Origin of the sequence: Roseateles agri (genome assembly GCF_034043675.1) — a bacterium.
GTDB lineage: Bacteria > Pseudomonadota > Gammaproteobacteria > Burkholderiales > Burkholderiaceae_C > KK5.
Map to the genome: position 1 here is coordinate 1 of NZ_JAXCLA010000006.1, position 55605 is coordinate 55605.

The window sequence follows — 55605 nt, forward strand, 5'->3', positions numbered from 1 at the left end:
AAACCCTTAACAACAATCAAGGATCTAAACTCTTTCTTGTCGCGCCGATCAGTGATCAGCACAGAAGCGAGATTATGACCTGTTTTTTAAAACACCGTCAAGCATTTCTTCAAAATTCTTTCGAACACCTCAAAAAGCCGTTCGATCAAACTAGAAACGCCGGTTAGCCATACCACTGCCAACCAAATCCCTACTCCCTTCACCGCACCCGCCGAGGCGGTTTGTGTGTAGCGAAGCCCTCTACTGTAGCACAGGAATTTTGAGGCGAGCAAGAGATCGGTAGATTTCTTCGGAAGGTCGCTCAGCCCTCTTCCCGGAAGACCGTCTGTCGCCGGCTGCGGATCTTCGGCAGCAGCACGAGAAGGAGGAGCAGCAGCGCGGCCATCAGCAAGCTCAGCGACAGGGGCCGGCTCACGAACACGCTCCATTCGCCATCGGCCAGTTGCAGCGCGCGTCGCAGGTTCTCTTCCATCATCGGCCCCAGTACAAAGCCCAGCAGCAGGGGTGCCGTCTGAGTGCGGAGTTTGTGGAAGACGTAGCCCATCAGCGCGGCGACGGCCATCAGGTAGACGGCGTGCTCACCGCCACCAAGGTAGACACCGAAGCAGCACAGCAGCAGCACGGGCACGGCAAAGCGCCGGTAGCTGATGGTCAACAGGCGATCCCACACGCCAGCGAGCGACAGGCCCACGGCCAGCAGCACGGCATTGCCGATCCAGATCGACGCGATGAGTCCCCAGAACAGACTCGGCTGGCCCGTCATCAGCAGCGGCCCGGCCTGCAGGCCTTTGATGGTCATGGCGGCGACCAACAGTGCGGTCGTCGCGCTCGCCGGAATCCCCAGTGTCAGCACCGGCAAGAGCGTCGTCTGGACCGCAGCGTGCCGGGCCGCTTCAGGCCCCATCGCGCCGGCCACGGGGCCGGCCGCCGCCCGTCTCTCCAGTCCATAGGCAGAAACAGCGGCCAGCACCGTGCTCGCACCCGGCAGCAATCCCACCATCGAACCGAGCAAGGTGCCACGAAGCACCGCCGTCCAGGCTTCGCGCAGGTCCGAGCGCGTCGGCCACTGACCCGCGACCTGCTCCGGCACGATCCGCTCGCGCCGCGCCTGCGCGGCCCGCCCCAGGTTGATGATCACTTCGCCCGCGGCGAACAGGCCGATCGCCAGCGGAATCACACCGAGGCCCTGCTGCAGCAGATCCGCCTGCGGTACCCGTCCGATCTGCGTCAACAGCAGACCCAGCACGGCCATCCCCAGCGATCCGACCAGCGATCCGCCAGCCAGCGCCGCGGAACCCACGAGACCCAGCACCATCAGGCTGAACACCTCGGCCGCACCGAAGCGGAAGGCCAGTTCGGTCAGCGGCGGCGCCAGCGCCACGATCAGCAGCAAGCCGCCACAAGCCGCGACGAAGCCCGCCACGGCCCCCAGCCGCAACATCGCCGCGCCCCGCCCCTGCCTTGTCAGCGCCTGCCCTTCCGCGGCCAGCGGCGAAACGCCGAATACCCCCGGCTCGGCCGGCTGCGTCATCAGCATCGCGGCCGCAGCACCGTAGCGCGCGCCGCAATGGACGCCCACCAGCAGCATCAGGGCCACACCCGCATCCAGCATCGGCACCAGGGGCAGCAATAGCGCCATCATCGTGACCGGCCGCAGACGATGCAGCACACCGGTCAGCAAGCCCAACAGGCTGCCCGCCACCGCCGCAAGCAATTGCGGCCAGGCGAACGCCACATGCAGGCCCAGCGAGAGCTTGTTCAGCAGATCCATGCGAATCCGCTCAGGAAGCCACGCCCGGCCAGACCGGCAGCGCCAGATGCAGCCCGTGGATCAGCACCGCCCACGCCAGCACCGTGGCCAGCACGGCAGCGAAAAGCACCCAGCGCCAGCGCTGCTCGCCAGTGGCCAGCACCCCGAGCGCGGTCACGACCGGCATCGTGCACACCAGCCCCAGCCGCGACATGCCATAGCCGAAGGCGCAGATCGCCACGGGCACCAGCAGCACCGGCCGCCATGCGATCTGGCTGACGGGCTCACCTCGCTCCGACTCGATGGCCAAGGACTTGAACAACACGAGCCCGCCCAGCAGCGCCAGCAACAGGCCCAAGGCAAACGGCAGCAGGCCCGGTCCGGGCGAGGCCGACGAGCCGAAGTCGTAGGCCGTCGCCGCCCAGGCAAACGCCAGGCCGATCAAGACGAACATCAGGCCGGACCAGAAGTCCCGCTGGCTCTTCAGCTTCATCGCGGAAGAGGACCTAGGCGTCCCAGGCCGGAGTGTTGCGCAAGATTTCTTCCAGCGTCGTCACCCCCTCGGCCACCTTCATCGCGCCCGCCAGCCGCAGCGGGCGCAGCCCCTCCTGGGTCGCCTGGCGACGCAGCGCCTCGAGGTCCGGCGTCGGCTGCAGATGCTTCTTGATCGACTCACCGACCGTCAGCAACTCGTACAGCCCGGCGCGGCCGCGGTAGCCGGTATTGCGGCATTCCAGGCAGCCGACCGGCTTGTAGGGCTTCACGCCGCCATTCATCCGCCAGTGCTTGACGACGTCGTTCAAGGTCTCGCGCGTGACGTTCGGGTCCGGCTGCTTGCACTGGTTGCACAGGGTGCGTACCAGCCGCTGCGCGAGCACGCCGATGACGGTCGCGCTGATCAGGTAGGACGGCACGCCCAGGTCCGTCAGCCGCGTGATCGCTGCGGCCGCGTCGTTCGTGTGCAGCGTGCTGAAGACCAGGTGACCGGTGAGCGAGGCCTGGATCGCCATCTCGGCCGTCTCCAGGTCGCGGATCTCGCCCACCATGATGATGTCCGGATCCTGCCGCATCAACGCACGCAGGCCCTCGGCGAAACCGAAATCCAGCGCGCTCTGCGCCTGCGTCTGGTTGAAGGCCGGCTCGATCATTTCGATCGGGTCCTCGATCGTGCAGACATTGACCTCATCGGTCGCCAGCCGCTTCAAGGTCGAGTAGAGCGTCGTCGTCTTGCCGCTGCCGGTCGGGCCGGTGACCAGGATGATGCCGTGCGCCTGCGTCACCAGCCGTTCCCAGCGCTCGCTGTCGTGGCTGGAGAAGCCCAGCATGCTGAGGTCCTTGACGGCGGTGTCCGGATCGAAGATCCGCATCACCATCTTCTCGCCGAAGGCGGTCGGCAGGGTCGAGAGCCGCATCTCCACCTCGTCCCCCGCCGGATTGCGCGTCTTGATGCGGCCGTCCAGCGGGCGGCGGCGTTCCACCACATCCATACGCCCCAGCAGCTTGATGCGCGAGATCATCGCGCTCATCACCGTATTCGGCAGTTGGTAGACCGTGTGCAGCACGCCGTCGATGCGGAAGCGGATCACGCTCATCTCGCGGCGCGGTTCCAGGTGGATGTCCGAGGCGCGCTGGTCGAACGCGTACTGCCACAGCCAGTCGACGACCTGCACGACGCCCTGGTCGTTCGCGTCGAGCTGCTTGTTGCTCTTGCCCAGCTCGACGAGTTGCTCGAAGCTCGCCACCTGCGTCGCCTCGCCAGCCTTGGCGGCGGCGCGCACGGACTTGGCCAGCGTGAAGAACTCGGTCGTGTAGCGCGCGATGTCCAGCGGGTTGGACACGACCAGCTTGATCGGTTTTCTGGTGTGCGCCTCGATCTGCGCGACCCAGGCCGTGTCGAAGGGCTCGGAGGTGGCGATCGTCACATCCGTCAGCCCGACCAGCACCGGCAGGCAGCGCTTGGCCTCGGCATAGCCCACCGACATCACGTCGGACACGCGACCCACATCCACCTTCAGCGGATCGATGCGCAGGAAGGCCAGGCCCGCACGCTTGGCCAGCCACTCGGACAGCGCGTCGACGTCCAGCGCCTTGCTCGTACCGAGGCGCACCAGGCCCGCGTGGCCCAGCCGCACCAGCGGATGCAGCGAGCTGTCACCGGCGGCGAAGCGCTGCTCGGTGCGCTGCGCCTGCGCCTCGTCGACGAGCCCGTCCTCGCGCAGCCAACGCAGCAGCAACCGCCATTCGAGCCGGCCTTCCGGCTTCGGAGCTGAAGGGGGAACGGCGGGCCGGGGGCTGACACTCATGTTCATGACTCGGCAGCGGGTTGCTGGTGGTGAAGCTGTTCGACGATGCTCAATGGCAGAGGCCGCACCAGCCGCAGCCATTTGCGAGCCGGCAAGCCGTACCCTCCGTACAGCGCTTCGATATTAGCCGCTCGGCGCTCCAGTTCGTCCCGCTCGGGAACCCGTACGCCGCGCGCCGCGACGACCACCGTGTTGCCCTCCTTCGTTGGTGCCAGGCTCCAGACCTGGTCGCTGCCGAAGACCCGCGCGATCCGCACGGCACTCCGTGCAAAGCTGGCGTTACGTCCGAACAGGTTCACCGTCATCAGGCCGCCGTCGGCCAGCAGCGCGCGGCAGCCGGCGTAGAAGGCTTCGTCGTCCAGCACCGGCGAGGCGGCCTCGTGGTCGTACAGGTCCACGTTCAGCACCTGCGCCTGCTGCGGCTCCGCGTTCGCCACCCATTCGGCCGCGTCGGCGTTGACCACCGTCAGCAGCCGGTCGTTCTCCGGCAGCTGGAACCAGGCGCGGCAGGCCGAGATCACGGTCGGGTTCAGCTCGATCGCCGTCGTCCGCATCCGCAACACCTTGTGACAGAAACGCGTGATCGCCGCAGCTCCCAACCCCAGCTGCACCGCGTGGCCTTCGTTCAGCTCGGCCGAGTCGCGCCACAGCATCCAGGCCATCATCCGCTGGATGTATTCGAGCTCCAGCTGCTGCGGCTTCCTGATCCGCATGGCGCCCTGCACCCAGATCGAATCGAGATGCAGGAAACGGATGCCGTCGTACTCGGACAGGGTGGCCGGTGCCCACTTCGGCTTGGCGGTCTTGGTCATGCTTGTTCTTCTTCAATCAGGGAAATCTGCCGCCAGGCTTCGAGCTTGGCGGCGTACGCCAGGGTGTAAGCCGGGCTCGATGAGGGCAAGGCGAGGATACGGTATCGGGCGGCGGCCTCGCCCAGTTGGCGCAGGCCGATCCGATGCGCGGTGCCGCCGTTGAAGGCGATCGTGCGCAGGCCGGGCAGGCCCGCGATCAAGGCGAGCAGATCGCTCGCGCGCGGGTCGCGGATATTGCTGTCCAGGCTGCCTTCGCGCTCGGTCTCGGTGATCACGTCCCACAGGCCCACGCGGTGCCGGTCCAGCAGCGCCAGGCGCGCCTCGTAGTCCGCCTCGGCCAGCGGCAGGCCCAGTGCCTCGCCGACCAGCCGCCAGAACTGGTTGCGCGGGTGGCCGTAGTAGCGCTGCGCCTGCAGCGAGGCCACGCCAGGGAAGCTGCCCAGCAAAAGCAGTCGTGTGCGTTCCGACACCTGGGGCGCCAGCCCTTGCAGCCGCACGATCGGCTTTGCGATGATGCGTCGCCCTGCGGGGCTGTTGTCGTCGTCTTCAATCACGGGGAATGGATTCAATCATGAACACAGAAGTCATCTGGACCTTTTTGAGCACGCAGGGCGTGGATTTCGGTCTGAAGGTGCTGGGGGCGGTGGTTGCCTGGGTCGTCGGGCGCTGGCTGATCGGCCTGGTGGTGCGCATGTTCACCGGCGCGCTGGAGCGCGGCAAGCGCATCGACGCCACGCTGGCCCAATACCTGCGCTCGATCCTGAGCGTCACCTTGACGATTGTGCTGGCGCTGGCGGTGCTGGGCATCTTCGGCGTGCAGACCACCTCTTTCGCCGCACTGCTGGCCGGCGCGGGCCTGGCGATCGGCACCGCCTGGGGCGGGCTGCTGGCGCACTTTGCCGCGGGCATCTTCATGCAGGTGCTGCGGCCGTTCAAGGTGGGCGACCTGGTCAGCGCCGGCGGTGTCACCGGCACCGTTCATGAGATCGGCCTGTTCGGCACGGTCATCATCAGCGGCGACAACGTGCAGAACACCATCGGCAACAACAAGATCTTCTCGGACACGATCCAGAACTTCTCGGCCCTGCCCCTGCGCCGCGTCGATTGCACGGCCAAGGTCGCCAACAGCGTCGATCCGCTGGACGCAATCGCGCGGCTGAAGGAAGCCGTCGCCAAGATCCCGAACGTCGCCACCGCGCCGGCACCCGACATCGAGATCATCGGCTTCACGCCCGAAGGGCCGCTGCTGTGCGTGCGGCCGTACACGCATACCGACAACTACTGGCAGGTCTACTTCGACACGCACAAGGCCGTGGTGGCCACCTTCGGCGCCGCCGGCTACCCGGTGCCAGAGACGCCGGTCGCGCCGCGCAACCGCTGAAGGACCGCCTCGGTATTGGCTCGCGTGATGCGGGCCGTCTCCTCGATCGACCAGCCGCGCAGCGCCGCCAGTTCCGCGCCGATGCGCGGCAGCTCGCCCGGCTCGTTGCGCGTCGTCGCGCCAGCCTCGCGCTCGGCGGCGGTCTTGTAGAGCCATTGCGGCGGTATCTCCGGCGCATCGGTCTCCAGCACGATCGCCTCGGCCGGCAGCTCGGCCGCCAGCCGGCGGATCTGCAGCGAGCGATCGAAGGTCAAGGTGCCGCCGAAGCCGAGCTTGAAGCCAAGTTCGATGAAGGCCTCGGCCTGCTGCCGGCTGCCGTTGAATGCATGGCCGATGCCGCCGGCCTTGAAGCCCGTGCGTCGCAGCCCGGCCAGCAGCTGGTCGGCGCTGCGGCGCACGTGGAGGATCACCGGCAGGCCGGCGCGCTTCGCCAGCTTCAACTGCTCGATGTAGAAATGCTGCTGCCGCGCCACGTCGAGGCCCTGCACGAAGAAGTCCAACCCGATCTCGCCGACCGCGACCAGGCGCGGATCGTCCGCATGCGCCGCAAGCTGCTTCTCGAGCACGGCCAGATCCTCGTCTCGCGCCTGCATCACATACAGCGGATGGATGCCCAGCGCGTACGTGAAGCCATGCCGATGCGCCAGCTCGCGCACCGCATCGAAATTGCCGGCGACCACCGCCGGAATCACGATCTGCGTGACGCCCGCCGCCCGCGCGCGGGCCACCACCGCATCCCGGTCCGCGTCGAACTCCGCGGCGTCGAGGTGGCAGTGGCTATCGGAAAACGACGGTGCGGTTGCCATTCATCAGCACCCGGTGCTCGGCATGCCACTGGATCGCGCGGGCCAGGGTCACGCACTCCACATCACGGCCGATCGCCGTGAGCTGCTCCGCCGTCAGGCTGTGGTCGATGCGGGCGATCTCCTGCTCGATGATCGGACCCTCGTCCAGGTCCGAGGTCACGTAGTGTGCGGTCGCGCCGATCAGCTTGACGCCGCGGTCATAGGCCTGGTGATAGGGCCGCGCGCCCTTGAAGCTGGGCAGGAAGCTGTGGTGAATGTTGATCGCCCGGCCGCTCAGGTAGCGGCACAGCTCCGGCGACAGGATCTGCATGTAGCGCGCCAGGACGACCAGCTCGATCCGGTTCTCCTCGATCACCTCGATCAGCTTGCGCTCCTGCGCCGCCTTCTGCTCCGGCGTCGACTGCAGCAGCGGGAAGTGATGGAAGGGAATGTCGTGCGAGGCGGCCAGTTGGTAGAAGTCGCGGTGGTTGCTGACGATGGCCGGGATCTCGATCGGCAGGTGGCCGGTCTGCACGCGGAACAGCAGGTCGTTCAGGCAGTGGCCCAGCTTGGAGACCAGCAGCAGCACACGCGTCTTGTGCGCGCCGGCCACCAGTTCCCAGTCCATCTGCATCTGCGCCGCCAGCGGCTCGAAGGCGCCGCGCATCTCGGCGAGCTCGGCGCTGGCCTCGAACTCGATGCGCATGAAAAAGCGCCGGTGATCCGGATCGCCGTGCTGGGCCGAGGTCAGGATGTTGCCGCCCTGCTCCAGCAGGAAGCCGGTGACGGCGTGGACGATGCCGGCCCGGTCGGGGCAGCTGAGCTTGAGGATGAAACGGGAAGTCATCGAAGAATTCTTCAGATCAAGTTTGTACGTGTCCGCCGACCAGGCTGAAACGCGTGCCGCACTGGGCCGCCAGCGCCTGGTCGTGGGTGACCATCACGAAGGCCGTGCCCAGCTCCTGCGCCGTCTGCAGCATCAGCTCGAACACCGCCTGGGCGGTGCTGCGGTCCAGGTTGCCGGTGGGTTCGTCGGCCAGCACGCAGGCCGGGCGGCACACCAGCGCGCGGGCGATCGCGACGCGCTGGCGCTCGCCGCCAGACAGTTCTGCCGGCCGGTGCTTCACGCGCGCGCCCAGGCCCACGCGGGCCAGCATCGCCGCCGCCTGCTCGCGCGCCTGCTCCTGCGGCATGCGCCGCACGCGCAGCGGCATCGCCACGTTGTCCAGCGCGCTGAACTCGGGCAGCAGGTGGTGGAACTGATAGACGAAGCCGAGGTGCTCGTTGCGCCAGGCGCCCAATGCGCTCTCGCTCATGCCATCGAGTCGCCGGCCCATCAGCGTGACGCTGCCGCTGGTCGGCTTGTCCAGCCCGCCCAGCAGGTGCAGCAAGGTGGACTTGCCCGAACCGGATGCGCCGACGATCGCCAGCGTCTGGCCGCGGCCCACCGCGACGTCCACGCCGCTGAGCACCTGCACGTCCAGCTCGCCTTCCTTGAAGCGCCGCGTCAGCGCCTCGCCCTTCAGCACGAGCTCATTCATAACGCAGCGCTTCAGCGGGTTGGACGCGGCTGGCGCGCCAGCTCGGGTAGACGGTCGCGACGAAGGCGAGGATCAGCGAGATCACGGTGATGGGGATCACATCGCCGCTCTGCGGATCGCTGGGCATGTGGTTGATCAGGTAGACGCTGGCCGGCAGGAAGCTGGCGTGCAGCAGATGTTCGATGAAGGGCACGATCACGTCGATGTTGAAGGCCACCAGCAGGCCGAAGCCCACGCCGGCGAAGGTGCCGATGACGCCCGAGGCGGCGCCCTGGACCATGAAGATGCCCATGATCGAGCGCGGCGTGGCGCCGAGCGTGCGCAGGATGGCGATGTCGGCTTGCTTGTCGGTCACCGTCATCACCAGCGTGGAGACCAGGTTGAACGCGGCCACCGCAACGATCAGGGTCAGGATGATGCCCATCATCCGCTTCTCGACCTGCACCGCGTCGAACCAGTTCGCGTTGGTGCGGGTCCAGTCGCGAACGAAGATCTCCGGCCCCATCGACTGCGCCAGCTGTGCGGCCACCTCGCGGGCGGCGTTCACGTCCTTCAGCTTCAGCTGCACGCCGGTCGGGCCGGTGGTGCGGAAGAGCTTGCTCGCGTCCGTGATGTCGATCAGCGCCAGGCCGCTGTCGTACTCGTAGTGGCCGGCGGAGAAGGTGCCGACGACGGTGAACTGCTTCAGCCGCGGCGACACCCCGGCAGGTGTGACGTCGCCATTGGGCGCCACAAGGGTGATCTTGTCGCCCTCGCGCACGCCCAGCGAGCGCGCCAGCTCGATGCCCAGCACGATGCCCCAGCTGCCGGGCTGCAGCTTGGTCAGCACGCCGTCCTTCAGCTGCGCGGCCAGCGGCGTCACGGTCGCCTCGTCGGCCGGCGAGATGCCGCGGATGATCGCGCCGCGCATCTCGTCGCCGCGCGCGATCAGCGCCTGTGCCGCGACGAAGGGCGCGGCGCCGAGCACGGCCGGGTTCTCGCGCGCCTTGGCGGCGGTGGCATGCCAGTCCGGCAGGCCCTGACCGTCGTAGGACATCAGCTCCACGTGGGCGACGACCGACAGCATGCGATCACGCACCTCGCGCTGGAAGCCGTTCATCACCGACAGCACGATGATCAGCGCCGCCACACCCAGCGCGATGCCCAGCACCGAGACGCCGGAGATGAAGGAGATGAAACGATTGCGGCGCCCGCCGCGGCCGGCCCGCGTGTAGCGCCAGCCGATCTGCAATTCATAGGGCCAGTTCATGCGCTTCAGTGTGCCTCATCCCAGTTCGCACCCACGCCCACCTCCGCCAGCAGCGGCACCTTCAGCTGGGCGACGCCGGCCATCAGGCGCGGCACCTCGGCCTTGACCCAGTCCAGCTCGGCCTCGGGTACTTCGAAGACCAGTTCGTCGTGCACCTGCATGATGATGCGGGTCGCTTTGCCCTGCGCGTCCAGCGCCTGCTGCACGGCGATCATCGCCAGCTTGATCAGGTCGGAGGCCGTGCCCTGCATCGGCGCGTTGATCGCCTGGCGCTCGGCACCGGCCTTGCGCGGGCCGTTGCCGCCGTTGATCTCGGGCAGCCAGATGCGGCGGCCGAACAGGGTCTCCACATAGCCGTTCTCGCGGGCGAAGACCTTGGTACGTTCCATATAGTCGCGCACGCCGGCAAAGCGGGTGAAGTAGCGGTCGATGTAGTCCTTGGCCGCCTTCTGCTCGATGCCCAGGCTGGAGGCCAGGCCGAAGGCGCCCATGCCGTAGATCAGGCCGAAGTTGATCGTCTTCGCATAACGGCGATGTTCGGCGGACACCTCGGCCAGCGGCACGTTGAACACCTCGCTGGCGGTGGCGCGGTGGATGTCCAGGTTCTCGCCGAAAGCCTTCAGCATGCCCGGGTCCTCGCTGATGTGGGCCATCAGCCGCAGCTCGATCTGCGAGTAGTCGGCGCTGACGAGCGTGAAGCCGGCCGGCGCGACGAAGGCCTCGCGCACGCGCCGGCCCTCGGCCGTGCGGATCGGGATGTTCTGCAGGTTCGGGTCGTTGCTGGACAGGCGGCCGGTCACCGCCACCGCCTGGGCGTAGTTGGTGTGCACGCGGCCGGTGGCCTTGTTGACCTGCAACGGCAGCTTGTCGGTGTAGGTGCTCTTGAGCTTGGCCAGGCCGCGGTGCTCCAGGATCTTGGCCGGCAGCGGAAAGTCCTCGGCCAGCTTGGCGAGCACTTCCTCGTCGGTCGAGCGGGCGCCGGTGGCGGTCTTCTTGATCGTCGGCAGGCCCAGCTTGTCGAACAGGATCTCGCCGAGCTGCTTGGGGCTGCCCATATTGAAGGGCTGGCCGGCGATCGCGTAGGCCTCCTGTTCGATCGCGACCAGGCGCTGCGCCAGCTCATGGCTTTGCGCCTGCAGCAGCGCTCCGTCGATCAGCACGCCGTTGCGCTCGATGCGCGCCAGCAGGTCGCTGACCGGCATCTCGACGTCGCGGTAGATCTTCAGCAAGCCCGGAGCCGCCTCGATCTTCGGCCACAGGATCTGGTGGACCTGCAGGCACATGTCCGAATCCTCGGCCGAGTAGTGCGAGGCCTTCTCCACGTCCACCTGCGCGAACGGGATCTGGTGCGCGCCCTTGCCGCAGAGGTCTTCGTAGCTGACGCCGGCGCGGCCGAGGTTGCGCTCGCCCAGAGCGCCGAGGCCATGGTTCTTGGAGGAATCCAGCACGTAGCTCTGCAGCATCGTGTCGTGCTGGATGCCGCGCAGCGCGATGCCGTGGTTGGCGAACACGTGGGTGTCGTACTTCAGGTTCTGGCCAAGCTTGGGCTTGCTGGCGTCCTCCAGCCAGGGCTTCAGCTTGGCCAGCACCTCGTCGATCGGCAATTGCTCCGGCGCGTCCGGCCCGTTGTGGCGCAGCGGAATGTAGGCGGCCTCGCCGGCCTGTACCGAGAAGGAGATGCCGACGATCTGCGCCAGCATCGGTTCCAGCGAGTCGGTCTCGGTGTCCAGCGCGCTCAGCTCGGACTGCTGCAGCCGATCCAGCCAGACGTCGAAGTGCTCCCACGTGAGGATGGTGTCGTAGCGGCGTTCGACGTCGACGGCCTCCGGCACCGGCGCATCGGTGAACATGTCCTCGTTGACGGGCTCGGGTGCCTTGACGCTCAGTTCCTTCAGCCAGGTCTTGAAGCCATAGCGGGCGTAGAAGTCGCGCAGGCCGTCGGTGTCCACGGCCTTCAGCGCCAGCGCGTCCAGCGCGGGCCAGGCTTCGATGTGGCCGGCCAGGTCGCAGTCGCAGCGAATCGTCACCAGCTTGCGGCCCATCGGCAGCCAGTCGAGCGCCTTGCGCAGGTTCTCGCCGGCCACGCCCTTGACCTTGTCGGCGTTGGCGATCACGCCGTCCAGCGAGCCGTGTTCGGCGATCCACTTGGCGGCCGTCTTCGGGCCGACCTTCTCGACGCCCGGCACGTTGTCGACCGTGTCGCCCATCAAGGTCAGGTAGTCGATGATGCGGTCCGGCGGCACGCCGAACTTGGCGGTGACGCCGGCGATGTCCAGCGTCTCGTTGCTCATCGTGTTCATCAGGGTGACGTCTTCGGTCACCAGCTGCGCCATGTCCTTGTCGCCGGTCGAGACGACGACCTGGTGGCCGGCCTGGGCGGCCACGCGCGCCAAGGTGCCGATCGCGTCATCGGCCTCGATGCCGGGCACCTCCAGGATCGGCCAGCCCAGCAGGCGCACCACCTCGTGGATCGGCTCGATCTGCTCGCGCAGCGCGTCGGGCATCGGCGCGCGCTGGGCCTTGTATTCCGGATACCAGTCGTCGCGGAAGGTCTTGCCCTTGGCGTCGAACACGCACACGGCGTGGGCGGCGCCCACCTGCTCGCGCAGCTTCTTCATCATCGCCACCATGCCGTGCAGCGCGCCGGTGGGCACGCCCTCGGGGCCGCGCAGGTCGGGCAGCGCGTGATAGGCGCGGTAGAGATAGCTGGAACCGTCGACCAGCAGCAGGATGGGTTTCTTCTCGCTCATGCGGCGCATTGTCCATGCAGCCGCGCCATAGAATGGCGGGATCATGCCGCGTACCACCCTCCTCCTCGCCGCCCTGCTGTTCACCGGCGTCGCCCATGCGGCCGACGACAAGCGGGCCGACACGCCGCCCGTCAAGCCCGGCTGGACCGTGCTCCCCGACCAGGTGGATTCAGCCGATGTCGAGCCCAAGGTCGAGGACTCGGTGATCGAGGACGAGCACACGCGCATCGAGCAGCTGCGCGTGCGCGGCCAGACCCAACGGGTCAAGGTTCACAAGAAGAACGGCCCGATCCCGGTTCCGGACTACGAGATCGTGATGGGCAATGCGAGCTACGACTGGACCTTCGAGGCCGGCGGCACGCGCTTCAGCATCGGCCGCAGCGTCTGGCGCGTGCTCGATTTCTGACCCGACCTCCAAACTTCCCGCGGGCCCGCCGCCTGCCCCTCGCCATCCATGGCTGTATTCACTGAAGTCTTGCCCGCGCAGGCGCAAGCCCTGCTCGACCACCTGGGCCTGGGCCAGCTCCAGCACCTGCGCGGTATCAGCGCCGGCATCGAGAACACCAATTACTTCGTCACCAGCGCCACGCCGCGCTACGGCGGCGAGTTCGTGCTGACGGTGTTCGAGCGGCTCAGCTTCGAGCAGTTGCCGTTCTACCTGCACCTGATGAAGCACCTGGCCTCGCACGGCGTACCGGTGCCGGACCCGCAGGCCGACGAAACGGGCGAGATCCTGTTCACCGTGGCCGGCAAGCCGGCGGCGCTGGTCAACAAGCTGCGCGGCGGCCACCAGTTGGCGCCCGACGTCTTCCACTGCGAGCAGGTCGGCACCCGGCTGGCGCAGATGCACCTGGCCGGCCAGGACTTCCCGCTGCACCAGCCCAACCTGCGCGGCCTGGCCTGGTGGACCGAGACCGTTCCCACGGTGCTGCCCTACATGGACGCCGCGCCCGCCGAGCTGCTGAAGAGCGAGCTCGCCTGGCAGCAGCAACTGGCCGTTTCGCAGACCTATGCCGAGCTGCCGCGCGGTCCGATCCACGCCGACCTGTTCCGTGACAACGTGATGTTCGAAGGCCTGCCCGGCCGTGAGCAGCTGAGCGGCTTCTTCGACTTCTACTTCGGCTGCGTGGACACCTGGCTGTTCGACCTCTGCGTCTGCCTGAACGACTGGTGCATCGACCTGGCCAGCGGCCGGCTGGACGAGCAGCGCGCCGCTGCCTTCGTGCGCAGTTATGAATCGGTGCGGCCGCTGAGCGGCGCCGAGCACCGGCTGCTGCCGGCGCTGCTGCGCGCCGCCGCGCTGCGCTTCTGGATCTCGCGCCTGTGGGATTTCCACCTGCCGCGCGACGCCTCGATGCTGAAGCCGCACGACCCGACCCACTTCGAGCGCGTGCTGCGCGAACGCATCGCCCGGCCCTGGCACGCGCTGGCGAGCTGAAGTTCCTTTCTCCATGAGCAGTCCGCAACAACCTTCCTCGCCGTCCGGCAGCACGATGCTGCTGCACCTGCAGACCGTCCCTGCGCGCAACGGCGTGCTGTGGATCCGCCACGGCTTCGAGATCTTCCGCCGCCGCCCGCTGGCGCTGACGGGCCTGCTGAGCCTGTTCCTGTTCCTCGCCTTCGTGGTGCTGAGCATTCCGGTGCTGGGCGTGGTGGCGCTGCTGATGTCGCTGCCGATGCTGTCGCTGGGCTTCATGCTGGCGACGCACCTGGTGCTGCAGAACCGCACGCCCACAGCGGGCGTCTACCTGATGCCGCTGAAGCTGACCGCGCAGCGGCGCCGCTCGCAACTGATGCTCTGCGCCGCCTACGCGGCCGCCACCTTCGCCGTGGCGCTGCTCGCCCAGTGGGTGGACGGCGGCAGCCTGGAAGCGCTGGAGCAACTGGCCGCCAGCGGCGCGTCGCCCGACCAGATGGCCAGCGCCGCCTCCGACTCGCGCCTCTTCCTCGGTGCGCTGACGCGGCTGGGGCTGGCGGCCCTGGTTTCCGTACCCTTCTGGCATGCACCGGCGCTGATCCACTGGGGCGGCCAGGGCGTGATGCAGGCACTGTTCTCCAGCACCCTGGGCGTCTGGCGCAACAAGGGCGCCTTCGCGGTCAACGGCCTGCTGTGGGCCGCGCTGATGATGGCCATGGGCATGGTCTGCAGCATCCTGGCCGTCGTGCTGGGGCTGACCGAGCAGACGCTGCCGCTGCTGGCGGTACCGCTGGTGCTGCTGGCCTCCACCGTGTTCTACAGCTCGCTGTACTTCACCTTCGTGGACTGTTTCCTGTTCGCCGCGCCGAAAGATCTGCCAGAGCCGGCCGAGCTGCCACGACAAGACTGACCAAAACCTGACTTCTGTCATCGGGCGGCCATACAAGCTGCCTAGAGTGCCTGTGTTTACAACCGCTTTACACAGGCTACATGACCCAACAGCAGAACCCTAGCCGCCGCCAGGCCCTCAAGTTCCTCGGCCTCCCGTTCGCATTGCCGCTCGGCGGCGTCGGTGCCGCAACCCTCAGCGGCTGCTTCGGCGGTGGTGGCGACGACGCCACCTACGTCTCCTCCAGCTTCAGCGCGATGGCAGCGCCCGCGCTCAGCAACGCCGCCGCGATGGCCACCACGACCGTCGCCTCCTCGCTGGATGTCAAGATGAGCGACGGCAGCACCGTCCACTACGCGCTGGCCTACCAGCCCTTCTTCATGACCGGCGACATGGTGCCGGACGGCAAGGGCGGCACGATCCTGGCCGGCGGTTACGTCGACATCAACAACAAGCCGATCACGGACGCCTCGGTGGCCGGCAAGGAACGCCAGTTCTTCTCCGACTCGCCGGACGGCACCTCGCTGCTGAGCGTGGCCAACCCGACCGTGACCGGCATCAAGGGCAAGGCGGTGTTTGCCGTCGTCCAGTTCGAGTACACGACGCGCGACCAGGCCGGCAACGACACCTACGGCAAGCTGCCCTCGCCGATCGCCGTGCTGACGCTCGACCAGGACCAGACCACCGGCAAGCTGAGCCTGGTCAAGTATCACAACGTCGACACCTCGGCCGCCCACGGCCTGTGGATCACCTGCGGCGCGAGCCTCTCGCCCTGGGGCACGCACCTGTCCAGCGAAGAGTACGAGCCGGACGCGTTCGCCATCGCCAGCAACGCCCAGTTCAAGGCCTACAGCAAGAACGTGTTCGGCGACGAGACCAAGGCCAACCCGTACCACTACGGCCATCTGCCCGAAGTGACGGTCAACCCCGATGGCACGGGCACGCTGAAGAAGCACTACTGCATGGGCCGGATCTCGCACGAGCTGATCCAGGTCATGCCCGACAAGCGCACCGCACTGATGGGCGACGACTACACGAACGGCGGCCTGTTCATGTTCGTCGCCGACAAGGAAGCCGACCTGTCGGCCGGCACCTTGTACGTCGCCAAGTACGGCACCGGCTTCTCGCTGGACCCGGCCGCCGCCGGCGCCTCGATCACCTGGATCAACCTCGGCCACGCCACCAGCGCCGAGATCGAGCAACTGGCCAACACGTTGAAGCCCACCGACATCATGACCGTGGCGACGACCGACCCGGCCGACGCGACCTTCACCAAGATGTTCCTCGACGGCAAGGCCTCCTGGGGCAAGCTGAAGCCCGGCATGGAAAAGGCTGCCGCCTTCCTGGAGACGCACCGCTACGCCAACCTGATGGGCGCCAGCATGAGCTTCACGAAGCTGGAAGGCACGACCGTCAACGCCAAGGACAAGATCGCCTACTCCGCGCTGCAGAACATCCAGACCTCGATGGTCAAGGGCAATGCCGCCTGGGTGGAAAGCAAGAACGTCACCGTCGACAAGGCCCTGATCGCCGGCGGCGTGATGGCCCACACACTGGCCGGCGGCCAGAAGGACACGGCCGGTGCCGCGATCAACAGCGAATGGGTGCCGACCGTCACCAAGGCGCTGCTGATGGGCGAGGACATCGCCGCCGACGCGCTGGGCAATCTGTCCAACCCGGACAAGATCGGCAACCCGGACAACCTGAAGTTCTCCGAGACGCTGCGCACGCTGTTCATCGGCGAAGACAGCAGCACGCACGTCAACAACTTCGTCTGGGCCTACAACGTCGATTCGAAGACGCTGACCCGCCTGGTCTCGATGCCCGCCGGCGCCGAGGCGACCGGTCTGTCAGTCGTCGACGACCTGAACGGCTGGACCTACATCACCACCAACTTCCAGCACCCGGGCGACTGGGGCAGCCTGCACGGCAAGGTGCAGAGCACGCTGGATCCGCTGGTTCGCGCCAACTACAAGGACCGCTTCGGGGCCGCCGTCGGCTACCTGACCGGTGACGTGAAGGCCATGAAACTGAACCAATAACAATAACGTTCCAAGCCCTGCCAGGCTCTTTAAGGCCGTGCCGCGCAAGCGGCACGGCCATTTACTTTGGCCATTCACTTTTGAGGATGCGCCGAGCGACTCTGCACCCTACATTGCCCGGTCCGACCGCAATGAAGGAGCCGCGATGCAGATCCGCCCATGGCCCGCTTTGCTCCTCGCGCTGGCAGGCCTGCTGCCGCTGCGCCCTGCCGCATCGGCCGAGCCCGGCCGCCTGCCGGACAACGCGATCCCGGAGCACTACACGATCCGCGTCACGCCCGACACGGCGCGGATGACGCTGCAAGGCGAGGCGCGCATCCGCGTGCGTCTGAAGGCACCGGCCCGCGAGATCGTGCTCAACGCGACCGATCTGGACATCCGCCGCGCCGCGCTCGACGGCCGACCGGCCCACATCGCCCTGGACGCTCGCACCGAGACCTTGACGCTGGGCTTCGCGAAGCCGGTCAGCGCCGGCCTGCACACCTTGCGCATCGACTACCGCGGCAAGATCCTGCGCACGCCCAGCGGCGTCTTCGTGCTCGAATACCGCGACCCGGACGGCCGCGCCCGCCAGATGCTCACCACCCAGTTCGAGCCCGGCGATGCGCGACGCTTCGCACCGCTGTGGGACGAGCCGGCGCGCAAGGCCCGCTTCGATATCGAGCTGGTGATTCCAGCAGGTCAGGTCGCCGTCTCCAACATGCCTTTGCGCTCCAAGAGCCCGCAGCCGGGCGGCCGGCAACTGCTGCGCTTCCAGACGACGCCGCGCATGTCCAGCTACCTGCTGCACCTGTCGGTCGGCGATCTGGAGCGCTTGTCGCGGGTGGTCGACGGTGTGGACATCGGCGTCGTCACGCGGCGCGGCTTCAAGGCGCAGGGCGAACTGGCGCTGCAGGCCGCCGCCGACGTGTTGCGCTACTACAAGGACTATTTCGGCCAGCCCTACCCGCTGCCCAAGCTGGACCTGATCGCCGCGCCGGGCACCAGCCAGACCTTCGGTGCGATGGAGAACTGGGGCGCGATCCTGTTCTTCGAGAGCGTGCTGCTGTTCGACCCGGAGCGCTCGTCCGAGTCCTACCGGCGGCTGATCTTCAGGCTGGTGGCCCACGAAGTCGCGCACCAGTGGTTCGGCAACCTCGTGACGATGCAGTGGTGGGACGACCTGTGGCTCAACGAAGCCTTCGCCACCTGGATGCAGAGCAAGGTCACGTCCGTCCTCCACCCGCAGTGGCAACCGCAGCTCGACGTCGCGCTGACGATCCGCGAGCGGGCACTGCAGAGCGATGCCGGTGCTGCGACCCATCCGATCATCCAGCCGGTGCCGGACGTGCGTGCCGCGGACCAGGCCTTCGACAGCATCGCCTACAACAAGGGCGCCAGCGTCATCCAGATGATCGAGGCGCTGGCCGGGCCCGAAGACTTCCGCGCCGGCCTGCAGCGCTACATGCGCGAGCACGCCTACGGCAACGCGGTCACCGATGACCTGTGGAGCGCGCTGGCCGCGGCCAGCGGCGCCGACATCGCCCGCGTGGCCCACGACTTCACCCTGCAGCCGGGAGTGCCGCTGCTGCATCTCGAAAGCTCGGCCTGCCAGGACGGTGCGACGGCGCTGACGCTGAGCGTCGGCCGGTTCGAGACCGGGCCGAAGGCGCCGCAGGCGCTCGGATGGACGCTGCCGGCCATGCTGCAGATCGGTAACGGCGGCCCGGTGCAGCCGCTGTTGCTCGCGCCGAATCTCCCGGCCTCACCACGGTTCGCCGGCTGCGGCGCCGCGCTCGCCAATGCCGGCGGCAGCGGCTACTACCGCAGCGCCTACGGACCGCAGGCCGCGCAAGCGTTGGTATCCAACTTCGCCACCCTGCCGGCGCTGGACCAGATGGTGCTGCTGTCCGATGCCTGGGCGCTGGCCCAGAACGGCGATGCCCCGCCCGGCGACTGGTTCGGGCTCGCGGCGCGGCTACCGCCGGACGCCGAGCCCGCGTTGTTGCGCCAGCTCGCGCAGACCCTCACCACGATCGACTGGCTCTACCGCGGGCAGCCCGAGCAGCAGGCCCTGTTCCGCAGCTTTGCGCGCAGCCGGCTGCAGCCTGCCTTCGCGCGCATCGGCTGGTTGCCCGCGGCCGGCGAGGATGCCAACATGGCGGTGCTGCGCGAGACGCTGATCGAGGCGCTGGGGCGCTTCGACGATCCTGCCGTCATCGCCGAGGCCCGCGCACGCTACGAGCGCGCGGCGTCCGACCCCGCGGCACTGCCCGCCGCCATTGCCGAGGCGGCGCTGACCTTGGTGGCGATCCATGCCGATGCGGCGACATGGGAGCGGCTCGCCGCCCGGGCCGCCGCGAGCAGCTCGGACCTGCAGAAGCGCCAGCACTACGGGGCACTGGGCGGCGCACGCGACCCGGCGCTGGCCCATCGCGCGCTGGATGCCGCGCTGGCGGGCGAGGCCGGCCCGGTCTACGGGATCGAGCTGATCAGCTCGGTCGCCGAGGCCCATCCCGAGCTGGCCTTCCGTTTCGCACTGGAGCACGAGGCCGCGATCCAGGCCGGCGTCGAGAGCCAGGCGCAGTGGAGCTTCATCCCGGGCCTGGCCCGGATGTCGGCCGACGCGGCCACGGCCGCGGCGCTGCGCGACTACATCGACCAGCGCATTCCCGCCACGCTGCGCGCCACCGCGCAGCGTGCGCTCGCGGCGATCGAATCCCGCCGCCGCGTCAGTGAACAGCAACTGCCGGCGATGAGCGACTGGCTGCATCACTGGCAGGGCGGCTGAGCGCGCTCAGTCGATCGGCGTCAGCTTGGCCACCGACAAGGCCAGCCACTTCATGCCGTGGCGGCCGAAGTTCACTTGCGCGCGGGCGTCCGCGCCGCTGCCTTCCAAGGTCACCAGCACGCCCTCGCCGAACTTGGTGTGGAACACGCCCTTGCCGACTCGCAGGCCGCCGTGTTCCTCGGCCACCTTCTTCTTCATCGAGGCCGGCACCGGCGGTTCGGCATAGCTCGGGCGTTCGACGCGCCCGGCACCGACCATCGACTTCAGCCCCGAACCGCGCTGCCAGGCATCCTGGTACTCGCGCGCAAAGCCCGAGCCAAAGCCCTGGTTGCGCGGGCTCAGCCATTTCAGTGCGGCTTCCGGCAGCTCGTCGAAGAAGCGACTCTTGACGTTGTAGCGGGTCTGGCCGTGCAGCATGCGCGTCTGGCTGAAGCACAGGTAGAGGCGCTGGCGCGCGCGCGTGATCGCCACGTACATCAGCCGGCGCTCTTCTTCCAGCCCATCGCCATCGGACAGCGAGTTCTCGTGCGGGAACAGACCCTCTTCCAGGCCGGTGATGAAGACCGCATCGAACTCCAGGCCCTTGGCCGAGTGGACCGTCATCAGCTGCACCGCGTCCTGGCCGGCCTGGGCCTGGTTGTCGCCGGCCTCCAGCGAAGCGTGGGTGAGGAAGGCCGCCAGCGGCGACATGATCTCGCCCGTCTCGGCATCGGGCGTGGCCACCTGTGCCGGCGCCACCGCATGGGGCAGGCCCTCGGAGATCGCGCCCGGCGCCAGCTCGTCCACCGGCAGCGCCACGGCATCCTTGCCGAAGCCCTCCTGCGTGACGAAAGCCTCGGCGGCATTGATCAGTTCGCCGAGGTTCTCCAGGCGCTCGGCGCCGTCCTTGTCGTTGCGATAGAACTCGTTGAGGCCCGAGATCTCCAGCATCTGCTCGAGGATCTCGCGGAGCGTGTGGCCGACGGTCAGGTTGCGCGTCGAATCGACCAGGTCGTTGAAGGCCTTCAGGTTGCTGCCGGCCTTGCCCGCCACCGCGCTGACGCTCTGGTACAGACTGCGGCCCGAGGCGCGCGCGGCGTCCTGCAGCAGCTCGATCGCGCGCGCGCCGATGCCGCGCGCCGGGAAGTTGACGACGCGCAGGAAGCTCGTGTCGTCGTTCGGGTTCTCCAACAGGCGCAGGTAGGCCAGCGCATGCTTCACCTCGGCCCGCTCGAAGAAGCGCAGGCCACCGTAGACGCGGTACGGGATGCCGGCATTGAACAGCGCCGACTCGATCACCCGCGACTGCGCATTGCTGCGGTAGAGCACGGCGATTTCCTTGCGGTCCATGCCGCCGCGGTGCAGAGCCTGGGCCTCCTCGATCAGCCACTGCGCCTCGGCGAAATCGCTCGATGCCTCGTAGACCCGCACCGGCTCGCCGGGGCCGGCATCGGTGCGCAACTCTTTGCCGAGGCGGCGCGAGTTGCGGCTGATCAGCTCGTTGGCCGCGTCGAGGATGTTGCCGAAGCTGCGGTAGTTCTGCTCCAGCTTGATGACGTTCTTCACGCGGTACTCGCGCTCGAAGTCCGACATATTGCCCACGCGCGCGCCGCGGAAGGCGTAGATGCTCTGGTCGTCGTCGCCCACGGCCAGCACGCTCTGCCCTTGCCCCGGTGGCGCGAACATCTTGAGCCAGGCGTACTGCAGCTTGTTCGTGTCCTGGAACTCGTCCACCAGCACGTGGCGGAAGCGGCGCTGGTAGTGCTCGCGCACGGCGGGCTGGTCGCGCATCACCTCGTAGCTGCGCAGCATCAGCTCGGCGAAGTCGACGACGCCCTCGCGCGCGCACTGGTCCTCGTAGGCCTGGTAGATCGCGGCCAGCGTGCGGGTCTGCTCGTCATGGACGTCGATGTCGGGCGGCCGCAGGCCATCTTCCTTGGCACCGGCGATGAACCAGCTCACCTGCTTCGGAACATAGCGCTCCTCGTCCAGGCTCATCGCCTTGATGACCCGCTTGATCGCCGAGACCGAATCGGTGGCGTCGAGGATCTGGAAGCCCTGCGGCAGGCCGGCGAGCTTCCAGTGCGCGCGCAGGAAGCGGTTGCACAGGCCGTGGAAGGTGCCGATCCACATGCCGCGTGCGTTGACGGGCAGCATCGTGGTCAGCCGCGTCAGCATCTCCTTGGCGGCCTTGTTCGTGAAGGTCACCGCCATGATGCCGCCGGGCGAGACCTGACCGGTCTGCAGCAGCCAGGCGATCCGGGTGGTCAGCACCCGCGTCTTGCCGGAGCCGGCACCCGCCAGGATCAACGCCGGCTCGGCCGGCGCGGTGACGGCCGCGTACTGCTCGGGATTCAGGTTCTTCAGCAGGCCGCCAGGCGCCGGATGCTGCGGCTCATCATGTGGATTCATCCAGCTATTCTAAGATCCGCCCCATGACGAAACCCTGTCCCTGCGGCCTGCCGGCAAGCTATGAGAACTGCTGCGGCCGCTGGCACGCCGCCTTCGCCGAGGGCCGGGGCCTGCAGGCGCCGGACGCCGAGGCACTGATGCGTTCGCGTTACAGCGCCTTCGTGCTGGACCTGCTGCCCTACCTGCTCGCCACCTGGCATCCGAGCCATCGCCCGCAAGACCTGACCCCGAACGAGCCGGGCCTCAAATGGCTGGGCCTGGAAGTAAAAAAGCATGTGCCGCTGGATGCGGAACATGCCTTGGTGGAATTCGTGGCGCGGAGCAAATGGGGCGGCCGCGCCAGCCGCATGCGCGAGATCAGCCGCTTCGTTCGCGAAGACGGCGTCTGGTACTACCTCAGTGGCGAGCACCCGGCCTGACGACCACGCGCACGCGTGGACGCTTGGCCAGCAGGCCGTGCAGCCAGGCCATGCTGCTGGCGATGGGGGAACGGTAGCCGACGTGAACGATCTTGGGCATGTTCAACTCCTGTAGCGAGTGCTTGATGCTGCGTGAATGGTGCCTGGTGCGTATGACAAATTGTTGAAGCGGTGCCCCTGGCCTGTCATCCCCTCCTGAGGGGGGCGATGAGGCCTTCGGGGCAATTTGCACGCCTTCTCGGGGGCTTGGCTCACACTTCCGGTAACAGTTCACAACACGCATGTTGCGCATCCTCCACATCGACGAGAAGCTCGTCGCCATCGACAAGCCGGCCGGCCTGCTGGTTCACCGCAGCGGGCTCGACGCGCAGGAGCAGGTCTTCGCGCTGCAGCTGCTGCGCGACCAGCTGGGCCGCCCGGTCTGGCCCGTGCATCGGCTCGACAAGGGCACCTCCGGCGTGCTGCTGTTCGCCCTCGATGCGGACACCGCTTCGAGCGTCGGCGCCCTGTTCGAGCAGGGCCTGGCCCACAAGCGCTACCTGGCGCTGGTGCGCGGCTGGCCGGCGGCCGACGAGGGCTGCATCGAACACCCGCTGGCGCGCGATCCGGAGCTGCCCTCCGCAGGCCAGCCCATGCTCGCCGCGCGCACCGACTGGCAATGCCAGGCACGGCTCGAATGGCCGCTGCAGACCGACGCCCGCTTTCCGACGAGCCGCTTCGCCCTGGTCGAGGCCCGGCCGCTGACCGGCCGCCGCCACCAGATCCGGCGCCACCTGAAGCACATCGCCCACCCGATCGTCGGCGACGCGACGCACGGCAAGGGCCCGCTGAACCGCGCCGTCGCCGGCTTCCTGGGCCTGCAGCGGCTGTGGCTCCACGCACTGGAACTGCGGATTCCCCACCCCGGCACTGACCTGCCCCTGACCGTCGAGGCGCCGCTTGGCGCCGAATGGCACCACCTGCCCGGCGCATCCACATAACTCATGAGATGGACTGACCGCCTCGGGAAATTTTCCCGAGCGGCGGCGCAGAATCCGCAACCCGAGGCCGCGTGAAGCGGTACTCATCCCGGCAAGACGTAGTGGTGATCCTGTTCCAGGAGGTTCCATGGCAAGTCGAACGGTGTTCTTTTTTCTCCGCACGGGCCTCGGCCTGTTGCTCTCGGTCCTGTGTCTCGGCGCTGCGGCGCATGACGACGACAAGGACTGGCTGCCCGACTGGGTCGGCGCCAACGACTGGCCGATGTTCGGCCAGAACATCCACAACACCGCGCAGGCCAGCCCCGGCTCGCTGAAGGATGTGGCCAAGCTCAAGCCCAAGTGGACCTTCACCGCCGGCGGCGAGATCTCAGCGCGGGCGGCCATCGTCGACGGCCGGGCCTACTTCCCCGACTGGGGCGGCAATCTCTGGGCCGTGGACACCAAGACGGGCAAGAAGGTCTGGGGCCATGCGCTGTCGGACTACGGCCTGCCCGCCAACACCCACTCGCGCACCAGCCCGGCGGTGAATGACGGTGTCGTCTACATCGGCACGCAGGAAGGCGCCTGGCTGCTGGCGATCGATGCGGCCAAGGGCAAGCTGCTCTGGAAGGTTCAGCTCGAATCGCCGGCCAACGATCCGCTGGCCATGATCACGGCCTCGCCGGCCATCGTCGGCGATCTGCTGTTCACCGGCGTCGCCTCGAACGCCGAAGGTCTGGCCGGACTGGTCCCTGGCTTCGTCTGCTGCGGCAGCGCGCGTGGCAGCGTCGTGGCCGTGACGCTGAAGGGCAAGAACGCCGGCAAGGTGCTGTGGAAGACCTACATGACGCCGCCGGGCTACACCGGTGCCGGCGTGTGGAGCAGCAACTTCGCCATCGACCTGCTGCGCGGCACCGTCTACGCCAGCACCGGCAACAACTACAGCGCGCCGACCGCGCCCGCCTACCTGGCCTGCATCGCCGGCGGCGCCACGCAGGCGGCCTGCGCCTCGCCCGACAACCACGTGGATTCGATCGTGGCGCTGAACATGCTGACCGGCAAGATCCGCTGGGCGAAGAAGTTCGTGAACTGGAACCAGCCCGGCCTCGCCAAGGACGGCAGCGACGACTGGAACGTCGACTGCTTCATGTTCATCAACGGCAACTGCCCCGCCGGTGCCGGCCCCGACTACGACTTCGCCTCCGCCCCGAACCTGATCCACTACCGCGACAAGCACGGCCGCCCCAGGACGCTGCTCGGCGCCGGCCAGAAGAGCGGCATCTACTACGCGCTGGACCCGGACGACGGCCGGGAACTGTGGCGCACGCAGGTCGGCCCGGGCTCGTCGCTGGGTGGCATGGAATGGGGCTCGGCGAGCGACGGCCGGCGCATCTACGTGTCGATCGCCAACTTCTACGGCATCCCGACGCAGGTCGGCGCCGCCGGCTCCTGGGCCGCGCTGGAGCCCGAGACCGGCAAGATCATCTGGCAGGTCGGCGACCCTAACGGCTCGATCGCGATCGGACCGCTGACGGTGGCCGATGGCGTCGTCTTCGCCTCGTCGATGGCCGGCGCGCCCGGCGCACCGACGATGCTGGCGCTCGACGCCGCCAGCGGGCAGACGCTGTGGAGCTACGCGGCGGGTTCGTCGGTCAATGCCGGCGCCTCGGTCGTCGACGGTGTCGTCTACTGGGGCTCCGGCTACGCCCACCTGCAGATCCCGGGCTACACAACCAACGACAAGTTCTTCGCGTTCTCGAAGAATGGCAAGTAGCGTCGGCCGGCGCCGGGCGCTGCTGACCCTCGCCGTGGCGGCCTGCCGCCCGGCCTGGGCGCAGGAGGACATGCAGGCCGAACTGCTCGCCACCGGCCTCTATCTGATCCGCGGCGGCGGCGGCAACTCGCTGCTGCGGATGACGGCGAACGGCCTGGTGCTCGTCAATGGCAAGTCACCGGAAAGTTACAAGCCGCTGATGCGGCAGATCCGCCGCCTGAACAAGCTCGCAGACATGCCGCTGCGCGCGCTGTTGCTGACCGATGTCGAACAGGCCGGCGACAGCGCCGCCTTCGCCGCCGCCCGCGTGGCGACGATCGCGCAGGCTGAGGCCGCCAGGCAGTTGCGCGACGGTGGCAACGAGGCCGTCGTCAGCTTCGAGGACGACTACACGCTGCGCATGGGCGGCGTCGAAACGCGGATGCTGCATACCGGCCCGGCCGGCAGCGGCCGCAGCCTCGTCTGGTTCGCCGACAAGAAGACCGTGGCCGTCGGTCAGGCCGATGCGGCCGGCTGGCGCGCCGCGCTGTCACTCGACGCCGAGCTGTTCGTGCCGAACGACGGTCCGCCCCTGGACCGCGGCCGCGCCGCCGCTCAGGCGAACTTCAGCGCGTAGATCGGCGGCAGGTTCAGCGCCACCGGCACCCAGTCGTCGCCAGCGTTGTCGCTGGCCCAGAGGTTGCCGGTGGTGCTGCCCATCAACAGGCGCTGGCCGCTGTCGTCGACGACGAGGCCGTGGCGGTAGACCAGGTCGTAGCAGTGCTGCTGCGGCAGGCCGCGGCGCAGTTGCTCGAAGCTGCGGCCGCCGTCGCGCGTGCGGGTTACACACAGGGCGCCGTCGACCGGAACGCGGCGTTCGTCCTTCACGGCGGGTGCGAACCAGGCGGTGTCGCCGTCCTGCGGATGTGCGGCCACCGCGAAGCCGAAGCTGGCCGGCTGGGCCTTGCACTCGTGCCAACTGGCGCCGTTGTCGGTGGAGCGCCAGATGCCGCAGTGGTGCTGGGTCCACAGCACCTCGGGCGTGCCGGCGCAGCGGGCGATCAGGTGCGGGTCCTGGATGTTCTGATCGCCCTGGCGCTCGGGCGGCATGAAATCGGCGTTCATGCCGGCGGCGCGCAGCTCCCAGTGGGCCGCCCCGTCGGTCGTGCGCCAGGCGCCGCCGCAGGAAATGCCCAGCAGCATCTCGTCCGATTCGCTCGGGTGCGGGCAGATCGAGTGAATGCCCGGCGCGTCATAGCCGCCGCCGAACCATTCGAGGCGCTCGGGCCGGTTCCACAGCGCTTCGTTCAGCTGCCAGGAAGCGCCGCCGTCGTCGCTGCGGAACAGGCCGCCGGGGATCGTGCCGGCCCAGATCGCGTCACCCGGCCCGCGCTCCAGCGACCAGACCTGCTGCAGCTTCCAGGCCGGGCCCTCGGCGCCCTCGGGCTGCGGCGGATAGGCCGGCGCAGCGACCTCGGTCCAGCTCTGGCCGCCGTCGTCGGACGCATGCAGCTTGGTGCCGAAGTGGCCCAGGTTCAGCGCTGCCAGCATGCGCCCGCCCGGCGCGGCCGGCAGCACCATGCTGACGGGCTCGGCGAGGAAGCTGATGTTGGCGATCTGCCAGTTCGCGCCGTCGTGGCGCAGTTCGAACAGGCCCTTGCGGGTCGCGGCCCATGCGGTGGTGCTCATCGTGGTTCAACCTCCTGACAAGGCTTGAAGGACGTGTAGCGTGCTGTCCGGCCGCAGCGGATCGTTCAGCAGCTTCAGCTCGCGCATGCGCCGGCCGTCGATAAAGACCACCACATTGGCCCGCAGGTGGCCCTGGTCGTCCAGCACGTAGCCGCGCAGGCGCGGGTTGACGACGAACGCGGCCTCCAGCGCCTCGCGCACCGTCTGTGCAGACGACGTTTCGACCTCGGGGATTTCGACAAAGCGGCGCAGCTGGGGCGTGAAGACGACGCGGGGCATGGCCGATTCTGTTCAGCACGCACCGAAATGACCAGTGCGGAAAGCAAGGACTGTTGCCGGATATTGCCGGGACAATGCCGTCCATGAATCCAGGAATCCTCTGCGCCTTCTTCGCCTACGTGATCTGGGGCCTGTTCCCGCTGTACTTCAAGCAGATCGCCACGGTGCCCGCGCTGGAGGTCATCGCGCACCGCACCGTCTGGTCGCTGGTCCTGGTGCTGGCGCTGCTGGCCGTGCTGCGGCGCTGGGCCTGGATGGACTGGCTCAGGCCGGTGCTGCGCCAGCCGCGGGTGGTCGGCGCCTTCGTCGCCTCGGCCCTGTTCCTGGCGACCAACTGGCTGGTCTACGTCTGGGCGGTGCAGCACGACCACGTGCTCGACGCGAGCCTGGGCTACTTCATCAACCCGCTGGTCAATGTGGCGCTGGGCTTCTTCTTCCTGCACGAGCGGCCACGCCCGGTGCAGTGGCTGGCCGTGGTGCTGGCCGCGATGGGCGTGCTGTGGCTGGCGCTGCAGGCCGGCCATGCGCCGTGGATCGCACTGGTGCTGGCCGGCAGCTTCGGCATCTACGGTCTGCTGCGCAAGATCGCGCCGCTCGCGGCGCTGGAAGGCCTGGCGATGGAGACCTTGGTGCTGGCGCCCTTCGCCATCGTGGCGCTGGCGGCCTGGACCTGGCAGGGCCGCAGCGCCTTGGTCACGGCAGACGCCGCTCAACTCGGCTGGCTGCTGCTGGCCGGCCCACTGACTGCCGGCGCGCTGCTGCTGTTCGCAGCCGGTGCGCGCCGCATCCCGCTAGCGACCTTGGGCCTGGTCCAGTACGTCTCGCCCAGCATTCAGTTCGGCCTGGGCGTGTGGCTGTACCGGGAGCCGGTGGACGCCACGCGGCTTGCCGGCTTCGGGCTGATCTGGGCGGCGCTGGCCGTCTACAGCCTGGAGGGGCTGTGGACGAGCCGGCGCGCGGCCTCTTCTTCCGTCAGTTACGGATGATGTGATCGAAGGCGCTCAGAGCCGCCTTCGCGCCCTCGCCGGCCGCGATGATGATCTGCTTGAACGGCGTCGTCGTCGCATCGCCGGCGGCGAACACGCCCGGCACCGAGGTCTGGCCGCGGGCGTCGACGATGATCTCGCCGTGGCGCGACAGCTCGATCGTGTCCTTCAGCCACTCGGTGTTGGGCACCAGGCCGATCTGCACGAACACGCCTTCCAGCTCGATGTGGTTGTCCGCACCGCTGACGCGATCCTTCCAGCTCAGGCCATTGAGCTTGCTGCCGTCGCCGGTCAGCTCGGTGGTCTGGGCGTTCAGGTGGACGACGACGTTGGGCAGGCTGTTGAGCTTCTTGACCAGCACCGCGTCGGCGCGCAGCTTGTCGGCAAACTCGATCAGCGTCACGTGAGCGACCAGGCCGGCCAGGTCGATGGCCGCCTCGACACCGGAGTTGCCGCCGCCGATCACCGCCACGCGCTTGCCCTTGAACAGCGGGCCGTCGCAGTGCGGGCAGTAGGCCACGCCCTTGTTCTTGTACTCCTGCTCGCCCGGCACGTTGACGTTGCGCCAGCGCGCGCCGGTGGAGAGGATCACCGTCTTGGCCTTCAAGGTGCCGCCGTTGGCGAGTTGCACCTCGGCATAGCCGCCCGGATCCGCAGCGGGCACCAGCTTGGCGGCGCGCTGCAGGTTCATCACGTCGACGTCGTAGGCCTTGATGTGCTGGTCCAGCGAGGTCGCGAAGCGCGGGCCATCGGTCTCGGGGATGGCGATGTAGTTCTCGATCGCCATCGTGTCGTTGACCTGGCCGCCGAAGCGCTCGGCCGCCACGCCGGTGCGGATGCCCTTGCGGGCCGCGTACACCGCCGCCGCCGCGCCGGCCGGGCCGCCGCCGACGATCAGCACGTCGTAAGGCGCCTTGGCCGTCAGCTTCTCGGCATCACGGGTCGCGGCGCCGGTGTCGAGCTTGGCGACGATCTCCTCGACCGTCATCCGGCCCGAGGCGAAGGACTTGCCGTTCAGCCAGACGCTGGGCACGGCCATGATCTCGCGGCCGTTGACTTCGTCCTGGTAGAGGCCGCCGTCGATGACGACGGTCTTGATCTTCGGGTTCAGCACCGACATCAGGCTCAGCGCCTGGACCACGTCCGGGCAGTTGTGGCAGCTGAGGGACATGTACACCTCGAAGCTGTAGTCACCGTCCAGTGACTTGATCTGTTCGATCACGTCCTGCTCGACCTTGGGCGGGTGGCCGCCGGTCCACAGCAGTGCCAGCACCAGCGAGGTGAACTCGTGGCCCAGCGGGATCGCCGCAAAGCGCAGGCTCTGTTCGGTGCCGGTCCGCTTCAGGCTGAACGAGGGGCGGCGCGCGTCCTGGCCATCGGTCTTCAGCGTGATCTTGTCGGACATCGCATCGATGTCCTGCAGCAGCGACAGCATTTCTTTGGCGCTGTCGGAATCATTCAGGGAAGCAGTGATCTCGAAGGGCTGGGTGACGCGTTCGAGATAAGCCTTGAGTTGTGCCTTGAGGCTGTCGTCCAACATGATGGTCTTCCTTTGCGTGGGGTCGTTCAGACGTGGCGGGGTCAGCCACTCTGGAAACGCCCGCGGAGGACCGTGGGCGCTCTCAGAGAAGCTGGCTTCTCGGAGGAGCCGCAAACCCTTGCGGGTTTGCGGAATGCTTGCGCATCAGGAACTAGAGGGTCAGATCTTGCCGACCAGGTCCAGCGACGGAGCGATGGTCTTCGAACCTTCGTTCCACTTCGCCGGGCAGACTTCACCCGGGTGCTCGGCCGTGTACTTGGCGGCCTTCAGCTTGCGCAGCGTTTCCTTGACGTCGCGGGCGATTTCGTTCGAGTGGATTTCCAGGGTCTTGATGACGCCGTCCGGATTGATCACGAAAGTGCCGCGCAGTGCCAGGCCTTCTTCCGGGATGTGCACGCCGAAAGCGTTGGTCAGCGTGTGGGTCGGGTCGCCGACCAGGGGGAACTTGGCCTTGCCGACGGCCGGCGAGGTTTCGTGCCAGACCTTGTGCGAGAAGTGCGTGTCGGTCGTGACGATGTAGACCTCGGCACCCAGCTTCTGGAATTCAGCGTAGTTGTCAGCTGCGTCTTCGACTTCGGTCGGGCAGTTGAACGTGAAAGCGGCCGGCATGAAGATCAGAACGGACCACTTGCCCTTCAGGCTTTCCTCGGTGACGGTGATGAACTTGCCGTTGTGGAAGGCTTCGGTCTTGAACGGTTGAACTTGCGTGTTGATCAGCGACATTGATGAACTCCTCTAGGGGGTTGGTGGGGATGAATCGAACTATATCGAAGCCCACTTGCCCTTAGTTTTGTTTAATCAAATCGGAGTCATTGGTTCAGCCTATGAGGCGATAGGCTGAATCCTCAGATGCCGCTGAAACGAGGCGTCAGGCCTCCAGCGCCAGCAGTTCCTCGACGGTCTGGCGGCGGCGGATCAGTCGATCGGCGGTGCCGTCCACCAGCACCTCGGCCGCCAGCGGGCGCGAGTTGTAGTTGCTGGACATCGAGGCCCCGTAGGCGCCGGTGTCGTGGATCACCAGCAGGTCGCCGACCTGCGCCTGCGGCAGTTCGCGCGGCGCGACGACGCCGCCGTCTTCCTGCGTGAACACGTCGCCCGATTCGCACAGCGGCCCCGCGACGACCGAGGCGCGCGCCGGCCGCGCGCCACCATCGGCCGCGATCACGCTCATATCGTGGAAGCTGCCGTACATCGCCGGGCGCATCAGTTCGCTGAAGCCGGCATCGACCAGCACGAAATGGTTGGCACCCGCATCCTTGGTCGCGCGCACCTCGCTGAGCAGCAGGCCAGACTCCGCCACCAGGAAGCGGCCCGGTTCGATCTCCAGCGCCAGCGCGTGGCCGACGATGGCTTCCGCCTCTTTACGGGCGGCATCCCAGAGGCCGAAGTAGTGGGCCGTGTCGATCGTCGCGTCGCCCTCGCGGTACGGGATCGACAGGCCGCCGCCGGCCGAGATCGCGTGCAGGTCGTGGCCGGCCGCCTTGGCCTCTCGCACCAGCTCCACCATCGCGCCGCAGACTTGGCTCAGGTGGCTGTAGTCGACGCCGGAGCCGATGTGCATGTGCAGGCCGACGAGCTTCAGCCCGCGCTGCCGGATCACGGCCAGCGCATTGCCGAGTTCGGTGTGCCAGATGCCGTGCTTGCTGTGTTCACCGCCGGTATTGGTCTTGTTGCTGTGGCCGTGGCCGAAGCCGGGGTTGATGCGCAGCCAGACCGGGTGGCCCGGGGAGGCCGCGCCGAGCTGGTGGAGCATGTCGATCGAGCCGGCGTTGACGGGCACGCGGTGCTGGACGACGGTGGCGAGGGTCTCGTGGTCCATCAGGTCGGCGGTGAACACAATGTCCTCGCTGCCCGGCACGAAGCCCGCCGTGATGGCGCGCAGCACCTCGCCGCGCGACACCGAATCGACCTTGACGCCCTGCTCCCGCATCAGCCGCAGGATGTGCGTGTTCGAGCAGGCCTTCTGCGCGAAGCGGATCGTGTCGAAGGACTTCAGCTGCGCGATGCGGCTGCGGATCGTGTTCGCGTCATAGACCCACAGCGGCGTGCCGTGCTGGCGGGCGAGCGACTGGAGGCGGGCGGGGGTGAGGCTGGCGGGCAGGTTCTTCATGGTCGCAAGGATGCCCGCCCGGGTCGATTCATTCAAATGCTTTAATGTCGTCATTCAATCCAGATTTGATATGACTATCAGCCATCGTCACATCGAGGTCTTCCGCGCGGTGATGACCGCCGGCAGCGTCACCGGGGCGGCCGGCCTGCTCCACACCTCGCAGCCGACGATCAGCCGCGAACTGGCGCGGATGGAACAGTTGCTGGGCTATCCGCTGTTCGAGCGGCTGCGCGGCCGGCTGAAGCCGACGGCCCGGGCGCTGGCCCTGTTCGACGAGGTGCAGCGCTCCTACCAGGGCCTGGATCGCGTGGCCAGCCGCGCGGCACAGCTCGGCCGGGCTGAGAACGCGGAGCTGCGCGTCCTGTGCCTGCCGGCGCTGAGCCACGCGCTGCTGCCCGGCGCCTGCTCGCTGTTCCTGAAGCAGCACGAAGGCGCGGCTCTGTCGATCACGCCGCAGGAATCGCCGCTGCTTGAGGAATGGATGAGTGCCCAGCGCTTCGATCTCGGGCTCACCGAGCAGGCCCAGCCCACGGCGGGCACGACCTTGGTGCCGCTGCTGGCACTGGACGAGGTGTGCGTGCTGCCGGCCGGTGATCCGCTGCTGAAGAAGACGGTGCTGAAGCAGGCGGACTTCGAGGGCCGGGATTTCATCAGCCTCTCCGCCGACGACCCCTATCGCGCGCAGCTCGATGCCCTGTTCGACGCCAACGCCGTGTCCCGACGGCAGCGGATCGAGACGCACAGCGCGGTGGCCGTCTGCGCAATGGTGCAGCAGGGCCTGGGCATCGCGATCGTCAATCCATTGACGGCCCTGGCCTGCGCCGGGCCAGGGCTGCATCTGCGCAGATTCGGCGCCTCGGTGCCGTTCAAGGTCGGTGCGCTGCTGCCGCAGTACCGGCCCGCCCAGCCCCTGGCCCTGGCGCTGGTCGAGTGCCTCAAGAAAGAAGCCGCTCGAATCGAGCGGCTTCTGGGCGAGACCTTGAAGGCGCCGACTACTGGTTCGCGGCCGACCGAACCAGCGAAGGCCGCGCGCCGAAGCGCTTGAGGATGCTCTGCTCGATGCCGGCGGCATCGAGGCCGCACTGCGCCATCAGCTTGGCCTGGTCGCCGTGCTCGATGAACTCGTCGGGCAGGCCCAGTTGCAGCACCGGCGTCGACGACAGGCCCGCGGCCTGCAGCGATTCAAGCACCGCCGAGCCGGCGCCGCCCATGATGCTGCCGTCCTCGATCGTCACCAGCGCATCGTGCGTGCGCGCCAGTTCGGCCACGAGCTCATGGTCCAGCGGCTTGGCGAAACGCATGTTCGCCACCGTCGCGTCGAGCTGCTCGGCCGCGGCCAGCGCCGGGTACAGCAGCGTGCCGAAGGCCAGGATGGCCACGCGAGTGCCATGGCGGCGCACTTCGCCCTTGCCCCAGGGCTGGGCCGTCATCAGCTTGTCGACGGCCACACCGGCACCGGCGCCGCGCGGGTAGCGCACGGTCACCGGGCCGTTGTGTTGGAAGGCCGTGAACAGCGCCTGGCGGCATTCGTTCTCGTCCGCCGGCGTCAGCACCGCCATGTTCGGGATGCAGCGGGTGAAGGCGATGTCGTAGTTGCCGGCATGCGTGGCACCGTCGGCACCCACGATGCCCGCGCGGTCCAGCGCGAACACGACCGGCAGGTTCTGGATCGCCACGTCGTGGATCAGTTGGTCGTAGGCGCGCTGCAGGAAGGTCGAGTAGATCGCCACGACAGGCTTCAGCCCCTCGCAGGCCAAGCCCGCGGCGAAGGTGACCGAATGCTGCTCGGCGATGCCGACGTCGTGATAGCGGGTCGGGAAGCGCTTGTGGAACTCGACCATGCCGGAGCCCTCGCGCATGGCCGGCGTGATGCCGACGAGGCGCAGGTCCTGTTCGGCCATGTCGCACAGCCACTCGCCGAAGACCTGGGTGAAGGTGGTCTTGCCCGGCGAAGCGGGCTTGACGAAGCCGACGGCAGGATCGAACTTGCCCGAGGCCGCGTGGTACTTGACCGGGTCGGCCTCGGCCAGCTTGTAGCCCTGGCCCTTCTTCGTGATGATGTGCAGGAACTGCGGGCCCTTCTTGGCGCGCAGGTTCTCCAGCGTGGGAATCAGCGATTCGAGGTCGTGGCCGTCGATCGGGCCGACGTAGTTGAAGCCGAACTCCTCGAAGATCGTGCCCGGCACGACCATGCCCTTGGTGTGCTCCTCGAAGCGGCGGGCGAATTCGTACAGCGGCGTGTTTTTCAGCACCGACTTCGCGCCCTCGCGCGCCGAGGCGTAGAGATTGCCGCTCATCAGCCGCGCCAGGTACTTGTTCAGCGCGCCGACCGGCGGGCTGATCGACATGTCGTTGTCGTTCAGGATGACCAGCAGGTCGCCCATCAGGCCGCCGTGCGCGACGCCGGCGTTGTTCAGCGCCTCGAAGGCCTGGCCCGCGGTCATCGAGCCGTCGCCGATGATGGCCACGGCCTTGCGCTCCTCGCCCTTCAGCTTGGCGGCCATCGCCATGCCGTGAGCGGCCGAGATCGAGGTGGACGAGTGGCCGACGCCGAAGGTGTCGTACTCGCTCTCCTCGCGGCGCGGGAAGCCGCTGATGCCGCCGATCTGGCGCAGCGTGCACATCTGCTCGCGGCGGCCGGTCAGCACCTTGTGCGGATAGGTCTGGTGACCCACGTCCCAGACGAGGCGGTCATGCGGCGTGTTGAACACGTAGTGCAGCGCCACCGTCAGCTCGACCGTGCCGAGATTGGAGCCCAGGTGGCCACCAGTCTTGGCGACGCTGTCCAGCACATAACTGCGAAGTTCACCGGCAAGCCGGGTCAGTTCGGTGCGCGGCAGCCGGCGCAGGTCGGCCGGGCTGTCGATCGTTTCCAGCAGGGGATAGCTCATAGGCGTTTTGCTCTTGTTCTTGGCGAGCGCAAATCGTCAGTGGTGGCGCTCGACGACCATGTCGGCCAGATGGCGCAGCCAGGCGGTGTCGGCCAGGCCGCTGGCGTTCAGCGCGGCATGGGCTTCATCGCACAGTTGCAGCGCCAGCCGGCGCGCCGGCTCCAGGCCCAGCACGCTGACGTAGGTCGGCTTGTTGGCATCCTGGTCCTTGCCGGCGGTCTTGCCCAGCACGGCGGAATCCTGGGTGACGTCGAGGATGTCGTCGACGACCTGGAAAGCCAGACCCAGCGCGGCGCCATAGGCATCCAGCGCCTCCAGCGCGCGTGCATCGGCGTTGCCGCAGGACGCGCCCATCATCACGCTGGCCTGCAGCAGCACGCCGGTCTTGCGGCGGTGCATGTCGCGCAGGGTGGCCTCATCCAGCGGCTGCCCGACGCTGGCGAGATCGATCGCCTGGCCGCCGGCCATGCCGTCGTAGCCGGCCGAGCGGGCCAGCAGCCGGCACAAGCGCGCCTGCAGGGCGGGGGCGACGCCCTCGTCCGGCGTCAGCACGTCGAAGGCCAGCGCCTGCATCGCGTCGCCGGCCAGCATGGCCTTGGCTTCGCCGTAGGCGACGTGCGTCGTCGGCTTGCCGCGGCGCAGCACGTCGTCGTCCATGCAGGGCATGTCGTCGTGAACCAGCGAATAGGCGTGGATCAGCTCCACCGCACAGGCCGCACGCATCGCGGCCTCGCCCTGCCCGTCCACGGCCTCGCAGGCAGCCAGCACCAGCAGCGGGCGCAGGCGCTTGCCGCCGCCCAGCACCGCATAGCGCATCGCCTCGCCCAGACCCGCAGGCGCACTGGCCGGCACGAAGCCGTCCAGTGCCTGTTCAAAGGCATGCAGCTTGCGCTGCATCCATTGATCGAATACTCCAGCATCCACGCTCAGGACTCTCCCCATGACTTCAGTCCATCGCTCTCGAGCACCCTGACTTGTTGTTCTACGGCCTCGAGACGCGTCCTGCAGAAACCCAGCAGCTCGGCACCGCGCTTGTAGCCCTGCAGCAGCTGATCCAGCGGCAGTTGCTGGCTCTCCATCGCTGCGACCAGATGCTCCAGTTCCTCGAGCGCAAGCTCGTAGGTGGCGGGCAACTCGGTCGCGCCGGGTACAGCTGCGGCGGCGGGAGAAGGGGTTCTGCTCATCGATTTCAAATGTCGAAACTTCAATTGTAGTCAGCACCACCCGGGTGCTTGTCACCTGGCCGCCACGCATCAGTAACGTGCCGTCACCCCGATATAGGGACGGCTTTCGCCCCCTTTGGCTACAATCCTGCCCTTGCCCGCGCGAGCCGTGCGCAGCAGACACCCCTTTTCGCAGACACAAACCCGCGCCAGGACAGATGCATCAAGTCCAGCCGGGGGGTTGACATTGGTATCTCGAAAGAGCCCGCCTGGATCATGTCGGACCTGAACAGCAGCATCCTGAATACAGCGCTTACCCGCCAGCTACCGCAGCAAACCCAGTTGCCCGTCACGTCGTATTTCGACGATGCCCTGTTCCGTCGCGAGCAGGAGCTGATCTTTCAGCACGGGCCGCGCTACCTGGGCCATGCGCTGGCGATCCCCGAGCCGGGCGACTACTACGCGCTGCCGCAGGAAGGCGAGGGCCGCGCACTGGTGCGCACGCCGGAAGGCGGCATCGAGCTGATCTCCAACGTCTGCCGCCACCGCCAGGCGCTGATGCTGCGCGGCCGCGGCCAGGTAGGCAACGCCCGCACCAACATCGTCTGCCCGCTGCATCGCTGGACCTACAACTTGAAGGGCGAGCTGGTCGGCGCGCCGCACTTCAAGGAAGACCCCTGCCTGCACCTGAACCGCTACAAGCTGCGCGAATGGAACGGCCTGCTGTTCGAGGACAACGGCCACGACATCGCCGCGCACCTGCAGTCGCTCGGTCCGCGTACCGCCCTGGACTTCGACGGCTACGTGCTGGACAAGGTGCAGATTCACGAATGCGACTACAACTGGAAGACCTTCATCGAGGTCTATCTGGAGGACTACCACGTCGGGCCCTTCCATCCGGGCCTCGGTCAGTTCGTCACCTGCGAAGACCTGAGCTGGGAGTTCGGCCGCCACCACTCGGTGCAGACGGTGGGCGTCCACAAGGAACTGGAGCGGCCGGGTTCGCCGGTCTACCAGCGCTGGCATGAGCAGGTCCTGAAGTTCCGCGGCGGCACGCCGCCCGAGCAGGGCGCGATCTGGCTGACCTACTACCCGCACATCATGGTCGAGTGGTACCCGCACGTGCTGGTCGTCTCCACGCTGTTCCCCAAGGGCCCGCAGAAGACCACCAACATCGTCGAGTTCTACTACCCCGAGGAGATCGCCGCCTTCGAGCGCGAATTCGTCGAGGCGCACCAGGCGGCCTACATGGAAACCTGCGTGGAAGACGACGAGATCGCCCTGCGCATGGACGCCGGCCGCAAGGCGCTGATGGAACGCGGCGACAACGAGGCCGGTCCCTACCAGAGCCCGATGGAAGACGGCATGCAGCACTTCCACGAGTGGTATCGCCGCGAGATGGCCTTCCGCGGCTGAACGCCGAGCCCCTCGCCCGGGCTCGCCTCGCTGAACGCGGGCGAACCCGGTCGGTCCCCCGAGGGGACAAATCGGTCCGCCGGATCGACCGGCGAACCGATCCAGTGGGCCGGCTTGGGGCGGCCCGGCGCTCGGCCCGGGACGCCAACCGAGGCTCGGTCAGAATGGAGGTTATGCCTGCTTCCGCACTGATGGTCCTCGCCAGTTTCCTGTTCGCCACAATGAGCGTCTGCGTCAAGCTGGCGGGCGCCTACTACGACACCGGCGAGATCGTCATGTATCGCGGCCTCACCGGCATGACGATGCTGTTCCTGCTCACCCGCGCGCGCGGCCAGACCTTGCGCACGCCGGTTCCGGCGCTGCATTTCTGGCGCAGCCTGTCGGGCGTGATCGCGCTGTCGCTGTGGTTCTTCTCGATCGGCAAGCTGCCGCTGGCCACCGCGATGACGCTGAACTACATGTCCTCGATCTGGATGGCGCTGTTCCTGGTCGGCGGCGCGGTCATGCTGGGCGGAAGCCGCATCGACCCGAAGCTGATCGCCTCGGTGCTGGTCGGCTTCGCCGGCGTGGCCCTGGTGCTGCGGCCCACCATCGATCGCGACCAGTTCTGGCACGGCCTCGCGGGCCTCTGCTCCGGCGTGCTCTCGGCCACGGCCTATCTGCAGGTCACCGCCCTGGGCCGCTCGGGCGAGCCCGAGTACCGCATCGTCTTCTACTTCTCGATGGGCGGTGCCATCGCCGGCCTGCTCACCACCTTGGCGCTGAAGACCAGCGGCCAGGGCAACCCGCACGGCCACAGCATCACCGGCATCGCGCTGCTGCTGGCCGTCGGCATGCTGGCGACCGTGGCGCAGCTGATGATGACCCGCGCCTACGCACGCGGCAAGACGCTGGTCAACGCCAGCCTGCAGTACACCGGCATCCTCTTTTCCTTCGTCTACGGCGTGCTGCTGTTCAGCGATCCGGTCACGCTCTGGGCGGTGGCCGGCATCACGCTGATCGTGGCCGCCGGCCTTTCGGCCACCCTGTTGCGGGCGAAAACCACGCCGGTCGACAGCCAGAACCACGCGATCACCGAATCATGATGAGCAACACCTCTTTCAAGACCCTGATCAGCGCCGATGAACTGGCGCAACTCCTGCCCGCCGTGCTGCTGATCGACGCCAGCTTCGACCTGGCCGACACCGCCGCCGGCGAAGCCGCCCACGCGCGCGGCCACATCCCCGGCGCCCACTATTTGCACCTGGACCGCGATCTCAGCACGCCCAAGACCGGCCTGAACGGCCGCCACCCGCTGCCGGATCGCGATGCCTTCGCCGCCACGCTGGCTGGCCTGGGCCTGCAGCCCGGGATGCAGGTCGTCGCCTACGACGCGCAGGGCGGCATGTACGCGGCGCGCGTCTGGTGGATGCTGCGCTGGCTGGGTCACGCCAATATCGCCGTGCTGGACGGCGGCCTGCAGGCCTGGCCGGGCCCGCTGACGAGCGAGCCGACGGCAAGACCTGCCCCCAGCAGCCTCCAGGCCGGCCCGTCGCTGGCCGGCAGCGTCAGCGCCGATGAGCTGCAGGCCCAGCTCGGCAAGATCCGCCTGATCGACGCGCGCGCGCCGGAGCGCTTCCGCGGCGACGTCGAACCGCTGGATCGCGTGGCCGGCCACATTCCCGGCGCCAGCAACCGCCCGTTCAAAAACAACCTGAGCGCCGACGGCCAACGCTTCAAGCCCGCCGCCGAACTGCGCGCCGAGTTCGAAGCCCTGCTCGCGCCGCATGCCAGCACGCTGGTCGTGCACCAATGCGGCTCCGGCGTCACGGCCTGCCACAACCTGCTGGCGATGGAGCACGCCGGGCTGACCGGCTCGCTGCTCTACCCGGGCTCCTGGAGCGAGTGGTCGGCCGATCCGGCGCGGCCGGTTGCCAAGGGCTGACGCGAGGACTATGGTGGACCTGTCCTGAACAGGAGGGCCACCATCATGTTCAAACGCATCCTCATCCCCACCGACGGTTCCGAGATCACGGCCAAGGCCGTCAATGCCGCAATCGGCATGGCCCGCATCCACGGCGCCACGTTGTACGTGCTGAGCGTGAAGGAACCCTTCCCCTACAGCGCGGTCTCCGAGATGCAGCCGACACCGCCGCAGGAGTTCTTCGACGCGCAGGAGCGCATCGCCACCACCCGGGTCGCCGACGTCGAGGCCCTGGCACGCGCCGCCGACGTGCCCTGCCAGCTGGAGACCGTCGAGGCACTCCACCCCTGGGAGGCGATCATCGAGCACGGCAAGGAGCACCAGTGCGACCTCGTCGTGATGGCCTCGCACGGCCGCCGCGGGGTTTCGGCCTTGCTACTGGGCAGCGAGACGCAGAAGGTGCTCACCCACTGCAAGATCCCGGTACTGATCGTCCGATAGTCGTCCGTCGATCAGTGCCCGCCCGGGCTGCCGTGCTCGCCGGACACCATCACGATCACCACCACCAGCGCAAGACCAGCCCCCAGCCAGGCCAGCTGCAGCACCGTGTCGCGCCAGGGCAGGCGGCGCTGCAGTTGCGGGATCAGGTCGGCCACGGCCACGTAGATGAAGCTGCTCGAGGCCGCCACCAGCAGGTAGGGGAACAAGGCCTCCCACGGCCCGACGATGAAGTAGCCGACGATGCCGCCGGCCACCGCCGCGAGGCCCGAGATCGCATTGAAGGCCAGCGCCTTGCTGCGCGACAGGCCGGCATTCAGCAGCACGATGTAGTCGCCGACTTCCTGCGGAATCTCGTGCGCGATGATCGCCACCGCCGTCGCCAGGCCCAGGTGCAGGTCGGTCAGGAAGGCGGCGGCAATGATGATGCCATCGCAGAAATTGTGGATGCTGTCGCCCAGCAGCACCGACATGCCGCCGCGTCCGGCCTGCTCCGCGTCGAAGTGATGGTGATGGTGGTGCCCGTCGCCCTCGTGGTGGTGGTTGTGGCGGTACAGCTCCACCTTCTCCAGCAGGAAGAAGAACATCAGCCCGCACAGCAGCGTGATGAACAGGCCCTGCGGCGGCGCGGCGCGGTTCTCGAAGGCCTCGGGCAGGATGTTCAGCAGCGCCGTGCCCAGCAGCACGCCCGTCGACAGGCTCACCAGATGCTTGACGATGCGGCCCAGCAGCGCCACGGTCAGGCTCGCCGCGATCAGCACGGACAGCAGGCCACCGATGAAGGTGGACAGCACGATGTAAAGAAGAGTCATGGGACTTCAGTCAGGCCACGCCGTTGGCTTTGAACCAATCGATGCAACGCTTCCAGCCGTCGTCGGCGGCGTCCTTGCGGTAGCTCGTCCGGTAGTCGGCGTTGAAGGCGTGCGGGGCGTCGGGGTAGATGTGGAATGCGCTGTGGCGAGCGGCGGCTGAGCCTTGCGCAAGGGCTGATTTCATCTTATCAACCGTGTCAAGCGGGATGCTCGGGTCCTGGCCACCGTACAGGCCCAGCACTGGCGCTTTCAGCGCACCGGCCAGTTCCACCGGCTGGCGCGGCTGCAGGTTTTCCGGCGGCGTGGCCGGCGTGCGCACCAGCTTGCCGTACCAGGCCACGCCGGCCTTCACCGTCGGGTTGTGCGCGGCATAGAGCCAGGTCAGGCGGCCGCCCCAGCAGAAGCCCGTAACGCCGAGCCTCGACGTATCGCCGCCCTGCTCCTTCGCCCAGGCCACAGTGGCATCCAGGTCGGCCATCACCTGGGCGTCCGGCACCTTGTTGACCACCTCGTCCATCAGCTTGGACATCTCGCCGTAGGCACCGGCATCGCCCTGGCGCACGAACAGCTCCGGCGCGAGCGCCATGTAGCCGAGCCGCGCGAAGCGGCGGGTGATGTCGGCAATGTGCTCGTGCACGCCGAAGATCTCGCTGATCACCAGCACCACGGGCGGGTTCTTCGCCCCCTTCGGCATCGCCCGGTAGGCGGGCACCTGGAAGCCGCCGGAAAGAACGGTCACCTCGCCCACTTCCAGGCCATCGGACGCGGTGCGGATCGTCTGCGCGGTCACCGGCAGCACCGCGGCCGCGAACCCGCTGCCCAGCGCCGCGCGCTTGACGAATTCGCGGCGGCCGCTGTCTATCGATTCCTGGCTCATGTCATGTCCCACTGTGGCGCGAGGGCAGAATTTTGCCCTCACAATCGCGCCCATGAATTTGCCGACCGCCATGCCCCCGCTCGCCGCCATCGACATGGGTTCCAACAGTTTCCGGCTCGAAATCGCGGAGGTGCAGCCGGACGGCAGCTATCGCCGCATCGAGTACCTGAAGGAGACCGTGCGGCTCGGTGCCGGCCTGGATGCCGAAGGCATGCTGACCGAGGTGGCGATGCAGCGCGGCCTGGAGTGCCTGCGCCGCTTCGCGCAGCGCCTGTCCGGCTTCGCGCCGCAGCACGTGCGCGCCGTGGCCACGCAAACGCTGCGCGAGGCGCGCAACCGCAATGCCTTCCTGCTGCGCGCGCAGGAAGCACTGGGCTTCGCGATCGAGGTGATCTCCGGCCGCGAGGAAGCGCGCCTGATCTTCGCCGGCGTCGCGCGGCTGCAGCCCTCGGACGAGAAGCGGCTGGTGATCGATATCGGCGGGCGCTCCACCGAGATGATCCTCGGCCGCGGCCGCAAGCCGGTGACCGCGGAATCGTTCCAGGTCGGCAGCGTCGGCCTGTCCGTGCGCTTCTTCCCCGACGGCCGCTTCGACGCCGACTCGTTCCGCGCCGCGCAGGTGGCCGCCGGTGCCGAGCTGGAAGAAGGCTTCAACCTGTTCCGACCCGCGATGTGGAAGCAGGCGCTGGGCTCCTCCGGCACGGTCGGTGCCGTCTCGCAGATCCTCGCCGCCAACGGCGTCACCGATGGCCGCATCACGCCCGACGCGCTGCGCTGGTGCATCGAGAAGAGCCTGGCCGCCGGCAGCATGGACAAGCTGGACCTGGCCGGCCTCAAGGAAGACCGGCGCGCCGTCGTCGGCGGTGGCCTGTGCATCCTCTACACCTTGCTGACGCAGTTCGGCATCAAGGAGCTGCTGCCGGCCAAGGGCGCGCTGCGCCAGGGCGTCATCTTCGACCTGGTCGAACGGCTGCAGAGCAGCGCCGGCTTCGGCGCCGCCATCACCGACATGCGCGAGGCCTCGGTACAGGGCCTGCAGCGGCGCTTCGGCGTCGACGTGCCGCAGGCGCGCCGCGTGCGCGAACTGTCGCTGCGCCTGCATGGCCAGCTGGCCGGCGGCCGCACGCCGCGCGAGGTGCAGCGCGAGCTGGGCTGGGCCGCCGATCTGCATGAGATGGGCATGATGGTCTCGCACCACGACTACCACCGCCACAGCGCCTACTTGCTCTCGCATGTCGACGCGGCCGGCTTCTCGCAGAACCAGTTGCAGCGCCTGGGCGACCTGGTGCTGGGCCAGCGCGGCGGCCTGCGCAAGCTGGAGCGGCAACTGGCCGACGAGAGCTTCCTGTGGCAGGTGCTGGCGCTGCGCCTGGCGATGATCGTCAACCATGCCCGCACCGACCTGCCCGCCTCCACCTTGCGCGTGGAGCGCCAGGGTCGCAAGCTCATGGTCGGCATGCCCGCCAGCTGGCCGAACCACCAGCCACGGGCGGTCTTCCTGCTGCAGGAAGAAACGCAGGCCTGGGCCCGCAGCGGCCTGCTCGACGTCACGCTGCGCTGATCGACCCGGTTCCGCCCCTCCAGATACCGGAACCCCAGCAGTGAATCCCGCCGCGCCGTCCGTCCCGCCCAGCCACCCAGCCTTGCGGTCGATGGACTTCACCTCGCGCCGCGAGGTGGAGGCCTACCTCGAACGACTGAACCGGGCCTCTCCCGTGGCGCTGCGCCAGGTGGCACGCTGGGGCGGCAGCGAAGACTCGCTGCACGTGCGGGCCATCGCGATGCCCGAGCGCTATGCCGATCTCGGCGTCTTCATGGGCGAATCGCGCACCAGCTTCGCCATGTCCATCGACGCGCGCCACGAACTGCCGGCCAGCGTGCCCTACTCGATCGGCCTCGTGCTCAGCGGCGGCATGTGCATCCATGGCCCTGGCGGGGAACGGGTGGTTCGGGCGGGTGAAGGCGTCATCGTCAACCCGGCCGAGGTCGAGCGGACCTGGATGGAATCCGGCACGCATCTGGTCGAGTTCATGCTGCCCAAGGCACCGATGCTGAGCCTCGGCGCGGAATGGGCCCCCGGCCGCCTCACCGGGCAGCCTCGCTTCGAACCGCTGCTGAACGGTGCACTGGCGCAGCGTCTGCATGCGATGGCCCAGGAGGCGGCCCGCGCGCTGCCGTCCGGCATGCCGCGCAATGACGGACTCTTCCGCCGCTGGCTGGAGATGATCGGTCTGACGCTGCTGCACGAGCAGCCGATCCAGAATGCCGCGCAGGCCAGGCTGTCGGCTCCCGAGCCGCCGCCGGGCGCGCTGCGCCGGGCGCTGGATTTCATCCACGCCCACGCCGCCGAAGACATCATGCTGGCCGACATCGCCTCGGCAGCCCATCTCAGCGTCAGCAGCCTCGGGCGCCTGTTCAACAAGCACCTGGGCCAGTCGCCGGCCGCCCTGCTGCGCGACCTGCGGCTGGACCGCGTGCACGACGAGCTGCGCCGTGGCACGCCGGCCTCGATCCGCGAGCTGGCACTGCGCTGGGGCTTCCAGAGCCCCAGCCAGTTCAGCCAGGCCTACCAGCGCCGCTTCGGCAAGAAGCCGAGCGAAACGCGCGGCTGAGCCGCAACACCCGCGCCCCCTCGGCCACGGGGGTGACGAGGCCCCGGCGCATCCGGTTCTGCGCAGCGCTATCCGAATCTGCTCAAGCTGCGGCGCCCTAAGGGCCGACCCAGGGCCGTCCCGCGCAGGCCACTCATAGACTTTTTTCACGAACAGCGGTTGCCTCTTCGCCAAGGCGTCTTGAGGCACCGCTGCGATTGAAATCCAAAGTCCTGATTGGGTGTCTGCATGAAAGCTTCTCGACTCCTGGTGGCCAGCGCCGCCGCCCTGCTCTGCGCCGGCGCGGCCTCTGCCGCGGCCCCCGCCTACAGCGTCGTCGACATCGGCCGACCGACCGGCAACAACACGGCCACGGCCTACGGCATCTCGAACGACGGCAGCTACGTGGTCGGCCGCGGCGCGGTCGGCAGCAACATCGCGTTCGTGTACACCGCCGCCGGTGGCCGAACCGCGTTGACGCCCTACTCGACCAACACCAACAGCTGGGCCGTCGGCGTCAACAACGGCGGCACGATCGTCGGCAATGTGTCGACGTCCTCTGCAGCCACGGCAGACGGCAGTGCCTACGCCTCCTCGGTTCCGGTCGTCTGGAGCAGCGGCAGCAGCACGCCGACGGCGCTGGCCGCCTCGGGCCGCGTGTACGCCATCAACGACGCCGGCCTGGCCGTCGGCTCCAGCGGCACCGTCGGCGCGGTCAACCAGCGCGGCGTGATCTACAACACCCGCACGATGACCAGCTCGATGATCGGCGCGACGACGGCGGACGGCGCCCTGATGACCAGCGCATCGTCCATCAACGACGCCGGCCTTGTCGTCGGCACCGGCAGGCTGGCGACCGACGACGGCAGCCTGGCGGTCGCCCTGGCCTACAACAGCACGACCGGCAGCATCACGCAGATCGCCGCCGCCTCCTCGTACCTCGGCGTCGGCGGCGCATGGACCTCCGGCGCCATCAACGTGGCCGACGTCAACAGCAGCGGCGTCGTCGTCGGCACCCTTGGCTCCGACGCCAAGGGTGACCAGATCTCGATGCCCTACCTCTGGTCCGCCGCCACGGGCCTGAGCACCGTGCCGCTGCCCGCCGGCATGGTCACCGGCACGGCCAACGGCATCAACGACCAGGGCTGGATCGTCGGCACGGCCAAGAACGGCGTGGACGGGAACACCTACGGCTTCGTCGACATCGCCGGCACCTCCTACCTGCTGAACAACCTGCTGAGCAACGGCACCGGCTGGAGCTTCGCCGGCAGCACCTTGAACATCACCGCCATCGGCAACGACGGCACGATCACCGGCTCCGCCTTCTACAACGACGTCGCCGGCGGCACGGGCAACAAGCTGCACGCGTTCGAACTCCAGGTCGCCGCAGCCGTGCCCGAGCCCTCCACCTACGCGCTGATGGCCGCCGGCCTGCTGGCCGTGGGGTCCGTCGCCCGCCGCCGCAGCAAGACCGCTGCCTGAGTCAACACCGTCCCTGCCCTCCCGCCCCCCCTGCACCAACGAGAGTCCATTGCCATGAAGTTCAAGCACATCACCGTCGCCCTGGCCGCCGCCCTGCCGCTCCTGTCCGTCGCCGCGAGCGCGCCGCAGTACACGATCACCGACCTCGGCGTCGTCTCGCCCTACATCGTCAGCCAGGCCTGGGGCATGTCCAGCAGCGGCAACTACGCCGTCGGCCGCAGCCTCTATCTCAGCCAGGACGTCACCGGCAGCAGCTGGCCCACCTCGATCTACAGCACCAGCAGCGGCACCTTGCAAGGCCTGCCCGGCCTGAGCGCCCACCCGTACGACTGGGGTTACGCCATCAACAACTCCGGCCTGGCCGTGGGCGTCTCCGCCACCGACACGACCGGCGCCGGCGCGCTGCCGACGCTGTGGTCCAACGGCGCGGCCACGCAGCTGAAGCTGCCCGCCGGACAGAGCGTGGGCCGCGCCTTCGGCATCAACAACAACGGCATCGCGGTCGGTTCCGCCGGCTCCGACGTCAACGAGGTCGGCGTGATCTACAACACCGTCAGCGGCAAGACCACCACGATCAGCGCGCTGACCGACGACGGCTCCTACATGCAGCGGGCCTTCGGCATCAGCGACAACGGCCTCGTCGTCGGCGCGGGTGTCAGCGCCGGCCAGACCAGCGATGCCCTGGTCTACGACATGAACACCGGCTCGATGATCACCTTGGCCACGCCGGCCGCGAACGCCAACATCGGATCGATCGCCTTCGGCATCAGCGCCAACGGCCAGTACGTCGTCGGCTCCACCGGCAACGACTCCTTCATCTGGTCCGCCACCACCGGCGTGCTCGTGGCCGACATGCCCTCGCTCAGCTCCAGCGGCTCGCTGAAAGGCGTCAACGACAGCGGCTGGGCCGTCGGAACCACGGGCGGCACCTACGCCAATCCGATCCTGGTGGCGGACGGCACGACCTACCTGGTGAACGACATCATCACCAACGGCGCCGGCTGGAACTTCACGAGCACGACCAGCGCCTCCGCCGTCGGCATCGCCGACAACGGCTCCTTCGTCGGCACGGCCCAGTACGACGGCCTGGAGCACATGTACATGGCCACCCTGGTCACCGCAGCCGTGCCCGAACCGGGCAGCTACGCGCTGATGCTGGGCGGCCTGTGCGCCATCGGCGCCGTGGCGCGCCGCCGCAAGGCCGCCTGACTCATCGGGCCATCAGCCGAAGTGCGTGGGTGATGTTCCGAAGTGCCGCATCAGCGCCTGCTGGGCGCTGATGCCGTGATCGCTGATGCGCGTCGAATGCCCGTCGGGGCCGAGCTGCCAGGCATCCAGCGTGTCGTGCAGGTAGGGCTGCAGCGCCTCGTCGATCACGCGCTGGCGCAGCGCCGGATCATTGACCGGCCAGGCCACCTCGATGCGGCGGAACATGTTGCGGCTCATCCAGTCGGCGCTGGACAGATACAGCGCCTCCTCGGCGTCCGTGTCGCCCCAGCGGAAGTAGCAGATCCGCGAGTGCTCGAGGAAGCGCCCGACGATCGAGCGCACGACGACGCCGTCGCTGACGCCCGGCAGATCCGGCGGCAGCATGCAGGCACCGCGCACGATCAGGTCCACCTTGGCACCGGCCCGGGCCGCGCGCAGGATGCCGTCGATCAGCTCGGCGTCGGTCAGCGCGTTGATCTTCACGACCAGGCGCGCGGGCTTGCCCTTGCGCGCCGCGGCCTCCACCTGCGCCAGGTGCTCCAGCATGCGGCTGTGCATATTGAACGGCGCCAGCAGCATCTTGCGCGGCGTGCGCACCTTGCCCAGCGAGGCGAGCTGGCGGAACACCATGTCGGCGTCGGCGGTCAGGTCACGGTCGCAGGTGAGGTAGCCGAGGTCGGTGTAGAAGCGGGCCGTCTTCGGGTTGTAGTTGCCGGTGGACAGGTGGGCGTAGCGGCGCAGCTTGCCGCCACTGCCGCCAGGCTCGCGCCGCGTCACCATCAGCAGCTTCGCATGCGTCTTGTAGCCGACGATGCCGTACACCACCTGCGCACCCACAGCCTCCAGCCGCTCGGCCCAGTTGATGTTCGCCTCCTCGTCGAAGCGCGCCTTCAGTTCGACGACCGCCAGCACCTCCTTGCCGCGCCGCGCCGCCTCGATCAGCAGGTCCATCAGCACCGACTGGCTGCCGGTGCGGTAGATCGTCTGCTTGATGGCCAGCACGTCCGGGTCCTCCACGGCTTCTCGCAGGAAGGAGACCACCGGGTCGAAAGCCTCGAACGGATGGTGCAGCAGCACATCGCCCTTGCGCAGCTGGTCGAAGATCGACTTCGTGCGCGGCAAGGTCGCCGGCCACACCGGTTCGTGCGGCGTGAAGCGCAACTCGGGCGAATCGGTCACGTCGGTCTGGTCGATCAGCTCGTTCAGCCGCACCAGGTTCACCGGCCCGTTGACGCGATACAGCGCCGCGGCCGGCAGGTCGAACTGCTCCAGCAGGAAGTCCGACAGCTCTACCGGACAGGTGCTCACGACCTCCAGCCGCACCGCGCGGCCGAAGTGGCGCGTCGTCAGGCCCGAGCGCAGCGCATGGCGCAGGTTGGCGATCTCTTCCTCGTCGACCTCCAGGTCCGAGTCGCGCGTGACGCGGAACTGCGCGAACGACTCGACCTTGCGGCCGCCGAACAGGTCCTCCAGGTGCGCGCGGATCACGCTGGTCAGCAGCACGAAGGCCTGCTTCCCACCGCTGAGTTCGCGCGGCAGCTTGATCACACGCGGCAGCACGCGCGGCACCTTCACGATGGCGATGCGGCTGGCGCGCCCGAAGGCATCCTTGCCCGACAGGCGCGCGATGAAGTGCAGCGATTTGTTCGCCACCTGCGGGAACGGGTGCGCCGGGTCCAGGCCCACCGGGATCAGGAGCGGCCGCACCTCGCGCTCGAAATAGCGCGCCACCCACTGGCGCTGCGCCTCGTCGCGCTCCGCGTGGTTGACGATGACGATGCGCTCCAGCTGGAGCGCCGGCATGATGCGTTCGTTGAAGACGGCGTACTGCTCGTCGATCAGCGCATGGGCGGCGCGGCCGACGCGCTCCACCTCCGCATGGCTGACCAGGCGCTCGGGCTCGCGCGCGGCGTCCAGCATGTCGGCAAAGCGGACCTCGAAGAACTCGTCGAGGTTCGAGGACACGATGCACAGGTAGCGCAGTCGCTCCAGCAGCGGCACGTCCGCGCGCTCGGCTTGCCGCAGCACGCGGCGGTTGAATTCGAGGATGGCCTGTTCGCGATTCAGCAGCGTCAGCGGCGCAACTGGCGCCGCCGTCACCTCAGTAGGCAAAGGTGCATTCATCGCTCAATCTTATGAATGTTTGATGACAAAGTAATGACGATGGGTGGGCTTGATAATCGCGCCCATCATGCACCTGTTGATCCCCCACGCCAGCGCGCTCGGCGACATCTGCGCCCACGCGCTCGGCGAACTGCCGCTGCCGCGACTGGCCGAACTGCTGGGCCTGCTGAAGCCGGTCGGCGCGCCGCTCGGCGGCGACGAATACGCCCCCAACACCCCTTTCGAGCTGACCCTGGCCGCGCTGCGCGGCGCCGCCCCGGGCCCCGTCCCCACGGCCGCCTGGCTGGCGCAGGAGCAGGGCCAGGACGGCACGCTGGCTTGGGCGCTGCTGACGCCGATCCACCTGTCCGTCGGCACTGACCAGGTCACCGCGCTGGCGCCCGATGCGCTGAATCTTGACCTTAGCGAATCGCGCGCTATCTTTGAATCTCTGGCCGAGCTGTGGCCCGAGGGCGAGGGCTGGCGCGCGCATTGGGCGGGCGCCACGCAGTGGCTGGTCGCACACCCGAGCTTCGCGGGCGTACAGAGCGCCAGCCTCGATCGCGTCGTGGCGCGCAGCGTCGAGCCCTGGATGCCGGAGGCGCGCGTGCTGCGGACCTTTCAGAACGAGATCCAGATGCTGCTGCACCGCAATCCGCTGATCGAAGCGCGCGAGGCGCGCGGCGTTCTCTCGCCCAACTCGGCCTGGATCAGCGGCTGCGGCATCGCCAGCGGCGGCCCGTTGCCGGCAGACGTAGTAGTCGACGATCGCCTGCGCGCCCCGCTGACCCAGGGCGACTGGGCCGCCTGGGCCGAGGCCTGGCGCGCGCTCGATACCGGGCCGGTGAGCGAAGCGCTGGCCCTCGCCAAGGCCGCCCGCCCGGTGCGCCTGACGCTGTGCGGCGAGCGCTTTGCTCAGACCTTTTCACTGCCTGAGCGCAACGGCCTGCAGAGGCTCTGGCAGGGCCTGATGCCGCCGCGCGCCAACACCGCAGAGATCCTGGGAGGACTATGAGCATGAGCCCACAGATCCAGACCCGCGAGGTCAACCCGCGCGCCGCCTGGGCGCTGGAGCAGGCCGGCCTGACGCCGCTGCTCGCGCGCCTGTTCGCCGCCCGCGGCGTGCGCTCGCCCGAGGAACTCGACGACGGCCTGCAGAAGCTGCTACCGCCCGAAGGCATGAAGGGCATCGCCGAAGGCGCGAAGCTGCTGGCCGATGCGATCGAGGCCAACGAACGCATCTGCATCGTGGCCGATTACGACTGCGACGGCGCCACCGCCTGCGCCGTGGCGCTGCGAGGCCTGGCGATGCTCGGCGCCATCCACGTCGACTACGTCGTGCCGGACCGTGCGATCCACGGCTACGGCCTGACGCCGGCCATCGTCGAGCTGGCGCTGCCGCACCGGCCGGACCTCCTGATGACCGTGGACAACGGCATCGCCAGCCTCGCGGGCGTGGCCCATGCGCGCGATCTCGGCATCGAGGTGCTGGTCACCGACCACCACCTGCCCGCGCTGATCGACGGCCGTATTGAGCTGCCGCACGCTCACGCCATCGTCAACCCGAACCAGCCCGACTGCACGTTCGCGAGCAAGAACCTGGCGGGCGTCGGCGTGGCCTTCTACCTGCTGCTGGCGCTGCGCAGCGAGTTCCGCGAACGCGGCCGCTATGCCGAGGACCCGCAGCCGCGGCTCGACGGCCTGCTGGACCTGGTCGCGCTAGGCACCGTGGCCGACGTGGTCAAGCTCGATGCCAACAACCGCCGCCTCGTCGCCCAGGGCCTGAAGCGCATGCGCGCCGGCCGCGCGCAGCCGGGCATCGCCGCCCTCTTCAACGCTGCCGGCCGCGACATCGCCCGCGCCAGCGCCATGGACCTTGGCTTCACCTTGGGCCCGCGCATCAACGCGGCCGGGCGGCTGTCGGACATGACGCTGGGCATCGAATGCCTGTGCACCGACAGCCCGGCTCGTGCCATGGAACTTGCCCAGCAGCTCGACGCAATCAACCGCGAGCGACGCGAGATCGAATCGGACATGCGCGAGCAGGCCGAGCTGAAGCTGGACGACCTGATCGGCGCGCTGGACGGCGAGACGCCCGCCGCGCTGGCGATCTTCGAGCCCGAGTTCCACGAAGGCGTCGTCGGCATCATCGCGTCCCGGCTGAAGGACCGCGTCCATCGCCCCACCTTCGTCTTCGCCCGCGGCACCGATGGCCTGCTGAAGGGCTCCGGCCGCTCGATCCCCGGCTTCCACCTGCGCGACGCGCTGGACCTGGTCTCCAAGCGCCACCCCGCACTGCTGCGCAAGTTCGGCGGCCATGCGATGGCGGCCGGCTGCACGCTCGATGGCGAGGACGGCCTGGCCGTCTTCGACGCCGCGCTGCGCGAGGTCGCCACCGAATGGCTGGACGCCGCCGCGCTGACGCGCACGCTGCGCACCGACGGCCCGCTACCCGCCGACGCCTTCACGCCCGCCACCGTGCAGGAGCTGGACGCGCAGGTGTGGGGCCAGGCCTTCGAAGCCCCGCTGTTCTGCGACGCGGTGCAGATCGTCTCGCAGCGCATCGTCAAGGAGCGCCACCTGAAGCTGCGCGTCAAGCACGCCGACGGCGCGCTGCGCGACGCGATCTGGTTCAGCCACATCGAGCCGGTGCCCGAGCAGGCGCGGCTGGCCTACCGGCTGAGCCTGGACGAGTACCAGGGTCAGCAGCGGGTGCAGATGATCGTCGAGGCCGCGACCTCGATCTGAGACACCGCGCGGCGTGAGGACTTCACGCCGCGCGGCCCTGCATGGCCGCGGCGGCCCGCGCGTCAATTCGCTGACACAAGCGCTGCGAACAATCGGAAGCACCACTTCGGTTGTTCCCATGAAGTCCAAGCCCTCCTCCTCCGCGCTGAGCCTGCGCAGCCGCATGCTGCTGATCGCCGCCATCGCGCTGATGCTGTGCCTGGCGCCCTGCCTCCTGCTGCTGCGGCAGTTCGGTGCCGAGCTGAGCGCCGCGAGCAGCGAGCAGCAGGCGCTCCCCGTCGACGAGGCCTGGCAAGCCGGCCTGCGTGCGCTGCAGCAGCACCGCCAACTTGCCGCCGAGGCGCTGTCCACCCGGCCGGAGGCCCGCCAGGAGCTGGCAGCGGCGCAGCAGCGCGTGCGCGAGGCGCTGGCCGCCATCGATGCATCGGCGCTGACTCAGCCCTTGCGAGCGCAGTTCGACGCCAGCATCGCCGGCGCGCTGGAAGCCGGCAAGCTCGACCTGCCCAAGCTGCTGCAGGCCCACCAGCAGTTCGGTGCGCAGGTCCTGCACGCGATGAGCCGTTTCCACGCCCAGGCCCGCCTGGCCTACGAGCCCGACCCCGCGCTGCACCAGGCGGTGCTGGCCGGCCTGGAGACGGCGCCGGCCGTTGGCGACGCCCTGTCGGAGCTGAGCGCGATCGCCCGCGCCGCCGCCATCGACGACATTGCCGGTACCACCGCCGCGCTGACCCGCTACCGCGAGCAGAACGACACCATGCAGGCGCAGATGCGCCTGGCCATCGAGAATGACGACGGCGGCCCGCTGGCCCAGGCGCTGACGCCGCTGCTGACTCAGGCCGAGGCCCAACGCCGGCGGGTCGACGAGGTGCTGAAGGCCGCCGCGCTGGACGTCAACTACCCGCTGGACCAGCTCGCCGCCGGCTTCTCCGGCGCCGCCGCCCTGCAGGCCGACCTGTCTGCGCGGGTGCTGGCGACCCTGCGGGAGGAACTCGACCAACGCCGGGCATCGCTCGCGCTGCGGCGCAACGCGATGCTCGCGCTGGCACCGCTGCTGCTGGCCGCGCTAGGCGGCGTGATGTGGCTGGCGATGCGGCAGATGCTCGGCGCCATCGACCAGATCACGCGGGTGACCGAACGCATCGCCGACGGCGATCTCAGCCAGCCCGTGCCGCCGGGCCGCGGCGATGAACTCGGCCACGTGTTCGAAGCGCTGGCGCACATGCAGGCGCGACTGCGTGGCCTGGTCACCGAGATCCACGGCGGCGCGCTCAGCATCCGCCATGCCGCGCACGAGATCGCCATGGGCAACCAGGACCTCGCCACGCGTACCGAGCAGGCCGCGGCACAGCTGCAGCAGACGGCATCGAATGTGGACCTGCTCGATCAGGTCGTGCAGCAGACCAGCCGCGCGGCCGGGCAGGCCGCCACGCTCGCGACCCAGGCCTCAGGCGTGGCCGGCGATGGCGGCGCGGCGGTGGGCCGCGTGGTCGACGTGATGGCCTCGATCCACCAGTCGTCCAGCCGGGTCGTGGACATCACCGCGCTGATCGACGGCATCGCGTTCCAGACCAACATCCTGGCGCTGAACGCCGCGGTGGAAGCGGCGCGCGCCGGCGAGCAGGGGCGCGGCTTCGCCGTCGTCGCCGGTGAGGTGCGTAACCTGGCCCAGCGCAGCGCCTCCGCGGCGCGCGAGATCAAGCAGCTGATCCAGCACTCGGTGGCCCAGGTCGAGAACGGCTCGGCGCTGGCCGGCGAGGCCGGCGCGGCGATGCAGCGCATCGTCCGTCAGGTCGGCGAGGTGTCGGCCGTGATCCAGGGCATGGACGGGCAGAGCCGCACCCAGGCAGGTCAGACCAGCGAGGTCGGCGAGGCCGTCCGCAAGATCGACGCGATGACGCAGCAGAACGCGGCGCTGGTCGAGCAGTCGGCCGCCTCGGCCCTGTCGCTGGAGGAGCAGGCGAAGGCGATGGATGCTGCGGTCCAGGCCTTCCGGCTCTGAGGCGCCTCAGCCCAGCAGCGCGATCACATCGGCCGTGCTGCCCAGCTCGCCGATGCGCGGGAAGATCCGCTCGATGCTGTTGTGCTGCGCCTCGCCGTTCAGGTCGTTCATCGCATCGACGGCGAAGGCCACGTTGAAGCCGAGGTCGTAGGCCTGGCGGGCCGTCGATTCGACGCCGATGCTGGTGGCGATGCCGCACATCACGACCTGCGTGATGCCGCCGCGCCTCAGGAACTGTTCCAGCGAGGTGCCGACGAAGGCGCCCAGCTGCAGCTTGGTGACGAGGTGATCGTCGGCTTGCTGCTCCAGTTCGGGAATCAGCACGGCCCAGTCCGGCGGCGGCGTGAAACCGCCCGGCTGCTGGTTGCGGCCCGGCGCGCGGCCGGCCACGTTGACGAGCACAACCGGCTGGCCGGCGGCGCGGAAGGCCCGGGCCAGTTCGGCGACCTTGGCGATGATCGGCTCCACCGGCTGGGCGAGCGGCAGCGAGACGATGCCCTTCTGCATGTCGATGACGACGAGGGCGGTTTTCGCGTCGAGCGAGGTAATGGGCATGATGTTCTTGCGGGAAATGTTGCGGATGGCTGCCAGTGTCCCAGCCGCATCTGTCGCGTGTATTGCTGGCGTCGATCGCGGGCGTTAGGCGCACGATGCCCTTGCAGCCGACGCCGCGCGGGCGGCTCCGTAGAATGAGCCCGGTGGACATCCCGATGAGCAACATTACCAACGCCGACCTGCACTGCCATTCGAAGGTGTCGGACGGCACGCTGGAGCCCGAGGCGCTCGCGCAGCGCGCGCAGGCCAATGGCGTGGAGCTCTGGGCGCTGACCGATCACGACGAGATCGGCGGCCAGCAGCGCGCGCTCGACGCGGCGCTGGCACTGGGCATGCCCTACCTCACCGGCTGCGAGATTTCGGTCAGCTTCGCGGGCAAGGTCGTGCACATCGTCGGCCTGGGCTTCGACCACACCGATCCCGGCATGCTCGCCGGCCTGCAGGCCACCCGCGGCGGCCGTGCGGAGCGGGCGCGCGAGATGGCGGCGGGCCTCGCGCGCGTCGGCATCCAGGGCGCCTACGAGGGCGCTTTGCAGTACGTCAGCAATCCGGACCTGATCTCGCGCACGCACTTCGCGCGCTGGCTGGTGGACGCCGGCCACTGCGGCGACGTGCCCGAGGTGTTCCGCCGATTCCTCACCGAAGGCAAGCCCGGCTACGTCGAGCACAAGTGGGCCCGGCTCGGCGACGCGGTGCGCTGGATCAAGGAGGCGTCTGGCGTCGCCGTGATCGCGCACCCGGCCCGCTACGGCTTCACGCCGACCGTGGAGTACGCGCTGATCACCGAATTCATAGCCCACGGCGGGCGCGGCATCGAGGTCGTCACCGGCAGCCACACGGCGGCCGATGCCGTGCGCTATACCGATACGGCCGAGGAATTCGGCCTGCTCGCTTCGCGCGGCTCGGATTTCCATTCGCCCACGGAAAGCCACACCGATCTCGGCAAGCTCGACATGCTGCCCGGCCGGCTGACGCCGGTCTGGACGGCGCTGGAAGAACGCATCCACAGGCCCTGACGCTCAATGGCCCAATTCTTCGAAGTCCACCCCGACAACCCGCAGCCGCGCTTCCTGCGCCAGGCCGCGCAGATCCTGCAGGCCGGCGGCGTCGGCGCGATCCCGACCGATTCCAGCTACGCGCTGGTCTGCCGGCTCGACGACAAGGCCGCCGCCGAGGCGCTGCGCCGCATCCGCGGCGTGGACGACAAGCACCACCTGACCCTGCTGTGCCGCGACCTGAGTGAGCTGGCCAGCTACGCGCGGGTCGACAACAAGCAATACCGCCTGCTGAAGGCCGCCACGCCCGGGCCCTTCACCTTCATCCTGGAGGCGACCAAGGAAGTGCCGCGGCGCCTCTCGCATCCCTCGCGCCGCACGATCGGCCTGCGGGTGCCGGAGCACAAGGTGACGCAGGAACTGCTCGCGCTGTTCGGCGAGCCGTTGCTGGCCACGACGCTGATCCCGCCCGGCGAGAGCGAGCCGCTCAACGACACCGAGCAGATCTGCGCCCGCTACGACAAGCTGCTGCAGGTGGTGGTGGACGC

Annotated in this window: 49 protein-coding genes (1 of these 49 only partly in view); 25 read left to right on the plus strand and 24 right to left on the minus strand. The window is 68.4% G+C overall.

The features are described from left to right. Nucleotides 1-301: 301 nt before the first annotated feature. Genes SNE35_RS18165 through SNE35_RS18185 form a run of 5 tightly spaced genes read right to left on the minus strand, consistent with a single transcriptional unit; the run spans nt 302 to nt 5419 of the window. Nucleotides 302-1771: a tripartite tricarboxylate transporter permease gene (locus tag SNE35_RS18165; RefSeq protein ID WP_320424370.1), complete on the minus strand. Its 1470-nt coding sequence runs from the start codon at nt 1769-1771 to the stop codon at nt 302-304. Nucleotides 1772-1781: 10 nt separating this feature from the next. Continuing rightward, nucleotides 1782-2243, minus strand: coding sequence for a tripartite tricarboxylate transporter TctB family protein (locus SNE35_RS18170; RefSeq protein WP_320424371.1), 462 nt, complete (start codon nt 2241-2243; stop codon nt 1782-1784). 13 nt (nt 2244-2256) lie between these two features. Then, complete coding sequence (gene tfpB / locus SNE35_RS18175) at nt 2257-4053, minus strand: type IV pilus assembly ATPase TfpB (protein ID WP_320424372.1); 1797 nt, start codon at nt 4051-4053, stop codon at nt 2257-2259. A gap of 2 nt (nt 4054-4055) precedes the next feature. Further along, on the minus strand, nt 4056-4865 hold the full coding sequence (locus SNE35_RS18180) for a class I SAM-dependent methyltransferase (RefSeq protein ID WP_320424373.1): 810 nt from the start codon (nt 4863-4865) through the stop codon (nt 4056-4058). Continuing rightward, nucleotides 4862-5419, minus strand: a complete 558-nt coding sequence (locus SNE35_RS18185) for a DNA-deoxyinosine glycosylase (protein ID WP_431312765.1) — start codon at nt 5417-5419, stop codon at nt 4862-4864. Before SNE35_RS18185 ends, SNE35_RS18180 begins: the two co-directional genes overlap by 4 nt. 17 nt (nt 5420-5436) lie before the next feature. Between SNE35_RS18185 and SNE35_RS18190 the strand changes: the two genes are divergently transcribed. Then, complete coding sequence (locus tag SNE35_RS18190) at nt 5437-6246, plus strand: mechanosensitive ion channel family protein (protein ID WP_320424375.1); 810 nt, start codon at nt 5437-5439, stop codon at nt 6244-6246. Here SNE35_RS18190 and SNE35_RS18195 read toward each other — a convergent pair. Genes SNE35_RS18195 through polA form a run of 5 tightly spaced genes read right to left on the minus strand, consistent with a single transcriptional unit; the run spans nt 6204 to nt 12571 of the window. Further along, nucleotides 6204-7052, minus strand: a complete 849-nt coding sequence (locus tag SNE35_RS18195; protein ID WP_320424376.1) for a TatD family hydrolase — start codon at nt 7050-7052, stop codon at nt 6204-6206. The two genes, SNE35_RS18190 and SNE35_RS18195, sit on opposite strands and share 43 nt — an antisense overlap. Then, complete coding sequence (gene purU, locus SNE35_RS18200; RefSeq protein ID WP_320424377.1) at nt 7024-7878, minus strand: formyltetrahydrofolate deformylase; 855 nt, start codon at nt 7876-7878, stop codon at nt 7024-7026. The genes SNE35_RS18195 and purU overlap by 29 nt, the downstream gene beginning before the upstream one ends. 16 nt (nt 7879-7894) lie before the next feature. After that, nucleotides 7895-8572, minus strand: a complete 678-nt coding sequence (locus SNE35_RS18205) for an ABC transporter ATP-binding protein (protein ID WP_320424378.1) — start codon at nt 8570-8572, stop codon at nt 7895-7897. Continuing rightward, entirely contained in the window at nt 8565-9821 is a 1257-nt protein-coding gene (locus tag SNE35_RS18210) for a lipoprotein-releasing ABC transporter permease subunit (protein ID WP_320424379.1), read from the minus strand. The genes SNE35_RS18205 and SNE35_RS18210 overlap by 8 nt, the downstream gene beginning before the upstream one ends. Before the next feature lie 5 nt (nt 9822-9826). After that, nucleotides 9827-12571 (minus strand): DNA polymerase I, encoded by a 2745-nt coding sequence (gene polA, locus SNE35_RS18215; protein ID WP_320424380.1) that lies wholly within the window; start codon nt 12569-12571, stop codon nt 9827-9829. Nucleotides 12572-12614: 43 nt separating this feature from the next. Here polA and SNE35_RS18220 point away from each other — a divergent pair, with 43 nt between their 5' ends. The 5 genes from SNE35_RS18220 to SNE35_RS18240 all read left to right on the plus strand — a co-directional run bounded on the left by SNE35_RS18220 (nt 12615) and on the right by SNE35_RS18240 (nt 19689). After that, nucleotides 12615-12977, plus strand: a complete 363-nt coding sequence (locus tag SNE35_RS18220; RefSeq protein WP_320424381.1) for a hypothetical protein — start codon at nt 12615-12617, stop codon at nt 12975-12977. Nucleotides 12978-13025: 48 nt separating this feature from the next. Continuing rightward, nucleotides 13026-14009, plus strand: a complete 984-nt coding sequence (locus SNE35_RS18225) for a homoserine kinase (RefSeq protein ID WP_320424382.1) — start codon at nt 13026-13028, stop codon at nt 14007-14009. A gap of 13 nt (nt 14010-14022) precedes the next feature. Continuing rightward, nucleotides 14023-14898 carry a BPSS1780 family membrane protein gene (locus SNE35_RS18230; protein WP_320424384.1) on the plus strand — a complete coding sequence of 292 codons (876 nt, stop codon included), beginning with the start codon at nt 14023-14025 and terminating at the stop codon, nt 14896-14898. A gap of 80 nt (nt 14899-14978) precedes the next feature. Continuing rightward, entirely contained in the window at nt 14979-16919 is a 1941-nt protein-coding gene (locus tag SNE35_RS18235; protein WP_320424386.1) for a PhoX family protein, read from the plus strand. Between the two features lie 145 nt (nt 16920-17064). Next, entirely contained in the window at nt 17065-19689 is a 2625-nt protein-coding gene (locus SNE35_RS18240) for a M1 family metallopeptidase (RefSeq protein WP_320424388.1), read from the plus strand. Between the two features lie 6 nt (nt 19690-19695). Here the strand turns inward: SNE35_RS18240 and SNE35_RS18245 are convergent, their stop codons facing one another. Continuing rightward, on the minus strand, nt 19696-22080 hold the full coding sequence (locus tag SNE35_RS18245; RefSeq protein WP_320424389.1) for a UvrD-helicase domain-containing protein: 2385 nt from the start codon (nt 22078-22080) through the stop codon (nt 19696-19698). A 23-nt stretch (nt 22081-22103) separates the two neighbouring features. Here SNE35_RS18245 and SNE35_RS18250 point away from each other — a divergent pair, with 23 nt between their 5' ends. Beyond that, a complete protein-coding gene (locus SNE35_RS18250; protein WP_320424390.1) occupies nt 22104-22499 on the plus strand; it encodes a YchJ family protein in 396 nt (131 codons plus the stop codon). On the opposite strand, the gene SNE35_RS18255 is transcribed toward SNE35_RS18250, so the two are convergent. Further along, the gene (locus tag SNE35_RS18255) at nt 22477-22599 is read right to left on the minus strand and encodes a hypothetical protein (RefSeq protein WP_320424391.1); all 123 of its coding nucleotides are present in this window, start codon (nt 22597-22599) and stop codon (nt 22477-22479) included. The genes SNE35_RS18250 and SNE35_RS18255 overlap by 23 nt on opposite strands. Nucleotides 22600-22780: 181 nt before the next feature. On the opposite strand from SNE35_RS18255, the gene SNE35_RS18260 reads away from it, so the two are divergent. The 3 genes from SNE35_RS18260 to SNE35_RS18270 all read left to right on the plus strand — a co-directional run bounded on the left by SNE35_RS18260 (nt 22781) and on the right by SNE35_RS18270 (nt 25848). Then, entirely contained in the window at nt 22781-23479 is a 699-nt protein-coding gene (locus SNE35_RS18260) for a pseudouridine synthase (RefSeq protein ID WP_320424392.1), read from the plus strand. Nucleotides 23480-23606: 127 nt separating this feature from the next. Continuing rightward, complete coding sequence (locus SNE35_RS18265) at nt 23607-25232, plus strand: outer membrane protein assembly factor BamB family protein (RefSeq protein ID WP_320424393.1); 1626 nt, start codon at nt 23607-23609, stop codon at nt 25230-25232. After that, nucleotides 25222-25848: an MBL fold metallo-hydrolase gene (locus SNE35_RS18270; RefSeq protein WP_320424394.1), complete on the plus strand. Its 627-nt coding sequence runs from the start codon at nt 25222-25224 to the stop codon at nt 25846-25848. The genes SNE35_RS18265 and SNE35_RS18270 overlap by 11 nt, the downstream gene beginning before the upstream one ends. Here SNE35_RS18270 and SNE35_RS18275 read toward each other — a convergent pair. Beyond that, complete coding sequence (locus SNE35_RS18275) at nt 25827-26900, minus strand: WD40/YVTN/BNR-like repeat-containing protein (RefSeq protein WP_320424395.1); 1074 nt, start codon at nt 26898-26900, stop codon at nt 25827-25829. The genes SNE35_RS18270 and SNE35_RS18275 overlap by 22 nt on opposite strands. A gap of 6 nt (nt 26901-26906) precedes the next feature. Continuing rightward, complete coding sequence (locus tag SNE35_RS18280) at nt 26907-27179, minus strand: MoaD/ThiS family protein (protein ID WP_320424396.1); 273 nt, start codon at nt 27177-27179, stop codon at nt 26907-26909. An 83-nt stretch (nt 27180-27262) separates the two neighbouring features. On the opposite strand from SNE35_RS18280, the gene rarD reads away from it, so the two are divergent. Next, nucleotides 27263-28165, plus strand: a complete 903-nt coding sequence (rarD, locus tag SNE35_RS18285; protein WP_320424397.1) for an EamA family transporter RarD — start codon at nt 27263-27265, stop codon at nt 28163-28165. Here the strand turns inward: rarD and ahpF are convergent. The 3 genes from ahpF to lysA all read right to left on the minus strand — a co-directional run bounded on the left by ahpF (nt 28152) and on the right by lysA (nt 31815). After that, nucleotides 28152-29705: an alkyl hydroperoxide reductase subunit F gene (ahpF, locus tag SNE35_RS18290; RefSeq protein WP_320424399.1), complete on the minus strand. Its 1554-nt coding sequence runs from the start codon at nt 29703-29705 to the stop codon at nt 28152-28154. The two genes, rarD and ahpF, sit on opposite strands and share 14 nt — an antisense overlap. A 159-nt stretch (nt 29706-29864) precedes the next feature. Then, a complete protein-coding gene (ahpC, locus tag SNE35_RS18295; RefSeq protein ID WP_320424400.1) occupies nt 29865-30428 on the minus strand; it encodes an alkyl hydroperoxide reductase subunit C in 564 nt (187 codons plus the stop codon). Between the two features lie 145 nt (nt 30429-30573). Beyond that, nucleotides 30574-31815, minus strand: a complete 1242-nt coding sequence (gene lysA / locus SNE35_RS18300; protein WP_320424402.1) for a diaminopimelate decarboxylase — start codon at nt 31813-31815, stop codon at nt 30574-30576. A 70-nt stretch (nt 31816-31885) separates the two neighbouring features. On the opposite strand from lysA, the gene SNE35_RS18305 reads away from it, so the two are divergent. Further along, nucleotides 31886-32860, plus strand: coding sequence for a LysR family transcriptional regulator (locus SNE35_RS18305; RefSeq protein WP_320424403.1), 975 nt, complete (start codon nt 31886-31888; stop codon nt 32858-32860). Here SNE35_RS18305 and dxs read toward each other — a convergent pair. The 3 genes from dxs to xseB are packed head-to-tail and all read right to left on the minus strand — an operon-like array spanning nt 32808 to nt 35890. Further along, complete coding sequence (dxs, locus tag SNE35_RS18310) at nt 32808-34706, minus strand: 1-deoxy-D-xylulose-5-phosphate synthase (protein WP_320424404.1); 1899 nt, start codon at nt 34704-34706, stop codon at nt 32808-32810. The two genes, SNE35_RS18305 and dxs, sit on opposite strands and share 53 nt — an antisense overlap. Nucleotides 34707-34742: 36 nt before the next feature. After that, on the minus strand, nt 34743-35603 hold the full coding sequence (locus SNE35_RS18315) for a polyprenyl synthetase family protein (protein ID WP_320424405.1): 861 nt from the start codon (nt 35601-35603) through the stop codon (nt 34743-34745). A gap of 29 nt (nt 35604-35632) precedes the next feature. Next, nucleotides 35633-35890 (minus strand): exodeoxyribonuclease VII small subunit, encoded by a 258-nt coding sequence (xseB, locus tag SNE35_RS18320; protein ID WP_320424407.1) that lies wholly within the window; start codon nt 35888-35890, stop codon nt 35633-35635. Nucleotides 35891-36145: 255 nt separating this feature from the next. On the opposite strand from xseB, the gene SNE35_RS18325 reads away from it, so the two are divergent. The 4 genes from SNE35_RS18325 (at nt 36146) to SNE35_RS18340 (ending at nt 39689) form a co-directional block, all read left to right on the plus strand. Further along, nucleotides 36146-37285, plus strand: coding sequence for an aromatic ring-hydroxylating oxygenase subunit alpha (locus SNE35_RS18325; RefSeq protein WP_320424408.1), 1140 nt, complete (start codon nt 36146-36148; stop codon nt 37283-37285). A gap of 173 nt (nt 37286-37458) precedes the next feature. Continuing rightward, nucleotides 37459-38370, plus strand: coding sequence for a DMT family transporter (locus SNE35_RS18330; RefSeq protein ID WP_320424409.1), 912 nt, complete (start codon nt 37459-37461; stop codon nt 38368-38370). Beyond that, the gene (locus tag SNE35_RS18335; protein WP_320424410.1) at nt 38370-39209 is read left to right on the plus strand and encodes a sulfurtransferase; all 840 of its coding nucleotides are present in this window, start codon (nt 38370-38372) and stop codon (nt 39207-39209) included. The genes SNE35_RS18330 and SNE35_RS18335 overlap by 1 nt, the downstream gene beginning before the upstream one ends. A gap of 45 nt (nt 39210-39254) precedes the next feature. Further along, nucleotides 39255-39689, plus strand: coding sequence for a universal stress protein (locus SNE35_RS18340; RefSeq protein ID WP_320424411.1), 435 nt, complete (start codon nt 39255-39257; stop codon nt 39687-39689). Between the two features lie 11 nt (nt 39690-39700). On the opposite strand, the gene SNE35_RS18345 is transcribed toward SNE35_RS18340, so the two are convergent. Together SNE35_RS18345 and SNE35_RS18350 are read right to left on the minus strand one after the other, a co-directional pair. Next, complete coding sequence (locus SNE35_RS18345; protein ID WP_320424412.1) at nt 39701-40498, minus strand: ZIP family metal transporter; 798 nt, start codon at nt 40496-40498, stop codon at nt 39701-39703. A 10-nt stretch (nt 40499-40508) separates the two neighbouring features. Beyond that, on the minus strand, nt 40509-41375 hold the full coding sequence (locus SNE35_RS18350; RefSeq protein WP_320424413.1) for a dienelactone hydrolase family protein: 867 nt from the start codon (nt 41373-41375) through the stop codon (nt 40509-40511). 52 nt (nt 41376-41427) lie between these two features. Between SNE35_RS18350 and ppx the strand changes: the two genes are divergently transcribed. From ppx to SNE35_RS18370, 4 genes are all read left to right on the plus strand, one after another. After that, nucleotides 41428-42936, plus strand: coding sequence for an exopolyphosphatase (gene ppx / locus SNE35_RS18355; protein ID WP_320424414.1), 1509 nt, complete (start codon nt 41428-41430; stop codon nt 42934-42936). Nucleotides 42937-43027: 91 nt separating this feature from the next. Continuing rightward, nucleotides 43028-43987 carry a helix-turn-helix transcriptional regulator gene (locus SNE35_RS18360; protein WP_320424415.1) on the plus strand — a complete coding sequence of 320 codons (960 nt, stop codon included), beginning with the start codon at nt 43028-43030 and terminating at the stop codon, nt 43985-43987. A 228-nt stretch (nt 43988-44215) separates the two neighbouring features. Then, nucleotides 44216-45448 carry a PEP-CTERM sorting domain-containing protein gene (locus tag SNE35_RS18365; protein WP_320424417.1) on the plus strand — a complete coding sequence of 411 codons (1233 nt, stop codon included), beginning with the start codon at nt 44216-44218 and terminating at the stop codon, nt 45446-45448. 54 nt (nt 45449-45502) lie between these two features. Continuing rightward, nucleotides 45503-46657: a PEP-CTERM sorting domain-containing protein gene (locus SNE35_RS18370; protein ID WP_320424418.1), complete on the plus strand. Its 1155-nt coding sequence runs from the start codon at nt 45503-45505 to the stop codon at nt 46655-46657. Nucleotides 46658-46669: 12 nt separating this feature from the next. Here the strand turns inward: SNE35_RS18370 and ppk1 are convergent, their stop codons facing one another. Further along, complete coding sequence (ppk1, locus tag SNE35_RS18375; protein WP_320424419.1) at nt 46670-48781, minus strand: polyphosphate kinase 1; 2112 nt, start codon at nt 48779-48781, stop codon at nt 46670-46672. Between the two features lie 67 nt (nt 48782-48848). On the opposite strand from ppk1, the gene SNE35_RS18380 reads away from it, so the two are divergent. From SNE35_RS18380 to SNE35_RS18390, 3 genes are all read left to right on the plus strand, one after another. Next, on the plus strand, nt 48849-49775 hold the full coding sequence (locus tag SNE35_RS18380; RefSeq protein WP_320424420.1) for a hypothetical protein: 927 nt from the start codon (nt 48849-48851) through the stop codon (nt 49773-49775). A gap of 2 nt (nt 49776-49777) precedes the next feature. Next, entirely contained in the window at nt 49778-51508 is a 1731-nt protein-coding gene (gene recJ / locus SNE35_RS18385) for a single-stranded-DNA-specific exonuclease RecJ (RefSeq protein ID WP_320424421.1), read from the plus strand. A gap of 118 nt (nt 51509-51626) precedes the next feature. After that, a complete protein-coding gene (locus SNE35_RS18390) occupies nt 51627-53507 on the plus strand; it encodes a methyl-accepting chemotaxis protein (protein WP_320424422.1) in 1881 nt (626 codons plus the stop codon). Nucleotides 53508-53513: 6 nt separating this feature from the next. On the opposite strand, the gene SNE35_RS18395 is transcribed toward SNE35_RS18390, so the two are convergent. Further along, nucleotides 53514-54062 carry an isochorismatase family protein gene (locus SNE35_RS18395; protein ID WP_320424424.1) on the minus strand — a complete coding sequence of 183 codons (549 nt, stop codon included), beginning with the start codon at nt 54060-54062 and terminating at the stop codon, nt 53514-53516. A gap of 155 nt (nt 54063-54217) precedes the next feature. On the opposite strand from SNE35_RS18395, the gene SNE35_RS18400 reads away from it, so the two are divergent. Then, nucleotides 54218-55078, plus strand: coding sequence for a 3',5'-nucleoside bisphosphate phosphatase (locus tag SNE35_RS18400; RefSeq protein ID WP_320424425.1), 861 nt, complete (start codon nt 54218-54220; stop codon nt 55076-55078). Between the two features lie 6 nt (nt 55079-55084). After that, nucleotides 55085-55605, plus strand: partial view of an L-threonylcarbamoyladenylate synthase gene (locus SNE35_RS18405; protein ID WP_320424427.1) — the 5' portion only. 118 nt of this gene lie beyond the right edge of the window; only the first 521 of its 639 coding nucleotides appear in the window; the start codon lies at nt 55085-55087; its stop codon lies beyond the right edge, outside the window.

Bases quoted from the DNA above. Each gene is read 5' to 3' on its own strand.
- ppx (WP_320424414.1), top strand. From the start codon at position 41,428: ATGAATTTGCCGACCGCCATGCCCCCGCTCGCCGCCATCGACATGGGT.
- SNE35_RS18350 (WP_320424413.1), bottom strand. From the start codon at position 41,375: ATGAGCCAGGAATCGATAGACAGCGGCCGCCGCGAATTCGTCAAGCGC.
- SNE35_RS18190 (WP_320424375.1), top strand. From the start codon at position 5,437: ATGAACACAGAAGTCATCTGGACCTTTTTGAGCACGCAGGGCGTGGAT.
- SNE35_RS18245 (WP_320424389.1), bottom strand. From the start codon at position 22,080: ATGAATCCACATGATGAGCCGCAGCATCCGGCGCCTGGCGGCCTGCTG.
- SNE35_RS18260 (WP_320424392.1), top strand. From the start codon at position 22,781: ATGTTGCGCATCCTCCACATCGACGAGAAGCTCGTCGCCATCGACAAG.
- SNE35_RS18205 (WP_320424378.1), bottom strand. From the start codon at position 8,572: ATGAATGAGCTCGTGCTGAAGGGCGAGGCGCTGACGCGGCGCTTCAAG.
- SNE35_RS18340 (WP_320424411.1), top strand. From the start codon at position 39,255: ATGTTCAAACGCATCCTCATCCCCACCGACGGTTCCGAGATCACGGCC.
- SNE35_RS18225 (WP_320424382.1), top strand. From the start codon at position 13,026: ATGGCTGTATTCACTGAAGTCTTGCCCGCGCAGGCGCAAGCCCTGCTC.
- SNE35_RS18235 (WP_320424386.1), top strand. From the start codon at position 14,979: ATGACCCAACAGCAGAACCCTAGCCGCCGCCAGGCCCTCAAGTTCCTC.
- SNE35_RS18170 (WP_320424371.1), bottom strand. From the start codon at position 2,243: ATGAAGCTGAAGAGCCAGCGGGACTTCTGGTCCGGCCTGATGTTCGTC.
- SNE35_RS18275 (WP_320424395.1), bottom strand. From the start codon at position 26,900: ATGAGCACCACCGCATGGGCCGCGACCCGCAAGGGCCTGTTCGAACTG.
- SNE35_RS18280 (WP_320424396.1), bottom strand. From the start codon at position 27,179: ATGCCCCGCGTCGTCTTCACGCCCCAGCTGCGCCGCTTTGTCGAAATC.
- SNE35_RS18335 (WP_320424410.1), top strand. From the start codon at position 38,370: ATGAGCAACACCTCTTTCAAGACCCTGATCAGCGCCGATGAACTGGCG.
- SNE35_RS18370 (WP_320424418.1), top strand. From the start codon at position 45,503: ATGAAGTTCAAGCACATCACCGTCGCCCTGGCCGCCGCCCTGCCGCTC.
- SNE35_RS18345 (WP_320424412.1), bottom strand. From the start codon at position 40,498: ATGACTCTTCTTTACATCGTGCTGTCCACCTTCATCGGTGGCCTGCTG.
- SNE35_RS18365 (WP_320424417.1), top strand. From the start codon at position 44,216: ATGAAAGCTTCTCGACTCCTGGTGGCCAGCGCCGCCGCCCTGCTCTGC.
- SNE35_RS18400 (WP_320424425.1), top strand. From the start codon at position 54,218: ATGAGCAACATTACCAACGCCGACCTGCACTGCCATTCGAAGGTGTCG.
- SNE35_RS18315 (WP_320424405.1), bottom strand. From the start codon at position 35,603: ATGCAGCGCAAGCTGCATGCCTTTGAACAGGCACTGGACGGCTTCGTG.
- SNE35_RS18265 (WP_320424393.1), top strand. From the start codon at position 23,607: ATGGCAAGTCGAACGGTGTTCTTTTTTCTCCGCACGGGCCTCGGCCTG.
- purU (WP_320424377.1), bottom strand. From the start codon at position 7,878: ATGACTTCCCGTTTCATCCTCAAGCTCAGCTGCCCCGACCGGGCCGGC.
- ahpF (WP_320424399.1), bottom strand. From the start codon at position 29,705: ATGTTGGACGACAGCCTCAAGGCACAACTCAAGGCTTATCTCGAACGC.
- tfpB (WP_320424372.1), bottom strand. From the start codon at position 4,053: ATGAGTGTCAGCCCCCGGCCCGCCGTTCCCCCTTCAGCTCCGAAGCCG.
- SNE35_RS18305 (WP_320424403.1), top strand. From the start codon at position 31,886: ATGACTATCAGCCATCGTCACATCGAGGTCTTCCGCGCGGTGATGACC.
- SNE35_RS18220 (WP_320424381.1), top strand. From the start codon at position 12,615: ATGCCGCGTACCACCCTCCTCCTCGCCGCCCTGCTGTTCACCGGCGTC.
- polA (WP_320424380.1), bottom strand. From the start codon at position 12,571: ATGAGCGAGAAGAAACCCATCCTGCTGCTGGTCGACGGTTCCAGCTAT.
- SNE35_RS18180 (WP_320424373.1), bottom strand. From the start codon at position 4,865: ATGACCAAGACCGCCAAGCCGAAGTGGGCACCGGCCACCCTGTCCGAG.
- SNE35_RS18210 (WP_320424379.1), bottom strand. From the start codon at position 9,821: ATGAACTGGCCCTATGAATTGCAGATCGGCTGGCGCTACACGCGGGCC.
- SNE35_RS18395 (WP_320424424.1), bottom strand. From the start codon at position 54,062: ATGCCCATTACCTCGCTCGACGCGAAAACCGCCCTCGTCGTCATCGAC.
- SNE35_RS18255 (WP_320424391.1), bottom strand. From the start codon at position 22,599: ATGCCCAAGATCGTTCACGTCGGCTACCGTTCCCCCATCGCCAGCAGC.
- dxs (WP_320424404.1), bottom strand. From the start codon at position 34,706: ATGAGCTATCCCCTGCTGGAAACGATCGACAGCCCGGCCGACCTGCGC.
- SNE35_RS18195 (WP_320424376.1), bottom strand. From the start codon at position 7,052: ATGGCAACCGCACCGTCGTTTTCCGATAGCCACTGCCACCTCGACGCC.
- ppk1 (WP_320424419.1), bottom strand. From the start codon at position 48,781: ATGAATGCACCTTTGCCTACTGAGGTGACGGCGGCGCCAGTTGCGCCG.
- SNE35_RS18325 (WP_320424408.1), top strand. From the start codon at position 36,146: ATGTCGGACCTGAACAGCAGCATCCTGAATACAGCGCTTACCCGCCAG.
- SNE35_RS18230 (WP_320424384.1), top strand. From the start codon at position 14,023: ATGAGCAGTCCGCAACAACCTTCCTCGCCGTCCGGCAGCACGATGCTG.
- recJ (WP_320424421.1), top strand. From the start codon at position 49,778: ATGAGCCCACAGATCCAGACCCGCGAGGTCAACCCGCGCGCCGCCTGG.
- SNE35_RS18165 (WP_320424370.1), bottom strand. From the start codon at position 1,771: ATGGATCTGCTGAACAAGCTCTCGCTGGGCCTGCATGTGGCGTTCGCC.
- xseB (WP_320424407.1), bottom strand. From the start codon at position 35,890: ATGAGCAGAACCCCTTCTCCCGCCGCCGCAGCTGTACCCGGCGCGACC.
- rarD (WP_320424397.1), top strand. From the start codon at position 27,263: ATGAATCCAGGAATCCTCTGCGCCTTCTTCGCCTACGTGATCTGGGGC.
- SNE35_RS18250 (WP_320424390.1), top strand. From the start codon at position 22,104: ATGACGAAACCCTGTCCCTGCGGCCTGCCGGCAAGCTATGAGAACTGC.
- SNE35_RS18270 (WP_320424394.1), top strand. From the start codon at position 25,222: ATGGCAAGTAGCGTCGGCCGGCGCCGGGCGCTGCTGACCCTCGCCGTG.
- SNE35_RS18240 (WP_320424388.1), top strand. From the start codon at position 17,065: ATGCAGATCCGCCCATGGCCCGCTTTGCTCCTCGCGCTGGCAGGCCTG.
- SNE35_RS18330 (WP_320424409.1), top strand. From the start codon at position 37,459: ATGCCTGCTTCCGCACTGATGGTCCTCGCCAGTTTCCTGTTCGCCACA.
- ahpC (WP_320424400.1), bottom strand. From the start codon at position 30,428: ATGTCGCTGATCAACACGCAAGTTCAACCGTTCAAGACCGAAGCCTTC.
- lysA (WP_320424402.1), bottom strand. From the start codon at position 31,815: ATGAAGAACCTGCCCGCCAGCCTCACCCCCGCCCGCCTCCAGTCGCTC.
- SNE35_RS18380 (WP_320424420.1), top strand. From the start codon at position 48,849: ATGCACCTGTTGATCCCCCACGCCAGCGCGCTCGGCGACATCTGCGCC.
- SNE35_RS18390 (WP_320424422.1), top strand. From the start codon at position 51,627: ATGAAGTCCAAGCCCTCCTCCTCCGCGCTGAGCCTGCGCAGCCGCATG.
- SNE35_RS18360 (WP_320424415.1), top strand. From the start codon at position 43,028: ATGGACTTCACCTCGCGCCGCGAGGTGGAGGCCTACCTCGAACGACTG.